Consider the following 51503-nt stretch of genomic DNA (forward strand, 5'->3'; position numbering starts at 1 on the left):
AACTCAACCGACGGCCACGACAAACCCTGAACTGGCATACTCCAGCCCAGAAGCTCAACCAGCACCTCGTTGCACTGACCCCCTGAAACCGCCATCTCTTTCCGCGTGTGTTTGCCCTTGATCCATGCGAATGCCCTTGATCGGCGGGCCTGGGCGGCGTGCGCGCTCAGCGCCTGGGCGCGTGCGGACACGGCGCGGGCAACCTGCGGACACAGCGTGGGCAACACGCGACACAGCGTGGGGAGCGTGCGGGCGCTGAAGCGGCGGGTCACCGACCGCCGGAGGCCACCAGATCCAACCGCGTGCATTCGCCCTTGATCGGCGCACCGGGGGTGCGGTGCCGGGACAGTGCGCCGGGCCTTGCGCCCGTAGGCGACGGCCGCAGCGTGCGCGTAGGCGATGGCGGCCGTGCGGCGATAGCGATGGCGGCGCGCTGCGTTGGCGACGGACGGCGAGTGGGCCGCGGCGAGGCCGCGATCAAGGAAGATCGCATGGATCAAAGGCAAACACACGCGCAAAAGCGATCCAACCGCGTGCATTTGCCCTTGATCGGCGGGGGCGGCGTGGCGACACGCCGAGCGCACGCGACGCGGCGCGGGCCACGCAGCGCAAGCAGTGCCAGCGGCGCAGTGCAAACAGTGCAAACAGTGCAGGGATGGGCCGTTAGTCGGTTATTGGGAGGTGGACGGAGAACGTGGTGTTGCCGGGGGCGGAGTCGACGCGTATGTCGCCGCCGTGCTTGTTGACGACGATGCGGTACGAGATGTCCAGGCCCAGGCCCGTGCCCTCGCCGACCGGCTTCGTCGTGAAGAACGGCTCGAAGATGCGCGGGCGGATCTCCGGCGGGATCCCGGGGCCGGTGTCGATCACGGAGACGATCAATTGGTCGCTGTCGCGTTCCGTGCGGATCGTCAAGGTGCCGCGCTCGCCCATCGCACTGAGCGCGTTGTCGATCAGGTTGGTCCAGACCTGGTTCAGCTCGGCCGGGTAGCCCGGAATGTCCGGCAGTGTCCGATCGTACTCCTTCACCACCGTCACGTCCGGCGGGATCTTGGCGGTGAGCATGACGAGCGTCGAGTCGAGCAGTTCGTGCACGTCCATGACCTGGTGCGGCGCCCGGTCGAGCTGAGAGTACTGCTTTGCCGCGTGGACGAGGCCCGAGATCCGGCCGACCGCGTCGTCGATCTCGCCCATGAGCAGCTCGGTCTCGATCGTGTACGCCAGCCAGCGCATCGCCGCTTCCACGTCGGTCGCGCTCACCGTCTCGGCGATCTCCTCCAGCCACGCGATGCTGGCATCCCCGGCGACCAGTGTGGACGCCAGGTCGTACACGTTCACGGTTATGCCGCGCTCTTCCAGCCAGTCGACCAGCTTGTCTTCGGCGTCGGTGGTCTCCAGGGCGGAGAGTTTGGGCGCGTTCGCGGCACGCTTCACGGCGAGCTCCTGGCACTCCACGAGCCGGTGCAGGCGCCGGGCGTCGATCTTGCCGTCGGCGATCATGGCGAGCTTGTGGCGCATGCCGGCGACCTTGTCGCGCAGGGCGGCGGTGGCGCGTACCGCGGCGGACGCCGGGTTGTTGAGCTCGTGCGTCAGGCCCGCCGAGAGCGAGCCGAGAGCCAGCAGCCGCTCCCGCTCACCGACCACGGTCTGGGTGGCACGCATGCCGAAGAAGAGCCCTTCGAGCAGGTGCATCCCCATCGGGAACCATTTGCGCAGGATCGGGCCGAACTCGTCGGCCGGCAGCTCCAGTACCCGCACGGGGGTGAGCGGTTTGAGGCTGTTCGGGTACGTCTGATCGACCTGCTCGCCGAGGTACGCCTGGGTGGCGCCGGCGTACACCCCGAGCTGGTCGGTGCGGGTGAACTCGACCTCCTGCCCGTGCACCAGCCGGGTCAGCGAGATCGCGCCTGCCAGTAGCACGATGAAGCAGGTGGCGGGCTCGCCCTCGCGATAGACCGGTTCCGGTGGCTCGTACTCCACCACCGTGCCGTGGTCGACGATCCACTGGAGCTGCTCTTCGCTCAGCGCCTCGAAGAGGAAGAGTTTCCGCAGCTCATCCTTGCTGATGCTGGTCACAGCGCCTCCTGGTTCGCTCTGTCGTGCGGCGCCCGAAGGCGTCGCCGCGCCAACTCCCTCGCTCACTGTGCCTCCAGGTAGCGGTGGACCAGGGTGACGGCCATCGCGCCCTCGCCGACCGCGGAGGCGACCCGCTTGACGGAGTTGGCCCGCACGTCACCCGCGGCGAAGACGCCCGCGATGCTGGTCTCCAGGTGGTACGGGTCGCGGTCGAGTCGCCAGCCGGACGGGCGGCGGCCGGCGAGCACCAGGTCGGGACCGGTCACGAGGAAGCCCTGCGTGTCGCGCTCGACCACGCCGTCGAGCCAGCCGGTCAGGGGCTGCGCGCCGATGAAGACGAACAGCCACGAGGCGTCCACCTCGCGGGCCTCGCCGGTCTGGTTGTGGCGCAGGGTGAGCCGCTCCAGGTGCTCGCCGCCATGACCGGCGATCACCTCGGTGCAGGGGTGCACCTGCACGTTCGGGATCGAACGGAGCTGCTCGATCAGGTAGTGCGACATCGACGCCTCAAGGCTCGGGCCACGGACGACCAGGTGCACCCGGTGGGCGTACCGCGAAAAATAGACCGCGGCCTGGCCGGCCGAATTGGCCCCGCCCACGATGTAGACGTCGTCGCCCGCGCAAGCGGGCGCTTCTGTGGCGGCGGACCCGTAGAAGACGCCGCGGCCCGTCAGGTCGGCGACGCCCGGCACGTCGAGCAGGCGGTACGAGACGCCGGTGGCGAGGATCACCGTGTGCGCGGCGATCTCGGTGCCGCCGGAGCAGGTGAGCACCCGGGCGGAGCCGCGCAGTTCGAGCCCGGTGACGTCGCGGGCGGCGAGCATCTCCACGCCGAACTTCTGCGCCTGGCGGCGGGCCCGCTCGGTGAGCTGGGCGCCGGAGACGCCGTCGGGGAAGCCGAGGTAGTTTTCGATGCGGCTGCTCTGGCCGGCCTGGCCGCCGGTCGCGCTGCGTTCGACCAGCACCGTGCGCAGGCCCTCGGAGGCGCCGTAGACCGCGGCACCAAGACCACTCGGCCCGGCACCCACCACGGCCAGGTCGTAGAAGTCGGCCGCCGGCGTGGTCGACAGCCCGACGTGTACTGCCAGCTCCGCCTCGCTGGGCCGCACGAGCGACTTGCCTTCGGGCGTGATGACCAGCGGTACGTCCGATTCGCCGGCCGCCGCGGCGGTGAGCAGCCGGGCGCCTTCGGGGTCTTCGGCGAGGTACCAGCGGTACGGGACCATGTTGCGAGCCAGGAAGTCGCGGATCGCGAACGACTCCGCCGACCACCGGTGCCCCACCACCCGCACCTCGCCCTCCGGCGCGGCCGGTGTGCTCAGCCAGGCGTCGAGCAGGGCGTCGAGCACCGGGTACAGCTTCTCCTCCGGCGGGTGCCAGGGCTTGAGCATGTAGTGGTCGACGTCGACCAGGTTGATCGCGTCGATGGCGGCGTCGGTGTCCGCGTACGCGGTCAGCAGCACCCGCTTCGCGAGCGGGAAGAGGTCCATGGCGGCTTCGAGAAACTGGATGCCGTTCATCTGGGGCATGCGATAGTCGGCGAGCAGCACGGCGACCTGCTCGCCGCGGAGCTTGATCTCGCGGAGCGCCTCCAGCGCCTCCGCGCCCGAGCTGGCGCGCACCACCCGGTACTCCTGCCCGTAGCGACGCCGGACATCGCGCGCCACGGCACGGGACACCGCGGGGTCGTCGTCGACGGTCACGATCGCTGGGTTGGCCATTGCCCAATCAAAGCACGCCCCGGGCCCCCTCCGACCAGCGCGCGAGTACGTCATCAACCGCTTCCCGGATACGCTCACGCGCGTCCGCCCATGGCACGCCCGCCATCAGCAGCGCGTCGTACTCGGTGTCTTCGTGTCGCACGGAGGCCACCACGGCCCGGCGCAGCGCCTCGTCGTCCAGGGCCCGCCCGGCCGCACTGCGCCCCACCCGCCCGCTGCCGCGCTCGCCGGTGTGCCGGGCGATGGCCTGAGCGCGCTCGGGCGGGCACCCGGGAAAGATCAGCACGATCTGCTCCGCCATCCGGGCCTGGAGGTCCAGGTCGGCCTCCGCCCGGCGCTCCCGGTCGCGATCGCGCCGCCGCCGGCGCGCCTCCTCGTCGCCGAGGCACTGCTCCTCGGCCACCGCCAGCGCGGCGGCCTCGACCAGGACGCCCTGCCGCTCGTACCGCTTGCGGTTGCGGCTGAACCGCACGACCACAGCGTGCAACCCGCTGCCCTTCTTAGCCCGCCGGGTCAGCGCGGCGTCGCCCGCTGGCAGGTACACGAGGTGGTCGAGGTCCACACAGGACAGGCAATGCGGCTTGCCCTCGGCCATGACGAGAAGCTCCAGTGGCTCCCCGCAGTCCGCGCATGTGCCATCCTTGAGCGGCCAGATCACGACCAGGTCTTTCTCCGGAGTCACGTGATAGAGGGTAGTGCGGCACTGCGGACGTTGGTTCGGTCGTCGCCGTGGCACATGCGGGTGCTCACCACGTTGCGAGACGTGCGACTGCCCGACGCGTGGGTGGGTGCGGGCGTCGTGCGTGACCTGGTGTGGGGCGAGCTGTACGGCAGCGGCTTCCAGCCGAGCGCGGTGCGCGACATCGACGTGGCGTACTTCGACCCCGACGATCTGAGTCGGGAACGCGATGACCGGGCGACGCGGGAGCTGTGGGCAGCCTGGCCCGATCAGCCGTGGGAGGCGAAGAACCAGGCCGCCGTGCACACGTGGTACGAGGCGAAGTTCGGCAACGCGGCGGAGCCGTTGGGCTCGGTCGCCGAGGCGATCGCGACATGGCCCGAGACGGCGACGACGGTGGGCGTACGGCTGGACGGCTCCGGCGAGATCCAGGTGCTGGCGCCGCTGGGGCTCGACGACCTGATGGGCGGCGTCTGGCGGCGTAACCCGCGGCGGGTCAGCGTGGAGCGGTCACTGGAGCGGCTAGCCCGCCACCGCCCCGCCGACCGCTGGCCCGGCGTCCGCGTAGTCCCGCCAATCTGACAGTGCACCCCGATCGGGGTACGTCGAGCACCTAATCACATGCGGGCGGACGTTCAGTCTCGCCGGGATCGCCTTGTGAATCAGTGGGTCCTGCGGTCCACTGTGGCGGAACACATTGTGGTGGGCCGTCGACGTGAGGGCAGGAATGGGCGAATCCAGGAGATGGTCGGAAACCATCTCGCGTGGCGCGCACTCGTTATCCAGCTGGATCAGCACCTTACGGAATATCGGTTGGCTTCTGGTTCTGCTCGGCGGGCTCGCCACGCTCGTCTGGAGATCGGGCGGCTTCGCCCATCCGATATCGGTCAGATTCGCGACAGTTGTATTTGTTCCGATGCTCGCAACAGCATTCTTCGCCGGCTGGACGATGGCGTCCCGGCGCCACGCCCGGCCGGAGTACGATTGGGAATCCGCCGAATACGAATACCGTTTCGACAAGGACGATCCACGACAGCACTCCCAGACCACTCGTATCACCATCAGGGCAAACCGCGATGGTGTCGAGCTGTTCAAGAACCGCTACCGCTGGACCGGCAACGGCAAGTCAGAGATCACGATACTGACTCCTAGGCAGCGGCTGCTGACCGAGTGGTCGTCGCGGGAAGCGGGCTGGCGGTACTACTACGTGATGCTCGATCACCCATTGAAGAAGGGTGAACCCGCGACGATCCACATCCAGCACGAGCTCTACGACAGCAGCAACACCTTCGATCCGATCGTCGCGAAGAACGTCATCGAGCCGCTCACCTCGCTCAAGCTGAGGGTGATCTACCCCGAGAGCCTCGCTCCGGTCTCGGTCCTGGCTCGTGAACGGGTGCCGTCGAGGAACGGCGACCCGCTCTGGCGCGATGTCGATCGGCAGCCGGTGCCGACCCAGCGCAGCGCGGGTGACGTGGTGGCCCTGTACGAGCCGAGGAAGCTCACCGTCGGGCGGCGGTACGAGTTGACGTGGATATGGGATCAGACACGCAAGAGTAGCAAATAGGGTAAAGTGCACTTATGGATTCAGCCGCCTGGGGAGCGGGCGAGAGGATAGCAATGGACAACTAATTCCGAACATGAATAACGCGGGCCCGAGCGCTGCTCGGGCCCGCGTTAGCACGTACACGGCCCTATACCTGATTGTGGGTCGTCAGTTCTCCACGTCTTGCCCCCTCGGTCAAGTCCGCAGAATCATGAGCGTGGTGCACGCATTTCGACAATTAGCGATGAATGCTGCCATGATCGCCCCTTCGGTATATGAGTTGGATACCGATAGTAGCCGACTGCGGACCGACCTCGTTAATACGACGTCAACTCGTCGGGGGGAAAGTCGTCGTAAGAACGGGGCCGAGATCTGCTGCCGCCAGTTCGGCGTGGATCTTCTCGGCGTCGCCCTCCACCACCAGAGTCAGGGCGCCCGCGTGCAGATGGTCGGCGGCCGCCTGCGAGACCGTGTCGACGTCGGCCGCGAGCAGCGCGGCGCGCAGCGTCGCGTGGTAGTCGTCGGGCAGGCCGTGTACGACCAGGGTCGCCAGCGCCCCGGCGATCGCCCCCGAGGTCTGCAGCTCGACCGAGAGCTGCCCGGCCCGCCACGAACGCGCCACCGCCAACTCCTCCTCGGTCACGCCGTCGGCCTGGGTACGGGCGATCTCGCCGACCGTGTCGACCAGGGCCGGCGCGGTCACCGCCGTCTGCACCGCGGAGCTGACCACGAACCGCCCGAACCGCCGCGACTGTCCGAACTCGCTCCGGATGCCGTACGTGTACCCGCGCACCTCGCGGATCAGGTGGTTGAGCCGTGACGTGAACGCCCCGCCGAGCACGGTCGCGGCCAGCGCCATCGGCACGTAGTCGGGGTGCGACCGGTGCGGCGCCACGTGCCCGAGGCGCAGCGTGGACTGCACCGACCCCGGCCGGTCGACCAGGATGATCTGGCGCCCGGACCGCGTCTTGACCGGCAACGGGCCACCCGCGTCGGCCACCGGCGCGCCGGTGCCCGCGAACACGGCGGCGCCGAGCGCGTCGATGTCGACCCGATCCAGGTCACCGGCGACGAGCAGGGTGCCGGGCTGGCCGAGCCACCCGCGATGGAAGTCGACCACGTCGTCGACCGATACCGCCGCCACCGACTCCGGGTCGCCGTGCAGCGGGCGGCCGTGCCGCTGGTCGGCGCCGAAGAGGTCGGCACGCAGGGCGGCGTCGGCGCGCGGACCGGGTTCGGCCCAGTCCATGCGGAGGGCGGTCACCTCGTCGTCGCGTACCCGTGCCACGTCGGCCGGGTCGAGGCGGGGCGTGCGGACGGCCTCGGCGAGCAGCGCCACCGCGTCCGGCAGCCGCTCGGCCGGCGCCTGCACGCCGATCCGGAACGAGTCCCAGTCCACAGTGGTGAACAGCTCCGCGCCGAGACCTTCCAGCGCCAGCGCGTAAGCGGCCGAGTCCCGCGCCGCCGTACCCTCCTCCAGCGCCTTGGCGACGACAGCGCCGACGCCTTCGCGACCGTCTGGTTCGCGACCGGCTCCGGCGTCGAGGAGCAGGACGGCGACGGCGAGTGCCTGGCCCGGGAGGTGGGCCGCGACGATGCCGTCGCGCCGGATGACCTCGGGGAACCTGTACGGCCGAGCCGCACCCGGCCCCGGGCGCTCACTAATCAGGGTCATGCTGACTCCTCAGGCAGGCGGGAATCCTCGGGCAGGTAGGTGAGGGTGACCCGGGTCTCGGGGCGGAGCGCCTCCGTGGCGACCGCCGTGACCTCGTCGAGCGTGACCGCCTGCCACGCCGGCAGCCGCTCCCCCGCGCGCGCCGGGTCACCGAACTGCGTGGCGTACCGGCTCAGCGAGTCAGCCCGTCCAGCCACAGTGGACACCTGCCGCCACCACGCGGTGGCGAGCAGCGCCTTGGCCCGGTCGAGCTCATCGGCGGTGATGCCGGCGGCCAGCTCGTCGACCACCTCGACCAGTCCGGCCTCCAGCGCCGCGGCGTCGATGCCGTCGCGGGCGGTCGCCGAGACGATCAGCGGAGCGGGTGCGTGGGCGAGATCGACGCCGTACGCGGAGACGTAGTCGGGTTGCGCGAGGCGCGCACCGTCGGCGAGCCGCTGGTACAGCCGGCTGCCCCGACCGTTGCCCAGCGCGGTCGCGAGCACCGTCACCGCGTCGTACTCGCGACTGCCGAACGGGTACGTCCGGTGGGCCAGGTAGATGCGCGGGGCGGGCACGTCAGCGGTCACCGTCTCGCGCACCGCCGCGGTCACCGGCGCCGGCCGGGTGCCGTCCGGCGCGGGCGGGATGTCCGCGCGCGGCGCCAGCCCGCCGAAGTACTTGTCAGCCAGCGCGAACACGTCCGCCGCCGTGGCGTCGCCCACCACCGAGAGCACCGCGTTGTTCGGCGCGTAGTAGGTGGAGTGGAACGCCTGGAACGTCTCCAGGGCGGCGGCGTTGAGATCGGCCATCGAGCCGATGGTGGCGTGGTGGTAGGGGTGACCGGGCGGGTACAGCAACGGAAGCAGGCGCAGCCAGGCGTCGCCGTAGGGCACGTTCTCGTACCGCTGGCGCCGCTCGTTCTTGACCACCTCGCGCTGGTTGTCGAGCGTCTCCTGGGTGAGCGCCGGCACCAGGCCGCCCATCCGGTCGGCTTCGAGCCACAACGCCAGCTCCAGGTGCTCGGCCGGCACGGTCTCGAAGTAGTTCGTGCGGTCCGGGTTCGTGGTGGCGTTGAGCGAGCCGCCCGAGCCTTGGATCAGCCGCATGTGCTCGGTCTTCGGCACGTGCACCGACCCCTCGAACATCAGGTGCTCGAAGAGGTGCGCAAACCCGGTCTGGCCGTCGGGCTCGTGACGCGAGCCGACGTCGTACCAGAGGTTCACGGCCACGACGGGCGCGGTGCGATCTTCGCTGACGACGACGCGCAGGCCGTTGTCGAGGCGGGCGGTTTCGATGGGCCAGGGGAAACCGTTCGGCGGCATGGGCACGACGGTATCGGATCTCGCTACCATCGAATATTCCGCCCGAATAGGTGTTACGTCCGGTCCCGACCGCTTCTACCGTCATTGTATGGATCTTGAGTTGCGCCATCTCCGGCTGATCTGCGCGATCGCGGACACCGGCAGCGTGACCAAGGCCGCCGCCACCCTCGGCCTCGCACAGGCGGCGGTCAGCTCGCAGCTCGGCCGCATCGAACACAGCCTCGGCGGCCCCCTCTTCGACCGCGACCGCCGCGGTGCCCGACCCACCCCGCTCGGCGAGCTCGTGCTGGCCCGCGCCCGGGTCCTCATGACCGCAGTCAAAGGCCTCCAGGACGACGCCAACCGCCTCGCGGACACCACCGAGCCGGTCACCCGCTTCCGGATCGGCGCCACCAACGGCCCCATCGTCGGCGGCCTCGTCCCCAGGCTCGCCGCCGCGTACCCCGACGCCCTGGTCACCACGCAGACCGCCTGGGGCACCGACGAGCTCGCCGGGATGGTGTTCGCCGGCAAGCTGGACTACGCGCTGGTCGGCGTCTGCGGCGACGCGATGCCGTCGGTGTACGGCCTCGAATGGCGCCCGGTGTCCGTCGACGCGGTGTGGGTGCTGCTCTCCGACCAGCACCCGCTCGCCGGCCGCGCCGAGGTCGCGCTGGGCGAGCTGTCCGCCGAACGGTGGGCCAACGCGCCCGGCGACGGCTGCTTCATCGACTGCTTCGCCGCCGCGTGCGCGCGGGCCGGTTTCACCCCACGTCAGATCCTGGAGAACGAGCCCAGCGCGTGCGCCGACCTGGTGGTGAGCGGCGCCGCCGTGCTGCTGTGCCAGGGCATGTCACGGCCGATTCCGGGAGCATCCTTGGTACCGCTGGCAGGCACGCCGTTGCGATGGCGCCATCTGCTCGGCTGGCACCCCGACGGCCCACCCGCACGGCTGGCCGCCGACGTCTTCGCGCACGCCGCGGCGGCGTACCAGGACGTCGTCGACCGCCGCCCCCACTACGCCACCTGGCTCCGCACCCACCCAAATTTCGGCCCCACCTAACCTGATCAACCCCCACTTGATTGCCCTCTAAAGGGGGTCTAGATTACCCTCGTGACGAAGGCGATGAGGCGACGCGAGGTCGATCGGGCGCTGCGATCCGCTGGCTGCCGGGTCAAATCCACGAAGGGGGCTCACACCAAATGGACATGTCCGTGCGGGCACCACTCGGCCAACATCCCACGCCACGCGGTCATCTCACCGGGCGTCATCGCCGACACCATCAGACGCATGGGATGCCTTCTGGAGGGGTGGCTCCAATGACGGTCACATATGAGGTGCGCGCGCGGCACTGGGCGCACGGGTGGGAGCTGCACATCGACGGCGTCGGTGTTACCCAGTCGCGCAGCCTGGCCGACGCCGAGGAGATGGTGCGCGACTACATCACTCTCGATCTGGGGGTAAAGCCGCACTCGTTCGAGCTGATCATCCGCCCTGAGGTCGGCGACGGGCTCGATCGCGATGTGGCCGACGTCCGGCGTGAGATCCGCGAGGCCGAGGAGGCGCAGCTCAAAGCGGCCGAACGATCCCGGGCGCTGGTTCGCCAGCTCGTTGCCCGAGGTCTGTCCGGGAAAGACACCGCTCGGGTGCTCGGCATCTCACCGCAGCGCGTCTCGCAGCTACTGCGTGCCCGCGACAGCACACCAGCGCCGAGCCGGCCGCGAACCAAGCCGGCAACCTAACCGTCCATGGTGATCAGGGCGTCCCTGAAGTCGTTAGAGCGACTTGAGGGACGCCCTGATCATGGGGAGGGGGATACTGCGAGGCATGCTGTGTGAGCCGTACCTGCTCGATCCGCGGCCGGACGGCGTGCGCGTGGTCTGGCACACCGAGCAACCCGGCTCCGGCCACGCTGTACTGGTCGGCCCAGCCGTCCAGGCGATGAGCGACGCGGTGGCGGCTGCGGCCGCCACGGGGACGGCTGGCGAGGGCGACGGCTGGCGACGGTTCGCCGCGACGACCGCCGTGCTGTCGCGTACTCGGGAAGACAGCGAGTCGTCCGTGCCCGGCCGCGGCTACACCGCACCGACGCGGCGGCCCGTGTACCGGCAGCTCGCGGTGGTAGACGGCCTACCGGCCGGGCGGACGCCGTACCGGGTGGTCTCGGACGGCATCGTCACGGCGGCATACAGCCTGGCCACCGCGCCAGCGACCGACCGGCCCGTGCGGCTGCTGCTCACCAGCGACCACCAGCTCAAGCCGATGGTGCCCACCAACCTCGCCAGGGCCGCCGAGACCGCCGGTGTCGTGCTCGACGGCGTCCTCATGGCCGGCGACATGGTCAACGTCCCGGACCGGGCGAGCGAGTGGTTCGACAGTACGGCCGAGCCGCCGTTCTTCGCGAGCTTCGCGGGCATCCTCCAGCACTCGCCGATCTACCCGGCGATCGGCAACCACGAGGTCATGGGCCGTTGGTCCGAGACGGCGACGCTGGACGAGCAGTTCAACGATCCGCAGCCGGGCGCGTGGGACATCACCACCTACGAGGAGCTGTTTCCTGTACCGGCCAGCGCGGCGGGCGGGCCGCGGTGGTGGTCGCGGGCGATCGGCGACGTGCAAGTAATCTGCCTCTTCGCGACGCTCGTTTGGCGCTCGCCCGAGCCGGTGGGGCGGGGCAAGTTCCAGGAGGCGCTGGAAGACGTCGACGACCCCGAGCGGTGGGGACACGGGCAGTTCATCTTCGAGCCGATCGGGCGGGGCTCGGCGCAGTACGAGTGGCTGGTCGCCGAGCTGGCGACGCCGCAGTTCCGGTCCGCGCGGTACCGGGTCGTGATGTTTCACCATCCGAGTCACGGGCTGGGGGCCCACTCGGTGCCGCCGTTCGCCGATCCGGTGCGGGTGCGCGAGGGCAAGGAGATCCGGTACGAGTACCCGCTCGCCGGCGACCACATCCTGCGTGACATCGAGCCGCTGCTGTCCGATGCCGGAGTTCACCTGGTCCTGAATGGACACTCGCACGTGTGGAACCGGTTCCGGAACGCGGCGGGCGTGCACTGGCTGGAGACGTCGAACGTCGGCAACACCTATGGCGCGTACGACGTGACGTCCGGGCTGGAGCGCGGCTACCCGGAGGGGTACACGCAGCAGGGCGATCCGGGCGGGCTGGCACCGATCGTGCCAACGGTGGCCCCGCTGACCGGGCCGGACGGCACGCCGCTGCCGTTCGTGGCGAGCAACGAGATCACGGTCTTTTCGGTGCTCGACTCGGCGGCGGGAGTGGTCCGCTCGTACCGCTACGACACCACCGACCCCGGCGCCGAGGTCATCCTCTTCGACGAGTTCCCCCTGACCTGACCGGGTCGTGGGGACGCGGAGGGCGAGGCCGCGGGAGCAACGGTATGGACCGCGACGGACGTCGCGGCAGCTCGATCCCATGTTTTCTCCCGCCCCGCACCCAGAACGACGCGTACACGACGAGCAGGAGGGCCGATCAAGGGAGATCGCATTGATCAAGGGCGAACGCACGCGGATCTGAGATCGAACCACGTGCATTCGCCCTTGATCGACGGGGAGAGGCCCGCCGCGCGCGGCGGTGAGCGGCGCGCGGGCCTAGCGTTAGGACAGGCGGGAGATGATTAGTTCGCGGACGGTCTTGGCGTCGGCTTGGCCGCGCGTCGCCTTCATCACCGCGCCGATCAGCGCGCCGGCCGCCGCGACCTTGCCCTCGCGGATCTTCTCGGCCACGTCCGGGTTGGCGGCGATGGCCTCGTCGACGGCGGCGGTGAGCGCGCCGGTGTCCGAGACGACCTCCAGCCCGCGCGCGGTCATGATCTCCGCTGGGGTGCCCTCGCCGGCGATCACGCCCTCCAGCACCGTGCGGGCGAGCTTGTCGTTGAGCTTGCCCTCGTCGACCAGCCGCTGCAGCTCGGCCACGTGCGCGGGCGATGCACCGACGGCAGCCAGCTCGATGCCCGTCTCGTTGGCGCGCCGGGCCAGCTCGCCGAGCCACCACTTGCGGGCACCCTCCGGCGTCGTGCCGGCGGCGATGGTCTGCTCGATCAGCTCGACGGCGCCCGCGTTGACCACGGACTGCATGTCCAGATCGGACAGTCCCCACTCGGTCTGAAGCCGCTTGCGGTGCAGGCGCGGCAGCTCCGGCAGGGACTCCTTCAGCGACGCCACCCAGGACGCGTCCGGCGCCAGCGGCACCAGGTCGGGCTCCGGGAAGTACCGGTAGTCGGTCGCGGTCTCCTTGGACCGGCCGGACGTGGTGTCGCCGGTGTCTTCGTGGAAGTGTCGCGTCTCCTGGACGATCCGGCCCCCGGCGTCGAGCACCGACGCCTGCCGGATGATCTCGGACCGCACCGCACGCTCGACCGAGCGCAGCGAGTTGACGTTCTTGGTCTCGGTGCGGGTGCCCCACTCCTCACCGGGGAGGTTCAGTGAGGTGTTGACGTCGCAGCGCAGCGAGCCCTGCTCCATCCGGACGTCCGACACGTCGAGCGAGCGGATCACGTCGCGCAGCTCGGTGACGTAGGCCCGGGCCACGATGGGTGCGAGCGCGCCCGTGCCGGGGATCGGCTTGGTGACGATCTCGACCAGCGGGATGCCGGCACGGTTGTAGTCCACAAGGGACTCTGTCGCGCCGTGGATGCGGCCGGTCGCGCCGCCGACATGGAGGGTCTTGCCGGTGTCTTCCTCCAGGTGCACCCGCTCGATGCCGATCCGCACCAGCTCGCCGTCGACCTCTACGTCGAGCCACCCGTCGATGCACAGCGGCTCGTCGTACTGGCTGATCTGGTAGTTCTTCGGCATGTCCGGGTAGAAGTAGTTCTTCCGCGCGAAGCGGCACCACGTCGCGATCGTGCAGTTGAGCGCCAGTCCAATGCGGATGGTCGCCTCGATGGCGGCCTTGTTGGCCACCGGCAGCGACCCGGCCAGGCCCAGGCACACCGGGCAGATGCGCGTGTTGGGCTGACCGCCGAAGTCGGTCGGGCAGCCACAGAACATCTTCGTGTTCGTGCCGAGCTCGACGTGCGTCTCCAGGCCGATCACCGGCTCGTAGCGCGCGACCACGTCTTCGTAGGGCGGAAGAGTGACGGTCATGACAGCTCCCCAGGGGTCAGCGTGCCGATGGCGGACTCCAGCGCGGCGGCCACCCGGTACATGCGGTCGTCGGCCAGCGTCGGGGCCGTGATCTGCAGGCCGACGGGCAGGCCCTCGGACAGTCCACACGGGACGGAGATGCCCGGGCCGCCGTACAGGTTGGCCGGGATCGTGTAGAGGTCGGCGAGGTACATCTGGTACGGGTCGGCGGTGCGGGCGCCGAGCGGGAACGCCACGAACGGCGTCGTCGGCGAGATCAGCACGTCGACCCGCTCGAACGCGCTCGTGAAGTCGCGCGTGATCAGCGTGCGCACCTTCTGCGCCTGCCCGTAGTAGGCGTCGTAGTACCCGCTGGAGAGCGCGTACGTGCCGATCATGATGCGCCGCTTGACCTCGGCACCGAATCCTGACTCGCGAGTCAGCGACATGACCTCTTCGAGCGCCTTGGCACCGTCGTCGCCGACGCGGAGTCCATATCGGACACCGTCGAAGCGCGCCAGGTTGGACGAGCACTCACTCGGCGCGATCAGGTAGTAGGCCGGCAGCGCGTACTGGAAGTTGGGGCAGGAGATCTCGACGACCTCGGCACCCAGCTTCGTGAGCGCGTCGACGGCGTCGTGGAACGCCGCCATCACACCCGGCTCGGCACCCTCACCCGCGAACTCGCGCACCAGGCCCAGCTTGACGCCGGTCAGGTCGCCACTTGCCCCGCGCCGGGCGGCGCCGACCACGTCGGGCACGGGCTGCGGGATCGACGTGGAGTCGCGCGGGTCGTGCCCGGCGAGCACCGCGTGCAGCAGGGCGGCGTCTTCGACGGTACGCGCGCAGGGGCCAGGAGTGTCCAGAGAGGACGAGAACGCGATGAGGCCGTAGCGCGATGTGCCACCGTACGTGGGCTTCGCGCCGACGGTACCCGTAACGGCTGCTGGCTGGCGGATGGAGCCGCCGGTGTCGGTGCCGACGGCGAGCGGCGCCTCGTAGGCGGCGAGAGCCGCCGCGCTGCCGCCACCGGAACCGCCCGGGATGCGGCTGAGGTCCCACGGGTTGAACGTGGGGCCGTAGGCCGAATACTCCGTCGAGGAGCCCATGGCGAACTCGTCGAGGTTTGTCTTGCCGAGCATGACCAGCCCGGCCTCGCGCATGCGCGTCACGATCGTGGCGTCGTACGGCGGACGCCAGCCCTCAAGGATCTTGGAGGCGGCGGTGCTCGGCACGCCCTTCGTGGCGACGATGTCCTTCACCGCGACCGGCACGCCGGCCAGCGGCCCCAGCTCCTCGCCGGCGGCGCGGCGCTCGTCGACGGCGGTCGCCGCGGCCAGCGCGCCCTCCGTGTCGACGTGCAGGAACGCGTGCACCCGGTCGTCGACCGCCGCGATCCGGTCGAGGTGCGCCTGGGTGATCTCGGTGGCGGAGGCGTCGCCGCTGGCGACGAGCGCCGCGATCTCCGTCGCGGTCAAGCGGGTGACGTCGCTCATGCTTCTTCCTCCAGGATTCGCGGTACCCGGAACCGCCCCTCCTCGGCGTCTGGCGCGCCGGCCAGTGCCTCCTCCGGGGTGAGGCAGGGCTGCACGACGTCGTCCCGCAACACGTTGGTCAGCGGGACGGAGTGTGACGTCGGCGGGATGTCCTCGGCGACCACTTCACCGACCCGGGCGACCGCCTGGAGGATGACGTCGAGCTGGCCCGCGAACAGGTCGATCTCCTGGTCCGTGACGGCGAGCCGCGACAGGCGCGCGAGGTGCGCGACCTCCTCGCGGGAGATGGCGGCCATGGTTGCCCCCTTCGGTGCGTGTACGTATCGCGAGTCTATTTGTCAGGTTCCGGTGCTCGCGCCGCACCCTCCCCCGTGATCAAAGCGTCATTCAAGTCGCCCTTACAACTTGAATGACGCTTTGATCACGGGGAGACGACGGGGCGGACGGCGCGGTAGCGGCCCAGCCAGTCGACCAGCTCGTTGGCCGGCATCGGGCGGGCGTAGAACCAGCCCTGCGCCACGTGGCAGCCCGCCGCGTGCAGCAGCCGCCACGTGCGCTCGTCTTCGACACCCTCGGCGACCACCCGCAGGCCCAGCGCTCCCGCCAACTCGATCACCGAGCGCACGATCGCCGCGTCGTCGGTGTCGGTGGCCATGCCCAGCACGAACGATCGGTCGACCTTGACCTCGGCGAGCGGCAGCCGGCGCAGGTGCTGCATCGAGGAGTACCCGGTGCCGAAGTCGTCGAGCGCGATCGCGACCCCGATCTGGTCGAGCCGGGCGATCGTGGCCAGCACCCGCCGGGGGTCGGCCATCAGCGCGCCCTCGGTGATCTCCAGCTGCAGCCGTTCGGGTGACAGCCCGTACCGGGCGAGCCGGTCGGCGATCTGGTCGGCGATCTCGCCGGTGTGCAGGTCGCGGACGCTGACGTTGAGTGCCGCCCGCAGGTGCAGCCCGGCCGCCGACCACTTCGCGATCTGCTCGACCACGTCGTCGACCACCCGACGGGTCAGCAGGCGCATGACCGCGCTCTGCTCGGCCACCCGGATCAGCTCCTCCGGGTCGACCATGCCGCGCACCGGGTGCCGCCAGCGCAGCAGCGCCTCGACACCGACCACCTCGCCGGTCTCGATGGCGATCTGCGGCTGGTAGTACATGGCGATCTGGTCACCGTCGGGCGACTCCAGCGCCTTGCGCAGGTCGGCGAGCAGGCTCAGCCGCTCCGGCGAGTTGTGATCGGATTCGGGCGAGTACACGGCCAGCGTGTCGCCGCGATGCTTGGCGTCGTACATCGCCACGTCGGCGTGGCGCAGCAGGGTCGCGAAGTCTTCGCCATGATCCGGATACAGGGCGACACCCATCGAGCCGGCCACGTCGAGGGGAAGGCCGTCGAGCGATACCGGCTCGGCGAGCGCGGCGACCACCGTGGCGGCCAGATCGCGGGCGGCGTCGACACCGTCGAGCCGGGGCGCGAGGATCGCGAACTCGTCGCCGCCCAGGCGCGCCACCAGGTCACCCGGGCGCACCGCCGCCTCCAGCCGGCTGCCCACCTGTACGAGCAGGCGATCGCCGACCGCGTGCCCGAGCGCGTCGTTGACCCGCTTGAAGTGGTCGAGGTCGAGCACGAGCAGCGCCAGATGCCGATCGGCGTCGCCGCGAGCGGCCCGCTCGGCGTGCACGGGGACGTGGTCGGCCACCTCGGCCAGCAGTGCCTTGCGGTTGGCGAGGCCGGTGAGCGGGTCGAGCCGCCCGAGCTGGTCCTGCTCGGCCGAGAGGCGCGCCATCCGGTACACCGCGTAGAGCGGCACCACGACCAGCGGGATCAGGGCCGCGCTGGTCTGCGCCGCGGCGAGCAGTACCGGGCTGAGCAGCAGCAACGACCCGGTCGACAGCGACTCGAAGGCGAGCCCGTGCACGAAGGTCGACCACCACCGACCACCGAACCGCAGTCGCACGGCCACCGTGACCGAGCCGTACTTGACCAGGAACCAGGCCACGCCAGCGAGGGCGTAGACCGCCACGTCTCTCCACCCTGGACGGCCGCCGTCAGCCAGCCGGGTGACCGCGTACGCCGCGCTGAGCGCCAGGGCGTACTGGCTGATGTTGAAGAACGCGCGCCACGGCGGGTGCCGCATCCGCCAGGCTGATACGACGACGGCGGCGGCCTGCACCGCGATCGCCTCGCCCAGACCCCAGCCCAGCATGATGGCGAAGGTGAAGCAGATCGACGGGAAAACCGCCGAACTCTGACGCCGCCCCGGCGGGGTGAAGGGGCGCGCGTCGCCCAGCACCGCGAGGCCCGCCATCAGCCAGAACGCGGCCGGCAGGTCGGAAAGATCCGCCGGAACGCGGGCCAGGACCGGGGCACATACGAGGGCGGCCACCAGAGTGACCGCCCACACGAAGCCAAAAAATGGCACACGTCGATCGGGGGGAACGGAGTTCCGCAGCGCCGCGGCCTCCATGCGACCCTCCCACCGTGTTTTAGTGAACCGCAACCACCCTACGAGCGACGCCGTCGCGGGGTGGGGTCCTTCGGTCGGAGTCGTGACTAACTTGAGACCTCACCCACTTGCGCGACCTCACGCGCGGCGTCAGCCCCCTGGTCAAGCAGCACCTGGAAACCCGCCTCGTCAAGCACCGGCACCTTGAGCGAGACCGCCTTGTCGAATTTGGACCCCGGGTTGTCGCCGACGACAACGAACCCGGTCTTCTTCGACACCGAACCGCTCACCTTGCCGCCGCGCGCCGTGATCTCCTCGGTGGCCTGATCACGCGAGTACGTCGAAAGGGTGCCGGTGACCACGACGGTCACCCCTTCGAGTGGACGCGGTCCCTCGTCCGTGCGCTCCTCGGCGAGCCGCACACCGGCCTGCCGCCACTTGTCGACAACCTCGTTGTGCCAGTCGACCGTGAACCACTCCACGAGGCTCTCAGCGATCGTCGGGCCGACCCCGTCGACGCCGGCCAACTCTTCCTGGCTCGCGTTCTTGATGGCGTCGAGCGAGCCGAAGTGCCGGGCGAGATCTTGCGCAGCTGTCGGTCCGACGTGCCGGATCGACAGCGCCACCAGTACCCGCCACAGTGGCTGCTGCTTGGCCTTTTCGAGCTGCGCGAGCAGCTTTTCCGAGTTGGTGGTGAGCGTGCCGTCTTTCTTGCGGAAGAAGTCGGACTTGCCCAGCTTGTCGGCGTCGAGCGAGAAGATGTCGCCCTCGTCCGTGATCACGCCGGACTCCAGCAACGCGGCCGCCGCCTTCATGCCCAGCACCTCGATGTCGAACCCACCGCGTCCCGCCAGAGCGAACACCCGCTCGCGCAGCTGACCCGGGCAGGACCTGCTGTTGGGGCAGCGGATGTCGACGTCGCTCTCCTTCGCCGGCGCCAGCGGGGTGCCGCACGCCGGGCAGTTCTCCGGCATGACGAACGCGTGCGCGTCGGGCGGGCGCAGCTCGATCACCGGCCCGAGCACCTCGGGGATGACGTCGCCGGCCTTGCGGATCACCACGGTGTCGCCGATGAGCACACCCTTGCGCTCGACCTCGCGCGCGTTGTGCATCGTCGCCTGCGCCACCGTCGAGCCGGCGACGCGCACCGGCTCCAGCACCGCGAACGGGGTCACGCGCCCGGTGCGTCCCACGTTGACCTCGATGCCGAGCAGCTTGGTGTTGACCTCCTCCGGCGGGTACTTGAACGCGATCGCCCAGCGCGGCGCCCGGCTGGTCGAGCCGAGCCGGCCCTGGATCGCCACCGGGTCGACCTTGACCACCACGCCGTCGATCTCGTGCTCGACGTCGTGCCGGTGCTCGGCGTAGAAGTCGATGTATTCCCTGACCCCGGCCAGATCGGGCTTGAGCTGCCAGCGGTCGCTCACCGGAAGACCCCAGGCGCGCATCACCTCGTACGCCTCGGACTGTGCCGCCGGCTGGAAGCCGCGCCGGGCGCCGATGCCGTGCACGACCATGCGCAACCCGCGGGACGCGGTGATCCGCGGATCCTTCTGCCGCAGGCTGCCCGCCGCCGCGTTGCGCGGGTTGGCGAACGGCGGCTTACCCTGCTCGACCAGCCCCGCGTTGAGATCGGCGAACGCGGACACCGGGAAATACACCTCGCCGCGCACCTCGACAAGATCGGGGACGTCGTCGCCGGCCAGCCGCTCGGGCACCTCGCGGATAGTGCGCACATTGTTGGTGACGTCTTCGCCGGTGCGGCCGTCACCCCGGGTCGCCCCGCGCACCAGCCGCCCGCCCTCATAGGTCAGGTTGATCGCCAGGCCGTCGACCTTGAGCTCGCACAGGTAGGGCACCGGCCCGCCCGCGTCGCGCTCGACCCGCTCGGCCCAGGCCGCCAGCTCCTCGACGTCGAACACGTTGTCGAGCGACATCATCCGCTCGGCGTGCTCGACCGGCGTGAAGAGCGTGGAGAACGTCCCGCCGACCCGCTGGGTGGGCGAATCGGGCGTGCGAAGCGCCGGAAACTCCTCTTCGAGGGCCTCCAGCTGGCGCAGCAGCCGGTCGAAATCCGCGTCGGACACCGTGGGCGCGTCGAGCACGTAGTACCGATACTGATGGCCGGACACCTCGTCGCTGAGCGCGGCATGCCGCTCGCGGGCGTCAGACGGCGGCTCGGCTCCCGCCGCCGCGATCTGCTCGGGGGTCGCCTGCTCGGGGGTTACCTGCTGGATCGCTTCCTTAGACACACAAGCACCGTAACCAGCAGGTACGACCTTCCGCTCCCCGCCGCGCGGCTCCTTTCCCAGCAGCGCGGACTTAGGAGGCGGCGGCGTCTTGGAGGCGGAGGGAGGCCTCGCGGACGGCCTTCAGGGCTGCGCGGGTTGTCGCGGGCGTCGCGTTGGCCAGGCCGCAGGCTGGGGTCACCACCACCTGAGCCGGGAGGGCGGCCAGGGGGAAGCCGAGGCGTTGCCACAGTTCGCGTACCCGGTCGGCCACCGCCGCGGACGGCGAGGCGCCGGCGGGCGCTGTACGTTGCGGGACGCCGGCGAAGAGGCCCAGGCCCGCGTCGAGGGCCTCGCCCATGGGGTCGAGCTTTTCGAGCAGGTCGAGGTCCAGGGCCACGGCGGTGGCGCCGCTCGACCGGACCACGTCGAGGGGTACGTCGGGTGCGCAGCAGTGGATCACGACGGGCACCTCGACCGCCTCGATCACGGTGCGCAGGGCGGTCGACGCGGTGGAGGCCTCGACCCGGCGGTACGTGTACAGGCCGCTCTCGGTCGGGATGCGCCCCGCCAGCGCGGCCGGCAGGGACGGCTCGTCGATCTGGAGCAGGACGGTGGCGCGAGGCAGCCGCCGGCGTACGTCGGCGACGTGGGCGCGGAGTCCTTCGGCGAGCGACTCGGTGAGGTCGCGTACCGCGCCGTGGTCGCGCATGATGCGACCGCCGATAGCCAGGTCGATCCCGGCAGCGAGGGTGTACGGGCCGGCCGCCTGGATCTTGAAGGTGCCCGTGTAGTCGCCGGCCTGCTCGGTCATCTGGTCGAGGTCGCGCTCCAGCAGGTCGAGCGCGCGCCGCAGGTCGTGCCCGGGCCGTCCAGCGACCCGCCACCGCCCCGCGTACAGCTCGACGGGCAGGTCGACGAGGAAGGCCGCGCCCCGACCGAGGATCTCGGCGCCCGGCCCGCGCGCCGGCAGCTCGGGCAGGTGCGGCAGGTCGGGCAGTTCGCCGAGGACGATCCGCTGCGCCTCAGCGATGTCGGTGCCGGGCAGCGAGCCAATGCCGGTGGCGGAGCCCGCCGGCCAGGGGAAGTCGGTCACGAGCTAATCGTCGCGGAACCGAGCACCACGTCGCCCGCGGGGTCCGGCCGGTACGCCACGACCGCCTGACCAGCCGCGATGCCACGCGCCGGCCGGTGCAGCTCGGCGTGCAGCCGCCCGTTGGCCAGGGTCACGGTGGCGGGGACGGCGTCGCCGTGGGCGCGCAACTGCACTTCGCACTCGATCGGTCCCGCCGGCTCGGGCCCTCCCGTCCACACCGGACGGTCACCGGCCACGTCGGACACGTCGAGCGCGGCGGCCGGCCCCACGGTGACCGTGTTGGTCACCGGCGTGATCGACAGCACATATCGGGGCCGCCCGTCCGGCGCCGGCGTCTGCAGGGCAAGCCCGCGGCGCTGCCCGACGGTGTACGCGTACGCGCCCTGGTGGGTGCCGAGCACCGCACCGGTCTGCGCGTCGACGATGTCGCCGGGCGTCTCGCCGAGGCGGTCGGCGAGGAACTTCCGGGTGTCGCCGTCGGCGATGAAGCAGATGTCGTGCGAGTCGGGCTTGTCGGCGACGGCGAGCCCGCGCTCGGCCGCCTCGGCGCGCACCTGCGCCTTGGTCGAGTCGCCGAGCGGGAAGATCGACCGGTCGAGCTGGTCGCGGCGGAGCACCGCGAGCACGTACGACTGGTCCTTCCCGAGGTCGACGCTGCGCCGCAGCAGCCCGTCGGGGCCGAGCCTCGCGTGGTGGCCGGTGACGACCGCGTCAAAACCGAGGGCCACCGCGCGGTCCAGTACCGCGGCGAACTTGATCTTTTCGTTGCAGCGCAGGCACGGATTCGGCGTGCGGCCGGCCGCGTACTCGGCCACGAAGTCGTCGACCACGTCTTCGTGGAAGCGGTCGGCCATGTCCCACACGTAGAACGGGATGCCGATCACGTCGGCGGCACGGCGGGCGTCGCGGGAGTCTTCGAGCGTGCAGCAGCCGCGCGCCCCGGACCGGTACGTCTGCGGGTTACGCGCCAAAGCAAGGTGTACGCCGGTGACATCGTGCCCAGCCTCGACCGCCCGCGCGGCGGCCACCGCCGAGTCGACTCCACCGGACATCGCAGCTAGCACCCTCACCGAACAACCGTAACGTGCCGTCCCGGCACCCCCGAAGGAGCGTCAGCGGCGGCCGGCCCGGCGGGCGCGCTCCACGGCACCGGGGAGGGCCGCGGCGAGAGCCTCCACGTCGTCCAGCGTTGAGGTGTGGCCCAGTGTGAAGCGCAGCGACGAGCGGGCACGGTCGTCGTCGGCACCCATCGCGAGCAGGACGTGGCTGGGCTGGGCCACCCCCGCTGAGCAGGCCGAACCCGTGGAGCAGGCGATGTCCTGGGCGTCCAGCAGCAGGAGCAGGGCGTCGCCCTCGCACCCGGGGAACGAGAAGTGCGCGTTGCCGGGCAGCCGGTCGTCCGGGTCGCCGTTGTAGATCGCGTCGGGCGCCGCCGCGCGTACCCGTGCCACCAGCTCGTCGCGGAGAGCCGCGACCCGGGCCGCGTACTCCTGCTGGCTCTTGACCGCGGCCTCGACCGCGACGGCGAACGCCACGATGCCCGGCGCGTCGAGCGTGCCAGACCGGACGTCGCGCTCCTGGCCGCCGCCGTGCAGCAGTGGCGTGCAGGCGATGTCGCGGCCGAGCAGCAGCGCGCCCACGCCGGCGGGGCCGCCGAGCTTGTGCCCGCTGACCGTCAGCGCCGCCACACCGCTCGCGGCGAAGTCGACCGGTACCTGACCGACCGCCTGGACCGCGTCGGTGTGGAACGGGATGCCCGCGCCCGCGGCGAGCCCGGCGAACGAGGAGACGTGCTGGAGCGTGCCGACCTCGTTGTTGGCCCACATGACGGTGGCGACCGCGATCTCGTCGCCGTGCTCGTCGAGCACCTCGCGCATCGCGTCGACCGGCACCCGACCCAGTCCGTCGACCGGCAGCCAGGTCACCTCGGCGCCCTCGTGGGCCGCCAGCCAGTGCACGGAGTCGAGCACGGCGTGGTGCTCGACGGCGCTCGCCACCACCCGGCGGCGCCCGGTGTCGCGGCGAGCCCAGAAGATGCCCTTGACCGCGAGGTTGTCGGCTTCGGTGCCGCTGCCTGTGAAGATCACCTCGGAGGGGCGGGCGCCCAGGACGGCGGCGATCCGCTCGCGGGACTCCTCCACCTTGCGGCGGGCGCGCCGGCCGGGCGCGTGCAGCGACGACGCGTTACCGACCTCGCGGGCGGCAGCGGCGTACGCCTCCACTGCCTCGGCGAGCATCGGAGTGGTCGCGGCGTGATCGAGATAAGCCATCAACTCAAGCCTAGGCCCTCGCGACGCCACGACCACTCACGAGTGGTGGCTACTTACGCTTGCGGATTTCTTCCGCGGCCTGGGGGACGACCTTGAAGAGGTCACCCACGACGCCGAAGTCGGCCAACTCGAAGATCGGCGCCTCGCCGTCCTTGTTGACCGCCACGATCGTCTTGGACGTCTGCATGCCGGCCCGGTGCTGGATCGCCCCCGAGATGCCCAGCGCCACGTACAGCTGCGGCGACACCGTCTTGCCGGTCTGCCCCACCTGGAACTGGTGCGGGTAGAAGCCGGAGTCGGTGGCCGCCCGGGACGCGCCGACCGCGCCGCCGAGCAGGTCGGCCAGCTCCTCGACGAGCTTGAAGTTGTCGGCGCTGCCGACGCCGCGACCGCCGGAGACCACGACCGACGCCTCGGTCAGCTCCGGACGGGCGCCCTTGGCCTCCACCTTGCGCTCGACCACGCGCGCGAGCTTGGCGGACTCGTCGACGGTGACGTCGAGCGTCGACACCTCAGCGGTGGCCGGTGCCGGTGCCGGCGTGAGCGAGTTGGGGCGGACGGTGACCAGCGGCAGGCCGCGCGTCACGCGGGACTTGACGATGGTGGAGCCGGCGAAGACGACCTGGGTCGCCACCCCGTCGGAGGACAGGCCCACCACGTCGGTGAGCAGCCCGTTGTCGAGCTTCACCGCGAGGCGGGCGGCGATTTCCTTGCCTTCCTGGGTGGAGCCGAGCAGCACCGCCGCGGGCGACGTCGACTGGACCAACGCGGCCAGCACAGCGGCCTTCGGCGCCACCAGGTACCCGTCGAGATCGTCGCTCTCGCCGGCGTACACCTTCGCGGCCCCGTACTCGGACAGCTTGTCCTGAAGCGGCGCCGCGGTGCCCGGGCCGCCGAGCACGACGGCGGCGGGGGTGCCCAGCTCACGCGCCAGCGTGAGCATTTCGAGCGTTACCTTCTTGACTTCGCCGCCGGAGTGCTCGACGACGACCAGAACCTCAGCCATGGGTGAGCCCTCCTCAGACGAACTTCTCGGTGGCGAGGAACTCGACCAGCTTGACGCCGCCCTCGCCCTCGTCGGTGACCTTCTGACCGCCCGAGCGCGGCGGGCGCTTGCTGTGCTCGACGACCGCCGAGGACGCGCCGTCGAGGCCAACCTCGGACGGTGCCACGCCCAGGTCGCCGAGCGAGAGCGCCTGCACGGGCTTCTTCTTCGCGGCCATGATGCCCTTGAAGGACGGGTACCGCGGCTCGTTGATGGTGTCCCACACCGACACCACCGCCGGGGTCTGCGCGGTGACGACCTCGTAGCCCTCGTCGGTCTGCCGCTCGATGGTGAGCGCCGAGCCGTCGATGGTGAGCTTGCGCGCGCCGGTCAGCGCCGCGACGCCGAGACGCTCGGCGAGCATGTGCGGCAGCACCTGTACCCGGCCGTCGGTCGACTCCGCACCGCACAGCACCAGGTCGGCGTTGAGCGTGCCGAGAGCCGCGGCGAGCACCTTCGACGTCGCCAGCGCGCACGAGCCGTGCAGGGCGTCGTCGACGACGTGTACCGCCTTGTCCGGACCCATCGACAGCGCCTTGCGGATCGACTCCGCGGCACCGGAGGGCCCCATGGTGAGAATAGTCACCTCGCCGCCGTGCGCCTCCTGGATGCGCAGCGCCTCCTCGATGGCGTACTCGTCCATCTCGTTGATGACGTTGCTCGCCGACCCGCGGTCGACCGTGTTGTCGTCAGTGCGCAGATTGCGCTCCGCACCGGAGTCCGGCACCTGCTTGACCAGTACGACGATATTCATCGCGCCTCGACGACCTCCTGCTCCCGTTGACCCACAAGCCGTATGTTACTCACCAGTAAGAGGTGCGCCCAGCGCCCCCCGGACCTTGTTAATCACATCTGCCTCGCGCTCGTTGACGCCGTGCGTGGCCTGAGCGGTCTGCTCGACCGCGGCGATCACGGTGGCCCGGTAGTTGTCGGCTTCGCCGGGCGCCTTCTCGCGCAGGATCGCCATCGAGCGCTCCAGCGCCGGCAGCACGATCGCCTCGACGTCGGCCGGCGAACGGCGCGGCAACTGCGGCAGCGTGCCTGTGGTCAGTACCTCCTTGACCAGGCCGGTGGCCCCCGCCAGCGCGCCCGACGCCGCGAAGCTCTCCTTGAACATCGCGAAGAAGCCCGGGTCGGCATTGGACACCAGGAACACCGCGCCGAACGCGGCGGTCTTCAACGTCACGCGGTCCTGAGACGTCAGGTCGGTCACGCGTCACACATTACGGGGGCAGATAATCGCTGGTGTGCTGGGCGTGATCAGGCGGTGGTTCGACACAGACGAGGTACGGGAAACCGGCACCACGCCCGATTACCGGTTCTCCTTGGCCAACGAACGCACCTTCCTCGCCTGGATCCGCACCGGGCTGGCGCTGGTGGCCGGCGGGCTTGCCGCCGCGCAGTTCCTGCCGCCCATGCCCATCGCACACCTGCGCGAGGGAATCGCGATCGCGCTCCTGCTGCTGGGCGGCGCGGTAGCGGTGCGCGCGGTCGACCATTGGGCGCGCACCGAACGCGCCATGCGGCTCGGGCGAGACCTGCCGGCCTCGCGCTTCCCGGCGGTACTGGCGATCCTCGTCGGCGTCGGCGCGCTGGTACTGGTCGCCGCGGTCGTGGTGCAGGCCTTCGATGGAGCGTGAGCCCGGCGTCCCGTTCGAGCGCACCCAGCTCGCCTGGCGCCGCACGCTGCTCGCCATGGGCGCGGTGGCGGTGCTCGGCGCCCGGATGGCGGCGGTCGACGGCCTGCCCCTGGTGGTGGCCGCCGCGGTGGCCGTCTGGGTCGCCGCGTTCGTCCTCGGCCGGCGTCGCATCCGGACGCCGGGTGTACGCGGACCGCGCACATTGGTCCTGCTCGCGCTCGCGACGGTGGCGTACACGGGCATCGGTCTGCTCCTGGTCCTCGACTAGAGCGCGCATCATTGGGGGATGGTCCGCCTCTACCTGCTGATCTTCGTGGTGCAGATCGCGCTCGCGGTGATCGCGCTCATCAGCTGCCTCTCCGCTGAGGAGGACGAGATCCGCGCGCTGCCGCGGCTCGTCTGGGTGCTGATAATCCTGTTCTTCCCGCTGGTCGGGTCGATCGCGTGGTTCCTCGCCGGCAGGCCGGTGGGGACCGGTGGCGTTCCCGCGGCCCCGCCGCGCCCCACCGCACCCGACGACGACCCCGACTTCCTGCGCAAGCTCAACACCGATCAGTCCCGCCGCGACCGCGAACTCTTCGAGCAGTGGGAGGAGGACCTGCAGCGCCGCGAAGACGAACTGCGCCGCAAGGACTCCGACCCCGACACCCCCTGATCCGGTCAGGGCAGAATCGACGCCGTGCAGATCGCGATGCTCGGCCCGCTCGAAGTCCGCGCCGGTGGCGGCGGGCTCGTCGAGCTGGGTGGCGCGCGGCTGCGCACGCTGCTGATCCGGCTCGCGCTCGACCCGGGCCGGGTGGTCACCACGAGCGCGCTCATCGACGCGCTGTGGGAAGACGACCCGCCCGCCGGTGCCGCCAACGCGCTACAGGCCCTGATCTCCCGGCTGCGCCGCGCCCTGCCCGACGGGGTGATCGAGTCGCAGCCCGCCGGATACCGGCTGCGGGTGCCGCCGGACGCGATCGACGTACGGCGGTTCGAGCGGGAGGTCACCGCCGGCAGGGCGCAGCTGGCCACGGATCCGCCGGGCGCCGCCGCGACGCTCGGGGCGGCGCTCGCACTCTGGCGGGGGCAGGCGCTTGCCGAGGTGGCCGAGGCGCCGTTCGCCCGCGCGGCCGCCGCGCACCTCACCGAACTGCGGCTGGCCGCCGCCGAGGACCGGGCCGACGCCGCACTCGCCGCCGGTGACGGTGCTGATCTGGTACTGGAACTCGCCGCCCTCGCCCACGAGCACCCGCTCCGGGAGCGCCTCGCCGCGCGGCTGATGAGGGTACTGCGCGCAGCCGGCCGCCCCGCGGAGGCGCTGGAGGTGTACGAGCGGCTGCGGGTGGGACTCGCCGAGTCCCTGGGCACCGACCCGTCCCCCGAGCTGACCGCGCTGCACGTCGCACTCCTGCGCGACCCGGTTCCGCCACCGGAAGAGGGGCCGCACACCAACCTGCCAGCCGCGCTCACCAGCTTCGTCGGGCGGGACGAAGACGTCCGGCGGGTCACCAAGCTGGTCGGCGAGGCGCGGCTGACCACGCTCACCGGCCCGGGCGGCGCCGGCAAGACCCGGCTGGCCATCGAGTCGGCCCGGGTGGCGTCCGGCCAGGCGCCCGACGGCGTGTGGCTGGTGGAGTTCGCACCGGTGACCGACGCCGCCGAGCTGGCATCGGTGGTGCTCACCGCGCTCGGCCTGCGCGAGCAGGCGCTGGTCAACACCCGCAGCCGGGTGCCGGTGGAGCCGACCGACCCGCTGGCCCGGCTGACCGGTGCGCTCGGGTCGAGGCGGGCGCTGATCGTGCTCGACAACTGCGAGCACCTGGTCGACGCGGCCGCGCGCCTCGCCGACGGGCTGCTCTCCCGGTGCCCGCGCCTGCGGGTGCTCGCCACCAGCCGGGAGCCGCTGGGCATCACCGGCGAGTCGCTGTACCCGGTCGAGCCACTGCCGCTGCCACCCGCCGGTACCGGTGCCGACGACGCGCTCGCCTATCCGGCGGTACGGCTCTTCGCCGACCGGGCCGCCGCGGTGCGACCCGGTTTCCGGGTGACCGAGCAGGTGCTCACGGTCTGCCGGGCGCTCGACGGCATGCCGCTCGCGATCGAGCTGGCCGCCGCCCGGCTGCGCGCCATGACGACCGACCAGTTGGCCACCCGGCTCGGCGACCGGTTCCGGCTGCTGGCGGCCGGTAGCCGCACGGCGCTCCCCCGGCACCAGACGCTCCGGGCGGTCGTCGACTGGAGCTGGGAGCTGCTCGACGAGCCCGAACGCGTGCTGCTGCGCCGGCTCGCGGTCTTCGCCGGCGGCGCCACCCCGGAAGCCGTCGAGGCGGTCTGCGGCGGCGACCCGGACCTGCTGTACGCCCTGGTCGACAAGTCACTCGTCGTGGCCGACGCCGATGGGCGGTACCGGCTGTTGGAGACCATCAAGGCGTACGGCCTGGAGCGGCTGGACGAGGCCGGCGAGACCGAGGTGACCAGGCAAGCGCACGCCCGGCACTTCCTGCGGCTCGCGCAGCGCGCGGACCATTTCCTGCGCACCCGCGAGCAGCTCGACTGGCTGGCACGCCTCGACGCCGACCATGACAACCTGCTGAGCGCGATGCGCTGGACGATCGGGGTGGCCGACGCCAACCGCGCGGTGCGGTTCGCCGACGCCCTCGGCTGGTACTGGTGGCTGCGCGGTCGCCGTGCGGAAGGCGCCGAGCTGGCCGAGGAGGCCCTCGCGCTCCCCGGTGACGTGCCCCCGGCCCTCGTCGCGGGCGCCGCCTCGATCGCCGCCCTCAACGTGGTCGCCGGGCTCTTCCAGCTCGAACGGGGCCAGGAGCTGATGAGCCGTGCCGCGCACCTGGCGACGGGCCGGGAAGACCGGCACCCGATGCTCAGCCTGGTCGGTCCGATGGCCCAGCTGTTCGCCTCGCCGCCCGACAACGACGCGGCGCTCGCCGGCCTGCGCCGCTGCTTCGACCACCCATCGGCGTGGGTGCGGGGCGTGGCACACATGATGTACGGCCACGCCGAGGTGAACATCGGGCTGCGCGACAACGCGTCGGCGGAGAACTTCGCGCAGGCGCTGACCGAGTTCCGGTCGTTGGGTGACCGCTGGGGCATCTCCGTCACGCTCTCCGCGCTCGCCGAGCAGACCGCCCGATACGGCGATCACGCGCGGGCCGCCGCCTACTTCGAGGAGTCGCTGGCCGAGCTGGTGCCCCTCGGGGTGGCCGAGGACGTGCCCGAGATGCAGGCCCGGTACGCGTACCAGCTCTGGCTGATCGGCGATACCGACCGGGCCATCGCGGAGTTGGAGCACGCGCAGCGCACCGCCGACCGGATCGGCACCGACGAGGCGCGGGGCTCGGTGGGGTACCACCTGGGCGCGACGCTGCACGGCATGGGCGATCTCGACGGCGCCAAGAGGCACCTGACCCGGGCGCTCGATGTGGTGAGCGAGTTCAACTCGTCTCCACAGTGGCCGGCGCTGATCAACACCGCGCTCGGTCTGGTCGAGGCCGAGCGGGGCGACCTGGCGACCGCCGAGCGGCACCACCAGGCCGCTCTCGACCACGCCATCCTGTCCCGTGACGCGCCGGTGATCGGGCACGCGGTGGTGGGGCACGTCGACCTGGCGATGCGCCGCGACCAGCCGGCGCTGGCGGCCAAGCTGCTCGGCGTCGCCGACGCGGTCCGGGGCGGCCTCGACATGTCGGTGCGCGACGGCCCGCGCCTGGAGCAGGCGGTACGCGAACGCCTCGGCGACGCGAACTTCGCCGAGGCGTTCGAGAGTGGACAGAGCGCAACGATCGACACGGTGCGAAACTTCATACCTTCCGCTTGAAGGTGCGGATCGCGATCGGGGCGAAGACCGCCGCGATGGCCGCCGCCCACAGCAGCGACTGGCCGATCAGGCTCGCCGACACGGTACCCGTGAGCAGTCCACGGGTCGCGTCGGCCAGGATCGTGACCGGGTTGACGTCGACCCACGCCTGGAGCCAGCCGGGCATCGTCTCGGTGGGCACGAACGCGTTGCTGGTGAAGGTCAGCGGGAAGATCACGACGAACGCGAAGATCTGCACCTTCTCCGGTTCGCTGGCGAGCAGCCCCACCAGTACCGCGATCCACGACGCGGCCAGGCTGAAGACCAGCAGCAGGGCGAACGCGCCGAGTACGCCCGCGACACCGTTGTCCACCCGGAACCCGAGCACGACACCCAAGCCGAGGATCAACGCGATCGACCACGCCTGTTTGGCCGTATCGGCGAGGATGCGCCCCGCCAGCGGCGCCGACCGGGCGATGGGCAGCGACCGCAGCCGGTCGAAGACTCCCTTGGTCAGGTCGCTGTTGAGGCCCACGCCGGTGGTGACCGAGGCGAAGAGCGCGTTCTGCACGATGATCCCGGGCAGCGCGAACGTGAGGTAGTCGCCGGTCGAGCCGGAGATCGCGCCGCCGAAGACGTACGTGAACAGCGCCACGAACATGATCGGCTGGATGCTCAGGTCGAGCAGCTCCGCCGGGTTGTGCTTGATCTGCACCAGGCTCCGCCACGCGAGCGTGAGCGTCTGCCGGGGCATCGCCATGGCGGTCATGCCGCGACCTCCTGCTTCTCGGTGGTGTGGCCGGTGAGGGAGAGGAACACCTCGTCGAGGCTCGCGCCGCGCAGGGCCAGCTCGCCGATCTGCACCTCGGCCTCGTCGAGGTGGCGCACCACGGCCGGCAGCAGGGCGCTGTCGGAGGCCGGTACGGTGACCAGCCCGTCGCGCACCTCCGGCGTGGCGCCGGCCACCCGGGCCACCACCGACTCGACGATCGGCAGGTCGCTCACGAGCTTCGGGCGTACGGCCAGTATCTGCCCGCCGACCCTGCCCTTCAGCTCGTCGGGCCTGCCGGTGGCGATCACCCGACCGTGGTCGATCACCACGATCTCGTCGGCCAGCAGGTCGGCCTCCTCCAGGTACTGGGTGGTGAGCAGCACGGTCACCCCGCCGCCGACCAGTTCGCGGACGATGTCCCACATCTCGTTGCGGCTGCGCGGGTCCAGCCCGGTGGTGGGCTCGTCCAGGTAGAGCACCTGCGGCCGTCCGACCAGGCTCGCGGCCAGGTCGAGGCGGCGCCGCATGCCACCCGAGTACGCCTTCGCGGGCTTGCTGGCCGCGTCCGAGAGCCGGAACTCGGCGAGCAGTTCCGCCGCCCGCTGCCGCGCCTCCGCACGGGGCAGACCGAGCAGGCGGCCGATGAGGATGAGGTTCTCGGTACCCGTCAACGACTCGTCGACGGAGGCGTACTGCCCGGTGAGCCCGATCAGGCGGCGCGCCTCGTGCGCGTCGCGTACGACGTCGTGCCCGCCGATCGTGGCGCGTCCGGCATCCGGGCGCAGCAGCGTGGCCAGGATGCGGACCACTGTGGTCTTGCCGGCGCCGTTCGGGCCCAGCAGGCCCAGCACCGACCCGCGCCGGACGGCGAGATCGACGCCGTCCAGCGCGGTGGTCTCACCGAAGCGCTTGACCAAGCCCTCGGCGAGGATGGCGTGTGTGTCTGTCATGCCAGCGACCGTGCCCCGGCGCACTGACAGAGTGCTGATACCCACCTGACACCCCGCTCTTCGTGATCAGGGCGTCCCTCAAGTCGTTAGAACGACTTGAGGGACGCCCTGATCACGGTTCAGGCGAGGTTGGCTGACCTCGGGTACGCGTCGGCCGGGTCGGTCAGGACGTTGACCAGGTACGGGACGCCGGCCTCGAAGGCGCGCTTGAGGGCCGGGCCCAGGTCGGCCGCCTTCGCCACCGTCTCGCCGGCTCCGCCGAGCGCCTTGACCACGTCGTCGTACCGCAGCTCGGGCTGGAGGTCGGCGGCCACGTCGTACCCGTACATGGCGCGCATCGGGTGCTTCTCCAGTCCCCAGATGCCGTTGTTGCCCACCACGATCACCACGGGCAGCTGCTGCCGCGCCAGCGACTCGACGTCCATCAGCGAGAAGCCGGCCGCGCCGTCGCCCATCAGGACGCACACCTGCCGGTCGGGGTACGTCACCCGGGCGCCCATCGCATAGCCCATGCCGGTGCCGAGGCAGCCGTACGGGCCAGGGTCGAGCCACGTGCCCGGCTGGGCGGGCTCCAGGTACCTGCCGGCGTACGAGACGAAGTCACCGCCGTCGCCGATGGTCACCGCGTCGCGGGCCAGTACCCGCCGCAGCTCCCCGTACACCCGGGCGGGGCGGATCGGGTCGGTCTCGGCGGCCATCTCCTCGGCGTCCCGGGCCTTGGCGGCGTCTTCGGCCTGGCGCAGGTCAGCGATCCAGCCGCTGTGATCGGCCCGGGTGCCGTCGTGATCGGCGAACGCGGACAGGATCAGTCGCAGGTCCCCAGCCGGTGCCACGGCGGGTGCGGTGTGCGCGGCCCGCTGGGATGGCGCGTCCACGACGTGTACGACCTGGGCGGCACCGAAGTCGCCGAAGCCCAGCCGGAAGTCCAGCGGCGTGCCGATCACCACGACGACGTCGGCGCCCTTGAGCGCGGTACGCCGGGACTTGGCGAACGCCAGCGGATGCTCGGGCGGCAGGGCACCGCGCCCCATGCCGTTGGTGAACACCGGCACCTGGAGCGCCTCGGCGGCTTCCCGCAGGGCGGCCACCGCGTCGCCCGCGTACACGTCGGAGCCAGCGATGATCACCGGGCGCTCCGCCGCGGCGATGAGCCGCGCGGCCTTCGCCACCTCGTCGGGGTCCGGCTCGATGACCGGTACCGCCGGATCCGCGACCGCGGGCGCGTCGCCCGCCGAGAAGATCACTTCGAGCGGCAGGTCGAGGAAGGCCGGGCCGCGGTGCGGGGTGAGCGCCGCGGTCAGCGCGCCCGCGATGGCGGCCGGGATCTCCTCGTTGGCCAGCACGGTCGCGGCGTGCTTGGTGACCGGGGCGACCAGCGGCACGTGGTCGATCTCCTGGAGGCTGCCCGACCCCCACCGGAACGCGGGCGCCCGGCCGCCGATGACCAGCACCGGCGCGCCGTTGAAGTACGCGCTGGTCAGCCCAGAGATGCCGTTGGTGACCCCGGGACCGGCGGTCAGTACCGCCAGGCCGGGCCGCCGCTGGAGCTTGGCGACCGCCTCGGCCGCGAAGACCGCTGACTGCTCGTGCCGCACGTCGTAGATGGGGAATCCACTCTTGTGCGCCGCGTCGTAGAGCGGGAAGACGTGGCCACCCGAGAGGGTGAACATCTCGGTGACCCCGTACGCCCGCAGCGCCGCCAGGGCCAGCTCGCCGCCGTGTCCCTCGATCCGCTCCGTTGATGTCATGGGCGGAAGAGTATTCAGCGACTCTTGATCCAGTCCAACACGTCCTGGATGACCGTCGCCGGCGACGTGTCACGCGCGAGGCTGAACGCGATGACGCCGGCGGCGACCGGTACCACGATGAGCAACGACGTGATGATCAGCGCGCGGAACAGGCGGAAGAGCAGTCCCGGGCCGCGCGGCGGCCCGTAGGCGGCGACCTGGGGTGCGGGTGCCGCCACGCGCGGCGCGGCCGAGGCCGGCGCGTAACGCGGCGGTGCGGGCTCATAGCGCGGCTGGGCCGCTGGCTCATGGCGCGGCTGCGCCGCTGGCTCATGGCGCGGCTGCGCCGCTGGCTCGTAGCGCGGCGCTGCCGCGGGCTCGTAGCGGGGCGTCGTTGGCTCGTCGAAGCGCGGCATCGGGCGGGTCGGCGCGACCGGCGGCGGGGGCTGCTGGCGCGGGCGCCCGGGCGGTTGCGCACCCGGCACCACCACGCGGCCAACGGTTTTGGGCGGCGCCGGCGAAACGGGCGCGGGCGACACCTGAGCTGGGGAAATCTGAGCCGGGGACACCTGAGCCGGGGACATGGGCGCGGGCGAGACCGGGCGCATCTGCATGGTCGGGCCGGGTGCCGGCGGCGCGCTCGCCAGCAGCGCCTCACCAGCCAGGATGCTCCCCTCGGCCACGACAAGCTCAGGCTGCTCGATCGCCTCGGGCGCCTCACCCAACGCCCTGTGCAGCAGCGTCGCCATCAGCGGTATCCGGCTGGCACCGCCGACCAGGAACACCCCGGCCACCCGCCCGGCGGGCAGTTCCGCCCAGCGCATCACGCCCTGGGTCACCCGGACGCTCTGCTCCAGGATCGGGCTGGCCAGCGCTTCCAGCTCCTGCCGCGTGAGGTGCACCTCAAGGTCGAGCAGCGGCACCACCAGGTCAGCGGCCGTGCTGCGGGACAGCCGTTCCTTGGCGACCCGGACGTCGTCCCAGAGCTGCCGCTTGGCGCGCCGCTCCTCCACCGTCGCCGGGTTGGCCAGCCGCGCCCAGGCGTCCGGGTCGCGGTCGGCGTACGTCTTCCGCAGGTGATCGATGATCGCCGCGTCGACGTCGAGGCCGCCGATGTCGTCGCGGCCGTCGACCGCCAGCACCTCGAAGCCGCTGGACGTGCGGGCCACCACGCTCGCGTCGAACGTGCCCGCCCCGAAGTCGTGCACGACCACCACCGAGCCGATCGGCACGTCCCGCCCGAGCACCTTGGCGAAGTAGGTGGCCGCCGCGACCGGCTCGGCCACCAGGCGTACCTCGTCGAAGCCGGCACGCGCGGCAGCGGTGGCCAGCAGCCGGCGGCGGGTGGTGCCCCACGTGGCCGGGCAGGTCAGGGTGACCGCCGGCCGCGCCTTGCCGACCGTACGGGTCCACTCCTCGGCGACGCGGCCGAAAACGGCGCCGACGAGCTCGGCCACCGGCACCTCGCGGTCGCCGAGCAGCAGCGTGCCCTCGTCGATGCGGCGCTTGGGGTTGGGCTCGAAGCGTGCGGGGTCCAGCCGGGCGCTGTGCAGGGCGTCGCGCCCGACCGCGAAGGCGCCGCCGGGCTCGGCGTACACCGCGGACGGCAGCAGGGGCGAGCCGTCGACCAGCAGTGGCCGGGCCCGCCCATCCGGCCAGCGCACCACCGCGACGGTGTGCGAGGTGCCGAAGTCGATCCCGAGGGCATGGCCCGAGGTCGGCGTCCGGTCTGCTGGCATGCCGCTCACCTTACGACTACCTTTCTAACGCCTATTTACCTAGGAAGTTCGGCTTGCGCTTCTCCACAAACGCGGACATGCCCTCGGCCTTGTCCTCGGTGGCGAAAAGCGCCGCGAAGAGCTGACTCTCCCAGGCCAGACCCGAGGCGAGGTCCATGTCGAGACCGCCGTCGATCGCCAGCTTCGCGGCGCGCAATGCCTGCGAGGGGCCATTCGTGTACTGGCGCACGAGCGTGATCGCCGCCTCGTAGACCTCTGCGGAAGGCACCACTCGGTCGGCGAGTCCGATCCGAAGCGCCTCTTCGGCGTCGACCATCCGGCCGGACATGACGAGGTCCTTGGCGCGGGCCGGGCCCACCAGCCGGGCGAGCCGCTGGGTGCCGCCGGCGCCCGGGATGATGCCCAACTTGATCTCCGGTTGGCCCAGCTTCGCGTCGTCGGCCACCACCCGCCAGTCGCACGCCAGGGCCAGTTCGCAGCCGCCCCCGAGGGCGTACCCGGTGACCGCCGCGACGACGGGCTTGGGGATGCGGGCGATGGCGTCGAACGCGCTGGACAGCTCCCGTGCGCGGGCCGCCATGTCCACGTACGACATGTCGGCCATTTCCTTGATGTCGGCGCCTGCCGCGAAGACCTTCTCGCCCCCGTACACGACGACGGCGCGGACCTCGGTGTCGGCGGTGACCGCCGAGGCGGCGGCGCGCAACTCCTCCTGAACCTGTGTGTTCAGGGCGTTCATCGGTGGACGGTCGAGCCGGATGGTGCCGATGCCGTCCTTCGTCTCCACGCGCACGAACTCAGCCATACCAGTAGGCTAGAGGGGCCATGGTCACCTACTACAGCGACCGGTCCGTGCAGGTCACCTCGGATGCCATCCGGGTGGGCGAGCACGCGTATCCGCTGAAGGAGCTGGCCAGGGTCTGGCACCAGCGTGGCGCGCGGTCCTGGCGGGCGTTCGCCGGGCGCGGCGCGCTCGGCGCCGCGATCATCGGCCCGCTCGTGGCCGCCGCGATCGGTGTCGTGATCGCCTTCCAGGTCGACGCCTCGCTCACCGTCACGATCGCGATCGTCGGCGCCTCCTGCCTGGTCGGTCTCGCCGCCGGCCCGGTGGCCGACTTCGTGCTGGAGCACATGGACCGGTCGTACGCGCGGGGCGACCGCACGCTGGAAATCTGGGCCACCTGGCGGGGGCGGCCGGTGCTGCTGCTCCAGACCGGCGACGCGCTCCGCTTCGGCAAGATCTACCGCGCCCTCCAGCGTGCGCTGGAAAGTAGCACCGTCGGGTGACACTTGGTGAGTGACTCGCTACTACCAGGATGACTCGGTGCTGGTGACGTCGGAGGTCATCCGGGTGGGTGGCGACGTGTACCGGCTCTCCGAACTGACCTACGTCTGGCACCGCCGCACCAAGCGCTCCCTGCGCGTCGGCGCCCGCATGCTCAGCCGCTGGGTGCTGGTGACGCTGCTGACCGCGCCGCTCGGCTTCGGGGCGCTGTGCGCGGTGTCGGCGCTCTTCGCCGACTGGGGCCAGCGGGCGGGCGCGGCGGTCATCGGCCTCGCGCTCGCCGTCGTGCTGGCGATCGCCCTCGCACCGCTGCTGGAGATACCGCTGATGGCGCTGGAGCGCTCGTACGACCGCGGCACCAACCTCCACGAGCTGTGGGTGCAGTGCCGGGGCGAGGAGCGTGTGCTGGTGCGCACGACCGACGCGCTCCGATTTGGACAGATCTATCGCGCCGTGCAGCGCGCGGTGGAGCAGAACGAGTAATCTCCTCGCCCAGGAGGTTCTTGATCAATGGACCGTGGAATCGCGCTTGTCCGCACGCCGAGCAGCCGCCTCGCGCAGGGCATCGTCACGCACATCCCCCGCACGCCGGTCGACGGCAATCTGGCGCGGCGGCAGCACGACGCGTACTGCGCCGCGCTCGACGAGGCCGGCTGGTCCGTGCGTGACGTGGTGCCGGCCGACGGCAGCCCGGACTCGGTGTTCGTCGAAGACACCGTCGTGGTGTGCGGTTCAAAGGCGATCCTCACGCGGCCGGGCGCGCCCCAGCGCAGGCCGGAGGTCGCGGGCACGGAGTCGGCTGTACGGGCGCTCGGGCTCGACGTGACGCGGATCGAGTCGCCCGGCACGCTCGAAGGCGGCGACGTGCTCCAGATCGGCGACACCGTCTACGTTGGACGCGGCGGTCGCACCAACGCCGACGCCATCCGGCAGTTGCGCCGGCTGCTGCCCGACCGCAACGTCGTGGCGGTGCCGCTGGGGCCGGTGCTGCACCTCAAGTCGGCCGCCACCGCACTGCCCGACGGCACCGTCCTGGCCCGGCGCGAGCTGGTCGACACCGCCGTGTTCTCTGCCGTGCGCACGCCCGACGAGGAGTCCGGCTGTCACGTGGTGCCGCTCGGCGGTGAGCGGGTGCTGATCGCCGCCTCGGCGCCGAAGACGGCACACATGCTCGCCGACCTCGGCTTCACGCCGGTCGTCGTCGACGTGAGCGAGTTCGAAAAGCTCGAAGGCTGCGTAACCTGCCTGAGCGTCCTGATCCCCACCGCCCCCACTTCGTGATCAGGGCGTCCCTCAAGTCGTTAGAGCGACTTCAGGGACGCCCTGATCACGCGGGGGTGTCGTAGCGGGCGGCTAGCTCTAGCGTGCGGCGAGCGGCGCCGATCATCGCCGCGTCGGCGAAGCGGCCGTCCGGTAGGACCACCGTTCCCGACTCCACCGCCGCCGCGGCGTCCACACCGGACAGCAGCGCGAGCGCCTGCGCCACCTCTTCGGGCGCCGGCCGGAACGCGGCCACGATCGCCGGTAGCTGCCGGGGATGGATCGCCGCGCGGCCGACGAAGCCCATCCGGCGGCCGGCTCGGCACGAGGCGGCCAGACCGTCCAGATCGGACACGTTGGCGTACACGGACATGGCCGGCGGCGGCAGGCCCGCCGCGCGGGCCGCGACCACGATCCGGCCGCGCGGCCACGCCAGCGCCGCGTCGTCGTCGATACCCAGATCGGACCTCAGGTCGGCCTCTCCGAGCGCGACGCTGGCCACCGCCGGGTGTGCGCTCGCTATCTGGTACGCGAATTCCACGCCCATCGCGGACTCGATGATCGGATGGAGTTCCGCGCCGGTCCGCGCCGCCACCGCCCTGACCCGCTCCGCGGACTCCACTTTGGGCAGTCGCAGCCCGGCCAGTCCCACCTGCCCGTCGACCGCCGCGAGGTCGGCGTCGAGGTCCGGGCCGACCCGCACGTAGACCGGTACGCCATGCCGCTCGCTCAGAAACTCCGCGACCGCCGACCGGGCGTACTCCTTGTGCCCGGCCACGACCGCGTCCTCCAGGTCGAGGATCACCGCGTCGGTGCCCGAGCCGACCGCCTTCTCGAACCGGTCGGGCCGGTCACCGGGCACGTACAGCCAGGTCAGCAGCATCAGATCACCCCGCGCTCGCGCAACCCGTCCAGCTCGGCCGGCGAGTACCCGAGCTCGCCCAGCACCTGGTCGGTGTCCTGCCCGTGCCGCCGTCCCGCGTGCCGGATCTCCCCAGGCGTCTCCGACATCCGGAACGGCACGTTCTGCATCCGCACCTCGCCCAACTCCTCGTCGGGCACCGTGATCGCGGTGCCGAGCGCCTCGTACTGCGGATCGGCCAGGATGTCCCGCACGTCGTACACCGGAGCCACCGCGGCCTGCGCCGCCTCGAACGCGGCCACCACCTCGTCGCGGCCACGCTCGGCCACCCAGGCGGCGACGGCACCGTCCAGTTCCTCGGCGTGCGCCGCCCTGCCGGTGCCGGTCGCGAACCACGGCTCGCCGACGAGATCGGCCCGACCGACCAGTCGCATGACCCGCTCGGCGATGCTCTGCGCGCTCGTCGACACGGCCACCCACCGGCCGTCCGCGCACTGGTAGGTGTTGCGTGGCGCGTTGTTGCTCGTCCGGTTCCCGAGCCTCGGCTGCACGTACCCGATCTGGTCGTACCAGGTGATCTGCGGCCCGAGCATCGCCATGATGGGCTCGATGATGGCGAGGTCGACGACCTGCCCGGTGCCGGTCTGCTCGCGGGTGCGCAGGGCCAGCATGACGGCGTACGCGGTGGCGAGCGCCGTCACGGAGTCGGCCAGCCCGAAAGGTGGCAGGGTCGGCGGGCCGTCGGGTTCGCCGGTCGCCGCCGCGAAGCCGCTCATCGCCTCGGCGAGGGTGCCGAAGCCGGGGCGCTTGGCGTACGGGCCGATCTGGCCGAAGCCGGAGATCCGCGCGATGACGAGGCCCGGGTTGGCGGCGTGCAGCACGTCCGGCCCGATCCCCCAGCGCTCCAGGGTTCCCGGACGGAAGTTCTCCACGAGGACGTCCGCGCTCTTCACCAGCGCGGTGAGTACGGCTGCACCCTCCGGTGTGGACAGGTTCAGCGTCATCGTCTTCTTGTTGCGCCCCAGCACCTTCGACCACAGGCCGACGCCGTCCTTGGCAGGACCGTGCCCGCGCGCCGGGTCGGGCTTGGCCGGATGCTCCACCTTGACCACGTCGGCGCCGAAGTCACCGAGGAAGGCCGTGGCGAGCGGCCCGGCGAACAGCGTGGCCAGCTCGACGACCCGCACCCCCGCGAGCGGCGCCGTCATAGTGGTACCTCCGTCAGGAAGACGTCGCCGTTGCCCGGCGCCGCGCCGCCGGCCGGTGTGCCCGCCGTGCGGCCGGTGACGAGCAGCCGGTCGCCGTCCAGCGTGGCGTAGACGTTCTCCTCGCCGAACGGGTCGGCGGCGTCGTCGCGAGCGCTGCCGAACTGCGCCACCGACACCTGCTTGCCGCGCGTGTTGAGGCGCACCGCGAACCCGTCCATGCCGCCGGCCGGTACGCCGAGTGCGCTGCTGGTGAACCCGACCACCGCCACGCCGCCATCGGGCAGGGCGACGACCTCCGCGCCCACGTCGCCGCCGCGCCCGGCGGTGACGGTGCGCCACTTCTGTGCGCCGCCCGCGCCGTAGGCGACGGTGACCGCGTCCCGACCGGTCGCTTCGCTGGTGGTGAAGCCGGTCGCCACGATCTGGCCGCCCGAGGCGATGGCCACACCGCCGAGCAGGTCGTCGCCCGGCCCACCCTCGCCGGCCACCCAGCGAGGCGTACCGTCCACATCGAACTTCGCGAGGACCCCGTCGGTACCGCCGACGTAAGGCATCCCCGGCAGCCCCGCCGAGGTCACCCCGGCCACGTAGACGCCGGTCGCGTCGGCGGTCACCGCGTACGCCTTGTCTTCGCCCGCGCCGCCGAGCTGGCGCGCCCAGCCGAGCGCACCGTCCGCCCCGATCCGGGCCACCACGACGTCCTTGTCACCCGCGCTGGTCCCGCCCGCGAAGGCGCCGCTGGTGTACCCGGCGACATACGCGCCGCCGTCCGGCGCGGCGGCCAGCCCGTAGAACCGGTCGGCCTTGGCCGCGTCGCCGACCTGGGTCAGCCACGCCCGTTCGCCCGACGCCGTGTACTTCGCCACGAACGCGTCGTCCGCCGGGCTGCCCGGGTGCTTTCCGTCCAGGTCGCCACGGGTGTACCCGGCCACGATCACGCCACCGTCGGCGGTGGCCACCGCACCGTACAGCCGGTCGTTGGCGGGCGTGCCGAACTGGCGGGTCCACTGTGGTGTCTCGACGACCGCGTCGAGGCCCGCACCGGTCACCGTGTAGGCGAGCGTGCCGCCCCGGGTGACGCCACCGGCCCAGTCGACGCCGGCGGTGCCGCGCAACGGCGCTGGGAGCCCCGCTGGCGGCGTCGCGCTGAGCGTGGCGCTCAGGTGGGTCAGGCCCGCCACGAACGCCGGCCGCCACACGTTCCAGTCGTGCCCGCCGTCGAGTACCCGGAACTCCGCGGCCACCGCGTCCGAGCGGCGTACCGCGTTGTAGAGCGTCGCGGCCTCGTAGTCCAGGTCGTGTGTGGCGTCGGCCGGGTCGGGGTTGGCCCACTCGTCGTCACCGACCGCGATGAACATCCGGGTGGGCGTGTCCGCGTCCAGTCCGGGCAGCAGCGCCGGGTAGTTGAGCCGCTGGTAGACCTCGTCGACGAACGCCTGGTCGCCATCGCCGAACCCGCCGAACTCGCGCGCCGACGAGTCCGCCGGGGGCAGCGGATTGTAAACCGCCGGGCTCAAGACGAGCGCGTTGCCGAAGACGTCCTGGTGCGCCATCGCGTACCGCAGCGCGCCGTAGCCGCCCATCGAGTACCCGCCGACGAGGCGGGCGCCCCGGTGTGCCGCCGTGCGGTACGTGGCGTCCACATGCGACACGAGGTCTCGGGTGAGGGCGGTCTCCACCGCCTTGCCGTCCTGGTAGGCGGAGTCGACGTACCAGGAGCCGCGCTCGTTCCAGGGCGCGTCGGGCAGTACCGCGATGACGGGCGGGACGGTGCCGTCGGCGATCAGCGCGTCGAGGTCGGCCTTGATCCTGGTCCACGCCTGCATGGTGTCGCCGCGCCCGTGCAGCAGGTACAGCACCGGGTACCGGACAGCGGCGTTGCGCTCCCACGCGTACCCGTAGGGCAGGTAGACGGTGTAGTCGATCGCGCCGCCGAGCGCCGCCGACTGGGCGGAGGCGGTGCTGAGCGTGCCCACCTTCGGTGCCTGCGCCCGGGCTGCGCCGCCTGTCACCAGGAGCAGCACCGTTACGAGTACGGCCAGTCTCTTCATACGGGTGCCTCCAGGTCAACGGCGCAACGGAAGCCGATCGACGGCGAGCGGGTGAGGCCGGCACCCATCAGCAGCAGCTTGACGGACGCCTCGGGCGGTTGTGGGCCGCCGTCGAAGTACCAGTCGGAGCCTTCGGCGCGGTGGTCGGCGCCGCCCTTGAGCACGCAGAACCGGGTGCGACCGTCGGTGTGCTCGCTCTCGGTGAGGTTCCAGACGCGGGGACCGGTCAGGTCGAGCAGTCCCGCCTCGGCGGCGACCTGCCACTCGTCTTCGGTGGGCAGCCGCAGCCCGGCCCACGCCGCGTACGCCCGCGCGTCCGCCAGCTCGACGTGCGTCACCGGTGCGTCCGCGGGGCCCTCACCGGCCAGGAAGCGTTCGGGGCGCACCGGCTCGTATCCGGTGGCGCGCCGGAACTCGGCGTACTCGCCGTGCGTCACCTCGCGCGCGGCGATGGCGAAGCGTCCCAGGTGGACGGTGCGGTGCAGGGTGCCTGTGTGGTGCAGCCGGGGCGGCAACGGCTTCCACTCGTCGACGTAGGGCGCCTCCCCGTACAGCCCGGTCTCCCGCACCCGGTACCGCACGGTCAGCTCGTACCTACCCCGAGACACCGCGCTCATGCCTGGCGGCGCGCTCCCCGCCACGCTGCCCGGGGTCCGCAGGCGCACCGCCGCCCGTGCCGGAAACGACGGGTCGCCCACCGCCGGCTCGCCCGGCCCAGCGGAGTCACCCGGTGCCACCGCCGCGATCGCGCCCGCCGGCAGCGGCCCACCGACCGCCACGCGGCCGTCCGGCAGTGGGGTGGCGTCCAGGACACGCCCCGTCACCAGGTCGACGAAGCTCGACGCTGACTCGGTGATCAGCCACCGGCCGTCGTGATCGGCGCCACGGTTCACCACCGTCCACAGTGGCGTGCCGTCGTGCACCCACCGTGAGGAGTACACCTGCCCGCCGGCATGGTCGGCCAGCGGCGTCCAATCCTCGGACCTCAGCCACGCCGCGTGGCTGCTCTGCACCCTGCGCATCGCGCGCAACACAGAACGGTCGCGCTCGCTCCAGCCCACCCACACGCCGAACACGTTTTCCCACACGAGCACGCCCACGCCGTTGAGCCAGGCCGAGTGCAGCTCGTCAAGGTGGCCGCGGTGCCAGCGCCGGGTGTGGTGGAGCATGTGGCGCCGCTCGAACCACTTGGCGCGCAGGACGCCCGGCACCTGCGAGTCGGCGAACCACTGCGCCCACGACATCGCGTGGTCTTCGATCCGGGCCAACGGCACCCGGGACTCCCCTTCGAGCACCACGTTTGGCGGCAGCGCCACTCGAAGCTTGCCGGCGCCCTCCTTGAGCGTGTCGAGGAATACGCCGTCGGCACCCAGCCACGAAACGATGCCAGCGACGGCTTCCTCGTCCGTGGTCAGCTCCCGCCGAGTGCCGGTGTCCCACGGGTTGTAGTCGACGAAGACCCGCACGCCCCGAGCCTGAAAGGCCCGCACGACGCGCGGCAGCTCCGGCACGTCGCGGTAGAAGTCGAACTGGTTGCGCTCGTCGAGCCCGATGACCGGGTACGCGTGCCACAGCACCACACCGTCGTAGCCGCCGAAGTCGCGCTCGGCCGCGTCGAGGAACGCGTCCACAGTGAACTCACCGCGCTCGTGGTCGTACAGCGCCTCGTCCCACAGCCAGGCCAGGCAGACGCTGAAGCAGTCCCGCCGGATCCCGTCGTAGTGCGACCCGTCGTATGACAGCCGCCGCCGCGCGTCGGCCCGCCACTCGTCGAGCCGGCTGCGCCACGCCGGCCACGACGCCGGGTCGGGCGGCGCCGCGAAGATCTTCGCCTCGTCGAGCGCGGACAGGTCCGCGCCGGCCTCCAGCGGCACCTCGGTCGGCAGGTCGATCGGCCTGGGTACGTACGGGTTCACCGCTGCGCCAATTCGTCGATCTCGTCACGGGTCGGCAGCGAGCTGGACGCGCCGAAGCGCTGGGCGCAGACGGCACCCGCCGCACATGCCCAGGCCAGCGCCTCGTCGATCGGCCGCCCTTCGGCCAGGGCGACGGCGAGCGCACCGGTGAAGGCGTCACCCGCCGCGGTGGTGTCGACCGCCGTCACGCGCGGCGCCTCGATGTGCAGCCGGACGCCGTCGCGGTCGGCGTACGCGACGCCCCGGGAGCCGAGCGTCATCACCACGCGGGGTACCAGGTCGAGAAGGTCGTGCGGTGACGCTGGCCGCCCGGCGAGCACCTCGGCCTCGCCCTGGTTGACCACCAGCACGTCGAGCACCTGGAGCAGCTCGACCGGCAGCGGCCGGGCCGGCGCGGCGTTGAGCATCACCGTGGTGCCGACCGCGTGCGCCGCGGCGGCCGCCTGGATCACCGTGCCAACCGGGATCTCCAGCTGTGCGAGGAGCACGCTGGCGGCACCGATCGCTGTCCGGTCGGCCTTGTCCAGTGTGGTCAGTGCCGCGTTGGCACCGGGCGCCACCACGATGAGGTTCTCCGCGGCGCGGTCGACGGCGATCAGCGCCACTCCGGACGGCCCTTCCACCGAGCGGAGGAGGCTCACGTCGACGCCGGAAGCCACCATGTTGTCGCGTAGTGCCGCCGCGAAGCTGTCGTCGCCGACCGCGCCGATGAACGAGCACCGGCCGCCCGCGCGCGCCACGGCGACGGCCTGGTTGGCGCCTTTGCCGCCGGGCACCGTGGTGAACGCGTCACCGAGCACGGTCTCGCCCGGGCCGGGCAGCGTGGGCGCGGTCACCACCAGATCCATGTTGGCGCTGCCCACCACCACGACGTTGGGCATCATCCCGCCACCTCCATGGTGCGGCGGGTCAGCTCGTCGAACGTCACCCCGTCGAAGCCTCCGATGCTGCTCGACAGCCGGCCCTTCAGCGGACCGGTCCAGTCTGGACGGATGCCGCCCGCCCCCGTCAGGGCGCCGAGCACACCACCGACCGTGGCGCCGTTCGAGTCGGTGTCCCAGCCACCGCTGACGGCGGCGCAGATTCCCCGGTCGAAGTCACCGCCGCTGAACGCGAGGGCGGCGGCCACGAGGGCCGCGTTGTTGCGCACGTGTACCCAGTGCAGGTGCCCGTGGCGCTTCTCCAGCGCGTCGACGACGGACTCCCACGCGCCGTCCGCGCCAAGGGCACGCGCCTCCTGTACCGCGCTGGCGAAGGAACCCGGCGGCAGCACGGACTCGCCGGCGTCCAGTACCTCGTCGACCGTGGACGCCACCACGGCGGTCGACGCCATCGCGGCCACCCACATCGCACCCGAGACGCCGTCGCGGACGTGGCTCACCACCGCGTCGCGGTACGCCAGAGCGGCGGCGGCGTCGGGCCGGCCCGGGGACGCCCAGCCGTACACGTCGGTGCGGATCTGGGCGCCGATCCACTCCCGGAACGGGTTGTGCCGGCGTGCGGTCTCCGGCGGCGTCAGGCCGAGCAGCAGGTTCCGGTACGCCACCCGCTCGGCGGTGAACACCCGCCCGCCGGGGAGCCAGTCGAGCCACGCCTGTGCCACGTCACCGCTGGTGAAGTCGCGGCCGTGCGTCTCCAGTACCCGCAGGGCGAGCAGCGCGAAGTTCAGGTCGTCGTCTTCCGGGGTGCCGTCGATGTTCTCGGCCAGGCTGTTCACCGCGCTGCGGCGGTTCCACGGCCAGCGCGAAGCGACGTCTTCGGGCAGGGCAGCGGCAGTGAAGTATCCGGACAGCGGCCACCGGCCGGTCGCCTCCAGAATCTCCCGGATGCCCCGCCGCGGAATCTTCTCGACCGGCTTGCCGAGCACGCACCCGACCGCCCGCCCGAGCCACGCCCCGTGCACCCGCTGAGGGTTTGCGGAAGGACCCCCGACGATGTCACTCCCGATGACCGGGGGTCCTTCCGCGTCGCTGGACGGTGCCGGCAGCCTGTCGCACTCGTCCAGCAGCTCAATCGCGAGGGCGCGTAGTTCGGTGCTGGCCGGCTGCGGTGACGCCCCGCCCACCGGGGCGTCGAGCGAGCCACCGGCGGCGACCCATCGAGCCTCCACAGCGGACACGTCGCGGCCCTCGTCGCGACTGGTGGCCAGCTCGTGTGGCAGCAGGTCCTCCGGCTGGACCCACGTGAGTCTCATCGCAGCCCCTCGTACCGCTCGGCCCGGCGGGCGAAGCGGGCCTTGTCGGCTGCGTACACCTCAGCGGCGACGTCGGCCAGTACGCGTCCCGGCTCGGCCAGGTCGGTGCGGGAGGCGGTCGCCACTGTGGACGCCCACTCGGCCGGTACCGCTGGCGAGCCTCCCAGCGCGCCGGCGATCGCCCCCGCCATGGTGGCGGTCGAGTCGGAGTCCCGCCCGTAGTTGACCGCACCCAGCACCGCGTCCCGGTACTCCCCGTTCGCCACGACCAGCATGCCCAGCGCGACCGGCAACTCCTCGATGGAGTGCAGCCGGCTGGGTCGCCGCGCCCCGAGCCCCGGGTTGCGGTAGTCCTCTCCCACCGTGTCGTACGGCGCCACCGCGGCACGCAGCGCCGGAATGGCGGCACGCGTGTCCGCGTACTCCTTGGCCACCTGGACGACGGCGGCGATGGCTTCGCCGGTGCCGTCCCGGGCCACGTCCAACGCCGCTTCCACGACCTCGCCCACGACGGCGCCCGGTGTCATCGCGGCCGCGACCGCCGCGGCGAACACGGCGGCCGCCTCGCGGCCGTAACTGTGCTGGTGCGCGCCGCCCACCTCGACGGCCTCCGCGTACGCGCCCGCCGGGTCACCGGCGTTGACGATCCCGACCGGAGCCATGTACATGGCGGCTCCACAGTTGACGATGTTTCCGACGCCGGCCTCGCGGGGGTCGGCGTGCGCGTGGTGCAGCCGCGTCACGAGCCAGCGTTCGGCGGCCGCGAGGCGGTGGAAGGCCACCGCCTCGCGCTCCAGGTCGGGGATGTAAACCTCCCGCTCGATCAGGTCGGGCACGAGCAACTCGACGACGTCGAACGCGTCGAGGTGGTCGCGCTTCTTCGCGTACGCCCGGACCAGTGCGTGGGTCATCAACGTGTCGTCGGTGATGTGCCCGTCGCCCTTGTGGTACGGCGCGAGTGGGCGGTTCGTCGCCCAGTTCTCGTGGAACGGGGGCACGATGCCCTCGACCCAGCCGCCGTATCTGTTCCGGATCTCCTCGGGGAGCGCCGTTTCGGTGGCCCCACCGAGGGCGTCACCAACCGCGGCGCCCACGAGGCAGCCGACCGACTTGTCGAGCAGAAGGCGCATGGTTACCTCAGGACCTGCTTCCCACCATCGACCAGCTGCGTACCGAGCTGGTCCAGCGTGATCTTGTTTGCGAAGTACTGCTGCAGAGCCGGTGTGGCGTACTTGGTCTTCCACTCCGGGTACCCGTCGACCGTCTGGAATGGAGCGATCGTCAGGTCACCGGCGCTCGCCACCGCGACGTCCCAGCCCTGCTTGCCACCCGTCGAGGTGACCAGCTCAGCGCCGGCCTTCTTGCCGGTGGGCACGAGCCAGTCGCCCTGTGCGAGGCGGGCCATGTTGGCCGGGTTCAGGAAGTACTCGACGAACTGCATCGCCTGCTTCTTGGCCTTCGAGTCCTCCGAAATGGACAGTGTCTGCGGGTTGGCCGCCTGGCTGGCGCTCACACCCTTGATGGGCGGAAGCGTCACCCACTCGAACCCGGCCGGCGCCTGCTCGACCATCTGCTGCCGCAGGAACACGCCACCCGGCAGCATCGCGTACTTGCCAGCGAAGAAGCCCGGCAGCGGATCGGTACCGCCCATGCCCACCGCGTCCGGGGAGGCCGACTTGGTCACGTAGAGCATGTCGTGGATGCGCCGCGGGATCTCCTTCTCGGGGTCACCCACCTTGACCTCGGTCTTGCCGCCGTTGTCGTAGAAGAACTTGCCGTCGAAGTTGAGCGACAGGTTCATCACGCGGTTCGTCGGCGACTTCAGTGCCCAGGCCACGCCGTAGGTGCCGCTCTTGGTGAGCTTCTGCGCGTTGGCCTGGAACTCGTCCCAGGTCCACGACTGGCCGGCCGCCGGCACGGTGATGCTCGCCGCGTCGAGCAGCTTCTTGTTGGCCAGTACCACCTGCGACTCCAGCAGGAACGGCACGCCCGCGACCTTGCCGTCGAACGTGACGGTCTTCCAGATGCCGTCGCTGATCTCACCCTTCAGGTCGCTGGACACGAGGCTGGACAGGTCGGCCAGGTACCCCTGCTTGGCGAACTCGCCGATCGCCGCGCTCTCGTACTGGAAGATGTCCGGCGCGTCGCCGCCCTCGAACGAGGTGAGCAGCTGGTCGTGCACCGAGTTCCAGTCGCCCTGCACGTACTCGACCTGGATGTCGGGGTGCTCGGCGTTCCACTTGTCGACCAGTTCCCGGTTCGCGGCCAGCGAATCCTTCTGCCAGGCGAGGCTGAGGAACCGCAGCTTCACCGGGCCTTCTGTGGTTTCCTCGTCGCCACCGTCACCGCATCCGGACAGTCCTATGAGGAGCGCCACCGAGACGGCGGCAAGTTTGCGAAGCATGGGGCCTCCTTTAACCCTTGACAGCACCCGCGAGTGACCCGGAGGTCAGCCGGCGTTGCAGGAATGCGAAGAAAATCAGGCTCGGGATTGTCGCCATCAGGGAACCGGCGGCGAGGGGTCCGAGCCTCGCGATGCCTTCGACGCCCACGAACCGCGCCAGCGTCACCGGCAGGGTCGCGAGGTCGGGGCTCTTGAGCAGTACCAGTGCGAAGAAGAACTCGTTCCAGGCGGAGATGAACGCGAACAGCGAGGTGGCCACCACGCCGGGCGCGAGCAGCGGGGCGACCACCCGGCGCAGGACCTGCAACCGGGTGGCGCCGTCGACGGCGGCGGCCTCTTCCAGCTCGCGCGGGATGTTGCGGACGAAGCCCTGCAGCATCCACAGCGCGAACGGGAGTGCCCACACGACGTAGACCAGGATCAGGCCGGCATGGGTGTTGACCAGGTCGACCTGACGGAGGATGAGAAACAGCGGGATCACCAGAAGCACGAACGGGAAGAGTTGGGAGAGCAGTACCCAGCCCAGTGCCGCCGTGCCCAGCTTGGTTTTGAAGCGCGCCAGGGCGTACGCGGCCGGCAGTGCGATCAGCACCGTCAGCACCGCCGACGCGAGCGACACCTGCAGGCTGTTGAGCGCCGCGCGCCCCAACTCCTGCTCCGTGAACGCCTCCACGTAGTTGTCGAGTGTCGGATTGTGCGGGATCAGGGTGGGGTGGATCTCCACCATCTCCCGCGGCGGCTTGAAGCTCGTCGAGAGCATCCACACGAGCGGGAACCCGAGAAAGACCATGTAAACCAACAACGCGACGTACTGGAACGCGCGCGCGGTCCGGCTCGCTTTCATGCGTTCGCCTCCCTCAGCCGGCGGCGCAGGTACACGGCCAGCAGCGCCACGATGATCACGACCATCACGTTGCCGAGTGCGGCGGCGTACCCGTAGTTGCCGTACCGGAACGCCTCCTCGTACGCGAAGAGCATCGGCAGCATCGTGCGGCCGCCCGGCCCGCCCGCGGTCAGCACATACACCAGGCCGAACGAGTTGAAGTTCCAGATGAAGTCGAGCGAGGTGATCGCCACGATGACCGGCATCAGGGACGGCACCGTGACGCTCCGGAAGCGCTGCCACGCCGTCGCGCCGTCGACCGCGGCCGCCTCGTGCAGCTCGCGCGGCACCCCGGAAAGCCCGGCCAGCAGCACGATCGTGGTCTGCGGCATGCCCGACCAGACACCCACCATGATGACGGCGGGCAGCGCGGTGCTGAAGTCACCGAGCCAGTTGTGCTGGAGCCCTTCGGCGCCACCGCGATACAGCACCTCGTTGAGCAGACCGGCGTCCGGGTGGTAGACCAGCCGCCACATGATGCCGACAATCACCGGCGGCATGGCCCACGGCACGAGCGCCATCACCCGCGCGAACCCGCGAAACTTCAGCGGCTGGCTCAGCAGCAGCGCCAACCCGAACGCCAGCACGAACTGCAGGATCGTCACCGCGAACGCCCACACCAGCCCGATCCGGAAAGCGCTCCAGAACAGGTCGTCGTTCATCAGCTCGCGGTAGTTCTCGACGCCCGTGAAGTTGGTGTCGACGTTTCGCCCCGCACGCGCGTCGGTGAAGCCCAGGTAGATGCCGCGCATCAGCGGAATCACCGACAGCACCACGATCGGCAACAGTGCCGGCAGAAGCAACAGGTAAATCGTCGTGCGGTCGGACCGCGCTCTCGCCTTGTAGTCCGGCTTGTTGGCGGATGGCGCTTCCGCGAGTGTGGTCATGCGCCGCCTCCGCTCGACGCGCGGATCACCAGGCTGGGCGGGACCTGCTCGCGGCGGGGCGGCAGGCCGGCGTCGGCGATCCGGTCCAGCAGCAGCTGCGCCGCCAGCCGGCCACGGATCTCGGAGCCCAGCGACACGCTGGAGATCTGCGGATACGACATCTGGGCCAGCTCGGTGTCGTCCATGCCGACCAGGGCGACGTCCTCCGGTACCCGGAGGCCGGACACCAGCAGCGCGTGCAGCGCGCCGACCGCGATCAGGTCGTTGGCGCAGACGATCGCGTCTGGCCGCGATCGCGCCAGCAGGCGCTCCGCGGCCGCGCGGCCCGCCGCATACTGGAAGTCACCCACCTCGATCAGGTCGGCGCTCATCCCGTGGCGCGCCACGGCCGCGCGGAATCCGGCATCGCGGGCGACGCCCGGCACCGTGTCCAACGGGCCATTGAGAAAAGCGACTCTTGTACGCCCACCGGCTACCAGATGATCGACGGCGAGGCCGGCGCCGGTGCGCGAGTCGGTGCGGACGTTGTCCACCGGCACCGCGTCCGGCAGCTGGCCGATCACGACCACCGGCACCGGACTCGCCGTCATGGCCTCGACGTGCGAGTCGGTGACCCGGATCGGAGAAATGATCATGCCATCGACGTAACGGTGGGCGAGGCGCCGCAGTAACGCGGTCTCGCTGGCCACCTGGCCGCTGGTCGCGTGCACCAGCAGTTGCCGCCCCGACTCGGCGACCACCGCTTCGATGGCGCGCATCATGGCGACGTAGACCGGGTTGCCGATGTCCTCGACCGCGAACGCGATCAGACCCGTGCGCTGCGACTGGAGCGACCGGGCGATCGCATTGGGCACGTACCCCACCGCGGCGGCCGCCTCACGCACCCGGCGTACCGTCTCCGCGCTCCCGCCGACCCCGTTGAGCACCCGGGATGCGGAGGCGATCGACACACCGGCCCGAGCCGCCACGGTATGCACCGTGGGCCGCCCGTCCGCCGCATCGTGTAAACGTTTACGCCCCACGCGCCTGACCTCCGCAGCTCCTTGTGTAAACGTTTCCGGAAGTCTGCGCCGCGACCGCCCCGCGGTCAACCCTTCGTTACAACTTCGTTTCCCCCGGGCAGTGATCAGGGCGTCCCTGAAGTCGCTAGTGCGCTGACCAGAAACGTTCACCGGGTTTGCTGACACGCCGGGCGTGGTCGGTCGGTTCCGGTTAGATCGCCTGCACGCTCGATAGCGAGCACATCGCTATCGAGCGTGAGGTGGGTGGATGGCTGAGCCGGTAC

The 51503-nt window shown here is 71.2% G+C and carries 45 protein-coding genes; 12 read left to right on the top strand and 33 right to left on the bottom strand.

Annotation, left to right across the window (positions count from 1 at the left end):
* The 4 genes from QMG73_RS40940 to QMG73_RS40955 form a co-directional block, all read right to left on the bottom strand.
* Nucleotides 1-227 (bottom strand): hypothetical protein (locus tag QMG73_RS40940; protein ID WP_281904751.1); only part of this gene is annotated, 227 nt, incomplete at its 3' end.
* A gap of 436 nt (nt 228-663) precedes the next feature.
* Nucleotides 664-2076, bottom strand: a complete 1413-nt coding sequence (locus QMG73_RS40945; protein WP_281904753.1) for an ATP-binding protein — start codon at nt 2074-2076, stop codon at nt 664-666.
* 62 nt (nt 2077-2138) lie between these two features.
* Nucleotides 2139-3797: an FAD-dependent oxidoreductase gene (locus QMG73_RS40950; protein ID WP_281904755.1), complete on the bottom strand. Its 1659-nt coding sequence runs from the start codon at nt 3795-3797 to the stop codon at nt 2139-2141.
* 7 nt (nt 3798-3804) lie between these two features.
* Nucleotides 3805-4479 (bottom strand): DUF2293 domain-containing protein, encoded by a 675-nt coding sequence (locus QMG73_RS40955; protein ID WP_281904757.1) that lies wholly within the window; start codon nt 4477-4479, stop codon nt 3805-3807.
* 81 nt (nt 4480-4560) lie between these two features.
* Here QMG73_RS40955 and QMG73_RS40960 point away from each other — a divergent pair, with 81 nt between their 5' ends.
* Complete coding sequence (locus tag QMG73_RS40960; protein ID WP_281904759.1) at nt 4561-5058, top strand: nucleotidyltransferase family protein; 498 nt, start codon at nt 4561-4563, stop codon at nt 5056-5058.
* Between the two features lie 145 nt (nt 5059-5203).
* Nucleotides 5204-6043 carry a hypothetical protein gene (locus QMG73_RS40965; RefSeq protein WP_281904762.1) on the top strand — a complete coding sequence of 280 codons (840 nt, stop codon included), beginning with the start codon at nt 5204-5206 and terminating at the stop codon, nt 6041-6043.
* Nucleotides 6044-6350: 307 nt separating this feature from the next.
* On the opposite strand, the gene QMG73_RS40970 is transcribed toward QMG73_RS40965, so the two are convergent.
* Both QMG73_RS40970 and QMG73_RS40975 read right to left on the bottom strand, forming a co-directional pair.
* A complete protein-coding gene (locus tag QMG73_RS40970) occupies nt 6351-7697 on the bottom strand; it encodes a M16 family metallopeptidase (RefSeq protein ID WP_281904764.1) in 1347 nt (448 codons plus the stop codon).
* Nucleotides 7694-9001, bottom strand: coding sequence for a M16 family metallopeptidase (locus tag QMG73_RS40975; RefSeq protein WP_281904766.1), 1308 nt, complete (start codon nt 8999-9001; stop codon nt 7694-7696). The genes QMG73_RS40970 and QMG73_RS40975 overlap by 4 nt, the downstream gene beginning before the upstream one ends.
* An 88-nt stretch (nt 9002-9089) precedes the next feature.
* Between QMG73_RS40975 and QMG73_RS40980 the strand changes: the two genes are divergently transcribed.
* The 3 genes from QMG73_RS40980 (at nt 9090) to QMG73_RS40990 (ending at nt 12335) form a co-directional block, all read left to right on the top strand.
* Nucleotides 9090-10043 carry a LysR family transcriptional regulator gene (locus QMG73_RS40980; RefSeq protein ID WP_281904769.1) on the top strand — a complete coding sequence of 318 codons (954 nt, stop codon included), beginning with the start codon at nt 9090-9092 and terminating at the stop codon, nt 10041-10043.
* Between the two features lie 257 nt (nt 10044-10300).
* Complete coding sequence (locus tag QMG73_RS40985) at nt 10301-10723, top strand: helix-turn-helix domain-containing protein (RefSeq protein WP_281904771.1); 423 nt, start codon at nt 10301-10303, stop codon at nt 10721-10723.
* Nucleotides 10724-10808: 85 nt separating this feature from the next.
* Complete coding sequence (locus tag QMG73_RS40990) at nt 10809-12335, top strand: metallophosphoesterase family protein (RefSeq protein ID WP_281904773.1); 1527 nt, start codon at nt 10809-10811, stop codon at nt 12333-12335.
* Nucleotides 12336-12596: 261 nt separating this feature from the next.
* Here the strand turns inward: QMG73_RS40990 and gatB are convergent, their stop codons facing one another.
* The 11 genes from gatB to QMG73_RS41045 form a co-directional block, all read right to left on the bottom strand.
* Entirely contained in the window at nt 12597-14087 is a 1491-nt protein-coding gene (gene gatB / locus QMG73_RS40995; protein WP_281904774.1) for an Asp-tRNA(Asn)/Glu-tRNA(Gln) amidotransferase subunit GatB, read from the bottom strand.
* Complete coding sequence (gatA, locus tag QMG73_RS41000) at nt 14084-15562, bottom strand: Asp-tRNA(Asn)/Glu-tRNA(Gln) amidotransferase subunit GatA (protein ID WP_281904776.1); 1479 nt, start codon at nt 15560-15562, stop codon at nt 14084-14086. The genes gatB and gatA overlap by 4 nt, the downstream gene beginning before the upstream one ends.
* On the bottom strand, nt 15559-15858 hold the full coding sequence (gene gatC, locus QMG73_RS41005) for an Asp-tRNA(Asn)/Glu-tRNA(Gln) amidotransferase subunit GatC (protein ID WP_265252656.1): 300 nt from the start codon (nt 15856-15858) through the stop codon (nt 15559-15561). The genes gatA and gatC overlap by 4 nt, the downstream gene beginning before the upstream one ends.
* 125 nt (nt 15859-15983) lie before the next feature.
* On the bottom strand, nt 15984-18026 hold the full coding sequence (locus QMG73_RS41010; protein ID WP_281904777.1) for a putative bifunctional diguanylate cyclase/phosphodiesterase: 2043 nt from the start codon (nt 18024-18026) through the stop codon (nt 15984-15986).
* Nucleotides 18027-18112: 86 nt separating this feature from the next.
* A complete protein-coding gene (gene ligA, locus QMG73_RS41015) occupies nt 18113-20257 on the bottom strand; it encodes an NAD-dependent DNA ligase LigA (protein WP_281904779.1) in 2145 nt (714 codons plus the stop codon).
* Nucleotides 20258-20327: 70 nt separating this feature from the next.
* Entirely contained in the window at nt 20328-21329 is a 1002-nt protein-coding gene (locus tag QMG73_RS41020; RefSeq protein WP_281904780.1) for a uroporphyrinogen decarboxylase/cobalamine-independent methonine synthase family protein, read from the bottom strand.
* Nucleotides 21326-22399: a tRNA 2-thiouridine(34) synthase MnmA gene (mnmA, locus tag QMG73_RS41025; protein ID WP_281904783.1), complete on the bottom strand. Its 1074-nt coding sequence runs from the start codon at nt 22397-22399 to the stop codon at nt 21326-21328. The genes QMG73_RS41020 and mnmA overlap by 4 nt, the downstream gene beginning before the upstream one ends.
* A gap of 42 nt (nt 22400-22441) precedes the next feature.
* Complete coding sequence (locus QMG73_RS41030) at nt 22442-23599, bottom strand: cysteine desulfurase family protein (protein WP_281904784.1); 1158 nt, start codon at nt 23597-23599, stop codon at nt 22442-22444.
* 49 nt (nt 23600-23648) lie between these two features.
* Nucleotides 23649-24605 carry an electron transfer flavoprotein subunit alpha/FixB family protein gene (locus QMG73_RS41035; RefSeq protein WP_281904786.1) on the bottom strand — a complete coding sequence of 319 codons (957 nt, stop codon included), beginning with the start codon at nt 24603-24605 and terminating at the stop codon, nt 23649-23651.
* A gap of 13 nt (nt 24606-24618) precedes the next feature.
* Complete coding sequence (locus QMG73_RS41040) at nt 24619-25398, bottom strand: electron transfer flavoprotein subunit beta/FixA family protein (RefSeq protein WP_281904788.1); 780 nt, start codon at nt 25396-25398, stop codon at nt 24619-24621.
* A gap of 45 nt (nt 25399-25443) precedes the next feature.
* On the bottom strand, nt 25444-25857 hold the full coding sequence (locus QMG73_RS41045) for a hypothetical protein (RefSeq protein ID WP_281904790.1): 414 nt from the start codon (nt 25855-25857) through the stop codon (nt 25444-25446).
* A 34-nt stretch (nt 25858-25891) separates the two neighbouring features.
* Here QMG73_RS41045 and QMG73_RS41050 point away from each other — a divergent pair, with 34 nt between their 5' ends.
* Genes QMG73_RS41050 through QMG73_RS41065 form a run of 4 tightly spaced genes read left to right on the top strand, consistent with a single transcriptional unit; the run spans nt 25892 to nt 30101 of the window.
* The gene (locus QMG73_RS41050) at nt 25892-26284 is read left to right on the top strand and encodes a YidH family protein (protein ID WP_281904792.1); all 393 of its coding nucleotides are present in this window, start codon (nt 25892-25894) and stop codon (nt 26282-26284) included.
* Nucleotides 26274-26552, top strand: a complete 279-nt coding sequence (locus tag QMG73_RS41055; RefSeq protein ID WP_281904795.1) for a DUF202 domain-containing protein — start codon at nt 26274-26276, stop codon at nt 26550-26552. The genes QMG73_RS41050 and QMG73_RS41055 overlap by 11 nt, the downstream gene beginning before the upstream one ends.
* A gap of 18 nt (nt 26553-26570) precedes the next feature.
* The gene (locus QMG73_RS41060) at nt 26571-26939 is read left to right on the top strand and encodes a PLD nuclease N-terminal domain-containing protein (RefSeq protein WP_281904798.1); all 369 of its coding nucleotides are present in this window, start codon (nt 26571-26573) and stop codon (nt 26937-26939) included.
* A gap of 24 nt (nt 26940-26963) precedes the next feature.
* Nucleotides 26964-30101, top strand: coding sequence for a BTAD domain-containing putative transcriptional regulator (locus tag QMG73_RS41065; protein WP_281904800.1), 3138 nt, complete (start codon nt 26964-26966; stop codon nt 30099-30101).
* Here the strand turns inward: QMG73_RS41065 and QMG73_RS41070 are convergent.
* The 5 genes from QMG73_RS41070 to QMG73_RS41090 form a co-directional block, all read right to left on the bottom strand.
* A complete protein-coding gene (locus tag QMG73_RS41070; RefSeq protein WP_281904801.1) occupies nt 30085-30849 on the bottom strand; it encodes an ABC transporter permease in 765 nt (254 codons plus the stop codon). The genes QMG73_RS41065 and QMG73_RS41070 overlap by 17 nt on opposite strands.
* Complete coding sequence (locus tag QMG73_RS41075) at nt 30846-31802, bottom strand: ATP-binding cassette domain-containing protein (RefSeq protein ID WP_281904803.1); 957 nt, start codon at nt 31800-31802, stop codon at nt 30846-30848. The genes QMG73_RS41070 and QMG73_RS41075 overlap by 4 nt, the downstream gene beginning before the upstream one ends.
* Before the next feature lie 119 nt (nt 31803-31921).
* Nucleotides 31922-33550 carry an acetolactate synthase gene (locus QMG73_RS41080; protein WP_281904806.1) on the bottom strand — a complete coding sequence of 543 codons (1629 nt, stop codon included), beginning with the start codon at nt 33548-33550 and terminating at the stop codon, nt 31922-31924.
* A gap of 14 nt (nt 33551-33564) precedes the next feature.
* Complete coding sequence (locus QMG73_RS41085; RefSeq protein ID WP_281904808.1) at nt 33565-35268, bottom strand: Hsp70 family protein; 1704 nt, start codon at nt 35266-35268, stop codon at nt 33565-33567.
* Between the two features lie 31 nt (nt 35269-35299).
* Nucleotides 35300-36073, bottom strand: coding sequence for an enoyl-CoA hydratase/isomerase family protein (locus QMG73_RS41090; protein WP_281904811.1), 774 nt, complete (start codon nt 36071-36073; stop codon nt 35300-35302).
* 20 nt (nt 36074-36093) lie between these two features.
* On the opposite strand from QMG73_RS41090, the gene QMG73_RS41095 reads away from it, so the two are divergent.
* Genes QMG73_RS41095 through ddaH form a run of 3 tightly spaced genes read left to right on the top strand, consistent with a single transcriptional unit; the run spans nt 36094 to nt 37834 of the window.
* A complete protein-coding gene (locus QMG73_RS41095; RefSeq protein WP_281904813.1) occupies nt 36094-36555 on the top strand; it encodes a DUF6232 family protein in 462 nt (153 codons plus the stop codon).
* 10 nt (nt 36556-36565) lie between these two features.
* Nucleotides 36566-37036 carry a DUF6232 family protein gene (locus tag QMG73_RS41100; protein WP_281904815.1) on the top strand — a complete coding sequence of 157 codons (471 nt, stop codon included), beginning with the start codon at nt 36566-36568 and terminating at the stop codon, nt 37034-37036.
* Between the two features lie 27 nt (nt 37037-37063).
* Nucleotides 37064-37834: a dimethylargininase gene (gene ddaH, locus QMG73_RS41105; RefSeq protein WP_281904817.1), complete on the top strand. Its 771-nt coding sequence runs from the start codon at nt 37064-37066 to the stop codon at nt 37832-37834.
* Nucleotides 37835-37880: 46 nt separating this feature from the next.
* Here the strand turns inward: ddaH and QMG73_RS41110 are convergent, their stop codons facing one another.
* Genes QMG73_RS41110 through QMG73_RS41160 form a run of 11 tightly spaced genes read right to left on the bottom strand, consistent with a single transcriptional unit; the run spans nt 37881 to nt 51186 of the window.
* Nucleotides 37881-38696 (bottom strand): HpcH/HpaI aldolase/citrate lyase family protein, encoded by an 816-nt coding sequence (locus tag QMG73_RS41110; RefSeq protein WP_281904820.1) that lies wholly within the window; start codon nt 38694-38696, stop codon nt 37881-37883.
* Nucleotides 38696-39883 (bottom strand): CaiB/BaiF CoA transferase family protein, encoded by a 1188-nt coding sequence (locus tag QMG73_RS41115; protein ID WP_281904823.1) that lies wholly within the window; start codon nt 39881-39883, stop codon nt 38696-38698. The genes QMG73_RS41110 and QMG73_RS41115 overlap by 1 nt, the downstream gene beginning before the upstream one ends.
* Nucleotides 39880-41934 carry an alpha/beta hydrolase-fold protein gene (locus tag QMG73_RS41120; RefSeq protein WP_281904825.1) on the bottom strand — a complete coding sequence of 685 codons (2055 nt, stop codon included), beginning with the start codon at nt 41932-41934 and terminating at the stop codon, nt 39880-39882. The genes QMG73_RS41115 and QMG73_RS41120 overlap by 4 nt, the downstream gene beginning before the upstream one ends.
* Entirely contained in the window at nt 41931-43850 is a 1920-nt protein-coding gene (locus QMG73_RS41125) for an SUMF1/EgtB/PvdO family nonheme iron enzyme (RefSeq protein WP_281904827.1), read from the bottom strand. The genes QMG73_RS41120 and QMG73_RS41125 overlap by 4 nt, the downstream gene beginning before the upstream one ends.
* Nucleotides 43847-44734 carry a ribokinase gene (locus QMG73_RS41130; RefSeq protein WP_407676927.1) on the bottom strand — a complete coding sequence of 296 codons (888 nt, stop codon included), beginning with the start codon at nt 44732-44734 and terminating at the stop codon, nt 43847-43849. Before QMG73_RS41130 ends, QMG73_RS41125 begins: the two co-directional genes overlap by 4 nt.
* Nucleotides 44731-46044, bottom strand: coding sequence for an ADP-ribosylglycohydrolase family protein (locus QMG73_RS41135; protein ID WP_281904829.1), 1314 nt, complete (start codon nt 46042-46044; stop codon nt 44731-44733). Before QMG73_RS41135 ends, QMG73_RS41130 begins: the two co-directional genes overlap by 4 nt.
* Nucleotides 46041-47174, bottom strand: a complete 1134-nt coding sequence (locus QMG73_RS41140) for an ADP-ribosylglycohydrolase family protein (RefSeq protein ID WP_281904831.1) — start codon at nt 47172-47174, stop codon at nt 46041-46043. The genes QMG73_RS41135 and QMG73_RS41140 overlap by 4 nt, the downstream gene beginning before the upstream one ends.
* 2 nt (nt 47175-47176) lie before the next feature.
* Entirely contained in the window at nt 47177-48448 is a 1272-nt protein-coding gene (locus tag QMG73_RS41145) for an ABC transporter substrate-binding protein (RefSeq protein WP_281904833.1), read from the bottom strand.
* A gap of 10 nt (nt 48449-48458) precedes the next feature.
* Nucleotides 48459-49292, bottom strand: coding sequence for a carbohydrate ABC transporter permease (locus QMG73_RS41150; protein WP_281904834.1), 834 nt, complete (start codon nt 49290-49292; stop codon nt 48459-48461).
* Entirely contained in the window at nt 49289-50218 is a 930-nt protein-coding gene (locus QMG73_RS41155) for a carbohydrate ABC transporter permease (protein WP_281904836.1), read from the bottom strand. Before QMG73_RS41155 ends, QMG73_RS41150 begins: the two co-directional genes overlap by 4 nt.
* Nucleotides 50215-51186 carry a LacI family DNA-binding transcriptional regulator gene (locus QMG73_RS41160; RefSeq protein ID WP_281904839.1) on the bottom strand — a complete coding sequence of 324 codons (972 nt, stop codon included), beginning with the start codon at nt 51184-51186 and terminating at the stop codon, nt 50215-50217. The genes QMG73_RS41155 and QMG73_RS41160 overlap by 4 nt, the downstream gene beginning before the upstream one ends.
* Nucleotides 51187-51503: the final 317 nt, after the last annotated feature.

It is taken from the genome of Phytohabitans aurantiacus (assembly GCF_027923225.1).
GTDB classification, from domain to species: Bacteria; Actinomycetota; Actinomycetes; order Mycobacteriales; family Micromonosporaceae; genus Phytohabitans; species Phytohabitans aurantiacus.

Bases quoted from the DNA above. Each gene is read 5' to 3' on its own strand.
- QMG73_RS41090 (WP_281904811.1), bottom strand. From the start codon at position 36,073: ATGGCTGAGTTCGTGCGCGTGGAGACGAAGGACGGCATCGGCACCATC.
- QMG73_RS41075 (WP_281904803.1), bottom strand. From the start codon at position 31,802: ATGACAGACACACACGCCATCCTCGCCGAGGGCTTGGTCAAGCGCTTC.
- QMG73_RS41030 (WP_281904784.1), bottom strand. From the start codon at position 23,599: ATGGCTTATCTCGATCACGCCGCGACCACTCCGATGCTCGCCGAGGCA.
- QMG73_RS40990 (WP_281904773.1), top strand. From the start codon at position 10,809: ATGCTGTGTGAGCCGTACCTGCTCGATCCGCGGCCGGACGGCGTGCGC.
- QMG73_RS41145 (WP_281904833.1), bottom strand. From the start codon at position 48,448: ATGCTTCGCAAACTTGCCGCCGTCTCGGTGGCGCTCCTCATAGGACTG.
- QMG73_RS41070 (WP_281904801.1), bottom strand. From the start codon at position 30,849: ATGACCGCCATGGCGATGCCCCGGCAGACGCTCACGCTCGCGTGGCGG.
- QMG73_RS41055 (WP_281904795.1), top strand. From the start codon at position 26,274: ATGGAGCGTGAGCCCGGCGTCCCGTTCGAGCGCACCCAGCTCGCCTGG.
- QMG73_RS41085 (WP_281904808.1), bottom strand. From the start codon at position 35,268: ATGCCAGCAGACCGGACGCCGACCTCGGGCCATGCCCTCGGGATCGAC.
- QMG73_RS41060 (WP_281904798.1), top strand. From the start codon at position 26,571: ATGGTCCGCCTCTACCTGCTGATCTTCGTGGTGCAGATCGCGCTCGCG.
- QMG73_RS41135 (WP_281904829.1), bottom strand. From the start codon at position 46,044: ATGAGACTCACGTGGGTCCAGCCGGAGGACCTGCTGCCACACGAGCTG.
- QMG73_RS41110 (WP_281904820.1), bottom strand. From the start codon at position 38,696: ATGCTGCTGACCTGGCTGTACGTGCCCGGTGACCGGCCCGACCGGTTC.
- QMG73_RS41040 (WP_281904788.1), bottom strand. From the start codon at position 25,398: ATGAATATCGTCGTACTGGTCAAGCAGGTGCCGGACTCCGGTGCGGAG.
- QMG73_RS40975 (WP_281904766.1), bottom strand. From the start codon at position 9,001: ATGCCGCCGAACGGTTTCCCCTGGCCCATCGAAACCGCCCGCCTCGAC.
- QMG73_RS41080 (WP_281904806.1), bottom strand. From the start codon at position 33,550: ATGACATCAACGGAGCGGATCGAGGGACACGGCGGCGAGCTGGCCCTG.
- QMG73_RS41120 (WP_281904825.1), bottom strand. From the start codon at position 41,934: ATGAAGAGACTGGCCGTACTCGTAACGGTGCTGCTCCTGGTGACAGGC.
- QMG73_RS41130 (WP_407676927.1), bottom strand. From the start codon at position 44,734: ATGATGCCCAACGTCGTGGTGGTGGGCAGCGCCAACATGGATCTGGTG.
- QMG73_RS40985 (WP_281904771.1), top strand. From the start codon at position 10,301: ATGACGGTCACATATGAGGTGCGCGCGCGGCACTGGGCGCACGGGTGG.
- QMG73_RS41155 (WP_281904836.1), bottom strand. From the start codon at position 50,218: ATGACCACACTCGCGGAAGCGCCATCCGCCAACAAGCCGGACTACAAG.
- QMG73_RS41095 (WP_281904813.1), top strand. From the start codon at position 36,094: ATGGTCACCTACTACAGCGACCGGTCCGTGCAGGTCACCTCGGATGCC.
- QMG73_RS40980 (WP_281904769.1), top strand. From the start codon at position 9,090: ATGGATCTTGAGTTGCGCCATCTCCGGCTGATCTGCGCGATCGCGGAC.
- gatB (WP_281904774.1), bottom strand. From the start codon at position 14,087: ATGACCGTCACTCTTCCGCCCTACGAAGACGTGGTCGCGCGCTACGAG.
- QMG73_RS41010 (WP_281904777.1), bottom strand. From the start codon at position 18,026: ATGGAGGCCGCGGCGCTGCGGAACTCCGTTCCCCCCGATCGACGTGTG.
- QMG73_RS41035 (WP_281904786.1), bottom strand. From the start codon at position 24,605: ATGGCTGAGGTTCTGGTCGTCGTCGAGCACTCCGGCGGCGAAGTCAAG.
- QMG73_RS40950 (WP_281904755.1), bottom strand. From the start codon at position 3,797: ATGGCCAACCCAGCGATCGTGACCGTCGACGACGACCCCGCGGTGTCC.
- ddaH (WP_281904817.1), top strand. From the start codon at position 37,064: ATGGACCGTGGAATCGCGCTTGTCCGCACGCCGAGCAGCCGCCTCGCG.
- QMG73_RS41115 (WP_281904823.1), bottom strand. From the start codon at position 39,883: ATGACGGCGCCGCTCGCGGGGGTGCGGGTCGTCGAGCTGGCCACGCTG.
- QMG73_RS41140 (WP_281904831.1), bottom strand. From the start codon at position 47,174: ATGCGCCTTCTGCTCGACAAGTCGGTCGGCTGCCTCGTGGGCGCCGCG.
- QMG73_RS40970 (WP_281904764.1), bottom strand. From the start codon at position 7,697: ATGACCCTGATTAGTGAGCGCCCGGGGCCGGGTGCGGCTCGGCCGTAC.
- gatA (WP_281904776.1), bottom strand. From the start codon at position 15,562: ATGAGCGACGTCACCCGCTTGACCGCGACGGAGATCGCGGCGCTCGTC.
- QMG73_RS41150 (WP_281904834.1), bottom strand. From the start codon at position 49,292: ATGAAAGCGAGCCGGACCGCGCGCGCGTTCCAGTACGTCGCGTTGTTG.
- QMG73_RS40965 (WP_281904762.1), top strand. From the start codon at position 5,204: ATGGGCGAATCCAGGAGATGGTCGGAAACCATCTCGCGTGGCGCGCAC.
- gatC (WP_265252656.1), bottom strand. From the start codon at position 15,858: ATGGCCGCCATCTCCCGCGAGGAGGTCGCGCACCTCGCGCGCCTGTCG.